This is a genomic window from Paraburkholderia sp. JHI869 (genome assembly GCF_038900775.1).
GTDB lineage: Bacteria > Pseudomonadota > Gammaproteobacteria > Burkholderiales > Burkholderiaceae > Paraburkholderia.
This window is the reverse complement of record NZ_JAYMSC010000046.1, coordinates 1-54266: the sequence shown is the minus strand read 5'-3', so window position 1 is coordinate 54266 and position 54266 is coordinate 1. Positions and strand designations below refer to the sequence as shown.

Here is a 54266-nt window from a genome sequence, read left to right as displayed (position 1 = left end):
TCGCCACTCGCCACCAGGTGCAAGCACCCGTGCTGCCGTTCGACTTGCATGTGTAAGGCATGCCGCCAGCGTTCAATCTGAGCCAGGATCAAACTCTTCAGTTTAAACCTGTTACTGTTTTCGGTTCAGTTAAGAACCGGTCGCTCACTCAAAGCTGACAGGAATTTGAATTACTTCAAAAACCTGACTTACTTTAGTGTGAGACTCTTGATACTTTTGCTGCTCCCGACTTCATTCCGGAGAACAAGGTCAGGCCGCCACCGCATCAAGCGCCCACACTTATCGGCTGTAAATTTTTAAAGATCGATCGCGAAAGCGCCGTTAAACCATCGAACTACCCGGCGCTTTCTACGTTGCTGCGTCAGCAGCAGAGAAACGAGATTATGAAGACTGTCTAGCGATCTGTCAACAGGTTTTTTTACTTCGTTCAACCTGCCGCTCAACTTCGAATCACCCGCAGACCCAGTCGCCACAAGGCTTTCGCCTCAAGCTTCCCGTCTCCCCGCGCCTTCATCGAAAGCGCGAAAGACCGGAATTCTAGTCATGCAAGTGACATCTTGCAAGCGGTTTTTTGAACGGCTAGCGAAGGCAGGTTAAACACGGTTCGCCTGCTCCAAATAGCAGTCGCCATAAGCAGTCGCCATAGTCCTTCCGGCTGATGCCTTCCAGCCCCGCAGCAACGACGATCCCGCACCGCACCCACGCCCGTCCGACGCGGCCCTGCTGCCCAATCCGATGGCGCGCACGGAACCGACTAGAATATGGGGTTCTCTGCACCCCAACTCACAGATTTATGCGCTCGCGAATCGCCAAACGCCTTCCTCCTGACGCCGACAAGCTCGTCGGTCTCTCGCTCGCCCTGTTCGCCTCGGGCAGCCGCACCGAAGATCGTTTCTGGGAGGCCAAACTCGACACGCTGCTAGCGAAGGTCGTGCGCAACGGCAATCAGACTACGCTCGACGCCGCGCTCGATCACTTGCAGCAGAACCATCCGGACGCCTACGGCGCACTCGCCGATATGGCCGAGACGCACAGCGAATCGTTCATCATCGAACACGACGGCGCGCAATACGAAGCCCTGCTCGTCGCCGCGCCGGTGCTGGCCTGGACGCGCTATGTCATCCCTTCGGGCCCGCTGAAGGTCGACGGTGCCGATGCCCTGCGCACCCATCTCCAGGCGCACGTGCTTGCGAACGGCACACGCGTGGCGATGGCCCCGTATCTCTACAGCATCGACCAGTTGCCGCGCCACCACGTCGAAACCTGGCGCCTCGCGCAACAACTTACGCAGGCGGCGCTGAGCGGCGCACCGGCGAAAATCAGCTCGGGCGAACTGCCGGAAACGTCGCCGATCCTCGCCGATCCGCGTTTCCTGCTCGCCGTCGTCGCCGCACCTGTCGGCGCGCCGCTTTTCCGTTGGCAGGAAGAGGAGCACGGCTCGCGCATTGAGCGTGGTCAATGCCTCGAACAATGGGCCACCCAGGGCGGCGCCAACCTTGCCGTCGTCATGCCGGGCTGTGAGTTCGAGTGCCTGCTGCCAGACGCCTATTACTCCGCCTGCCGCGACGCCGACGAGCGCGTGCGCCCGCACACGATCCGCACCGCCGTGCGCTATCTGCTCGACACGATCGGCGCGGGCGCGCAGGACTTGCGCGCCGTAGTCGCCGGCTTCGGCGAGCGCCGTATCGACGAATACCGCATCGGCTTCACCAAACGCGGCAGCAATGACGTCCTGTATGGCGTGGTCTGGCCGCTCTATGGCCGCGAGAACGGCGACGCCGACATCGACGAAGAACCGACCGAAGAGGATGTCAGCAGCGGTCCGCTCGAAGAGATCGTTGCGCTGCTGAAGGAATCGGGTATCACCGACATCCGTCGTCACGCCGGCCGCTTCGAGCCGGAATATTGCGATGACTGCGGCGTGCCGCTCTATGCGGATCCGCTCGGCGAGATCGTCCACGCCGAGATGCCGGAAGATGCTGAGCCTGTACAGCCACACTTCCACTAAGACAATTCCAAAATTCCTACCCGGTCCCGCCTGTGTGCGGGACTTTTTTTTGCCCTATGTCTTATGCCTTTTGGACAGGCCGCCAGCGCCCAACCTTTTTGTCATCATGGTGCTGTTGGTCTGGTTCACCGCCGTTTAGAAGCGGTGCGCGTTGCACAACATTTCGAGAGGCCGTCAACGAGAGGAGGGCAAATCCATGCGGTTCGTTGTACTCAATCCGGACGCCGAAAGGCGTGAAGGGCTCAAGGCGCTGTTAAGACAAATCGACCGTCGCGCACGCTTCAATGACGCGCCGGACTGGCGCAGCGCTGAGCGCGCCATGCAACGGTTCACCCCCAACCTGATCGCGATCGACTGGCACGACGGTATTCGCGCCGGCGAATTGCGCCACTTCGTCATGCGGCACCGCAGCCTGCCCGTGGCCATCCTCGTAGACAGCGCAGAGACGCCCGCGACCGTGCGTGCGCTCATCGATGAAGGCGCCCGCGGCATCATCCGGCGCACAACGGACTCCATCCTGATCGTGAAGTTTCTGGAGCTCATCATGCTCGGCGGCGATCATCTGCCGGCCGATGTGCTCGGCCCGTGCACGCCGTGGCCCTTACCGCCCCGGCGCAACGCCAAGGCCGCCGCGCAGGCCCGCAAAGTGCGTCCAAAGGTCCATCTGTCGCCACGGCAGGAGCAGATACTGCGCTGCGTCCATATGGGCAATACGAACAAGATGATCGCGAGAGCGCTCGGCATCAGCGAGGGCACGGTGAAAGTCCATCTAACCAGCATCTTCCAGCAGCTCGGCGCGCCTAATCGGGCGGCGGCAGTCGCGATCTATAACGGATTGCTCGCGAACCAGTTGCAGGTGCTGCGCGCGCAGTACGAGCGGCCGGCGAAGCCCAGGCACGGCGAGCACGGCCCAGTGCCATTGCGCGCACGTGAGAGTCTGCCGTTCCGCTATCCGTTGCTGTCAGGCGACAGTGTGGAGCCGCTGCCGATCGCCGCAGAGCCCCTGCCACCCTATGGCGACCCTGCCGCGGCGCAGCAGGTGCGCCCCGCCGAGGTCGACGAGGCCAGCGAGAGCGTGGACGAGGAAGCCCTGGTGCTCGCTCGCGCACACGTCTTGCCGTCCAACGAGTAATATGAAGCACATGGGGTTCCTATTTACACCGCTTCCGCTCTGGGTTGCTATCGGTGCCTGGGTTGTCACCGTGGGGCTGCTCGCGCTCGCGTTGTGGAAGAACCCCTTCAAGCGTCTGCAGGACGCGACGCTCCAGCACGTGTGGCTCGCGATCGTCGTCGCGATCTCCGTGCTGTGGGCGAGCAACGCGTGGCTCGAAGACGGCACCGTGCTGCACTTGCTCGGCGCCACGCTCGTGGTCACGCTATTCGACTGGGGGCTCGCGCTTGTCGCCATGGGCGTCGTCGTGGGACTCGCCGCGCTCGTCTTCGACGCCCCCTGGGAAGGGATCGCCCTCACCTTCCTGATATTCGGCGCGTTCCCTGTCGCGATTTCAACGCTGCTGCAGCGCGCCTGCACGGCGTGGCTGCCGCGCAACCTGTTCATGTTCATCGTCGGCCAAGGCTTCGTGTCGCCGGCCATCGCCGTTTCGGCGGCGGCTTATCTCGCGCTCGGCACCCATGTCGCGCTCAACGGCGGATCGGCCCTTACTGTGCCCGCAGGTTATGCATTCAGCGTATTTCTGCTCGCCTCTGGCGAAGCCTGGTTCACTGGCATGGCAACAGCGCTGATCGCCGTCTACCGCCCGGCCTGGGTCACCACCTATGACGTGCGCCGCTATCGCCTGGGCGGCCCGCGAACCTGAGCGCTGCTTCAGCCGATAGCGCAGCCGCCAGCAACTCGGCAACTGGCGCGACGACACGTCGCAATCGACCGTCGACGCGTACACAGCAGCGCCTGCGTCGATCCCACCGTTCAGGCGGAAGAAAATAATTGTTTCCAGATTGAACTCAACCGGGCTGCGCCGCATCTTACCGTGCCTGACGTCTCACCCCTCTTCCCCTAGCAAGCAGATAGATGGACTGCAACCATGCATCCCGCCGGCTGTTGTTCGTAGCCGGTCAACTGGCGGCGTGCGCCGCGAGCCTCATGCTCATCGCCGCGCCAGCCGCGCAGGCCGATCAACTCGATCGACACAACGATCTCGTCAATCAGTTCGTCACCCAGATGCACGCGGACCCACTAGTCGCGGATTGCGCGGCGCACGGCGATTTCGTGGCAAGCACGTCGGCGGCACTCGATCACGTCGAGTTTCCGCCAAGTTCTTTCGACAGCGCACACGCGAGCGTGACGCCGTGGAACGACTCGTTCGACGAAGGCAAGCAGCGCGTGAAGGTCGATACGATCGTGACCGTCGACGGCATCGGCATTTCCAGGGAAAGCGGCAACGCGCCCTACGATCTGAAGTTTCGCTGCGGCTATGTCGGGCAGCAGATGCTCGCGTTCAGCTGGAACGATCCGGTCCCGCCGGCGCGCGCGCATGGCGAGCGCAGCACGGCGCCGCAGAGCGGCGCACATGGAAAGGGCAAGCATTCGCCCAAGAAGGCCACCGGCAAGGGTTCGAAGAAGGCGCCCGCGAACAAGTCGAGCCACAAGTCGTCGACAAGCAGCACGAAGTCGACCAGCAAATCGACAACGACAAAAACTACCGCGAAGAAAACGACTTCAAAGAAGAAGACGGCGACTACCTGAACTCGTCGTTGTTCTCGATGCAAAAAGGGGGAAACGGCATGGCCGCTTCCCCCTTTCTACATGTCCGTGTGACGCACACTCGCGTTACGCGAACGTCTCCACGTGATGCAGGATGGCCTGCAGCATCGCAGCGCCGAGCGCGGCGCTACGCTCGCCATTCCAGCCTACGCGCTCATCGGGCAGATTGGCGTTGTCCTTGAACGGCATCTCGAGCGTGAGCGACAGGCAGCCATAGCGATGGCCGATGTACTTCGACGCGAGCTTGAGCGCATCTTCGCGGTAGCGGCTCGCCTCGTAGCCGTGCTGATCCTGGAAGTCGGGGCTCGCCACCTTGAACGCCTCGATGAACGCCTTCTGCTCCGTGCGTTGCTGATCGGTAAAGCCCGGCAGCATTTCCGAGCCCGCCACGAATACATAAGGCAGCGTCTCGTCGCCGTGGATGTCGAAGAAGAGGTCGACGCCCGTGGCTTCGATCGCATCGCGCACGGCCAGCACTTCGGGGCTGCGCTGCGCGTCCGGACCCATCCACTCGCGGTTCAGGTTCGCGCCCACGGCGTTGGTGCGCAAATTACCGTGCACGCTGCCGTCCGGATTCATGTTCGGCACGATATGGAACACGGCGCGGTCGTACAGCTTGCGCGCGACCGGATCGCCCGCCCAGTCGCCCCAGCCGGCAAGCCGCTTGATGAGTCCTTCCACGAACCACTCGGCCATGCTCTCGCCCGGATGCTGGCGCGCGATGATCCATACCGTCTTCTTCGGCTTGCCGTCAGGCGAGGTGTCGCCCGGCATGCCGAGCGAGAGCAGCGACATAGGCCGGCCTTCCACGCTCTGGCCGAGTTCCGTGAGCGTGGCGTGCGGCAGTTGCTGAAGCGCACCGAGGAATTCCGAGTGACGCTCCTCGCTATACGGCTCGAAGTACGCGTAGTAGATGCTGTCGAAGTCGGGCGTGTGGTCGATAACGAGTTGCTTGCCGTCATAGCTGGTCGGCACGCGGAACCAGTTCACGCGGTCATAGCTCGCCGCGGCCTGGTAGTCGCGCCAGCCTTCTGGAAACGCACAGGCCGACGCGTTCTCGAACGTCATCACGCAACGCTCGCCGCGCACACCCGAGACGCGGAAGTAGAACCATTGCGCGAACTCGGACTGGTTGTCTGCGCGCACGCGCAGACGAATGTCGTCGGCGCGCTCGCACGACAGAACCTCGATCGCGCCCGCATCGAACTGGCTGGTGATGGCAATCGTCATAGTCTTTTCCTTCCGGCTCGCTTGTTCACTTACTCGGCAATACGCCGACGAAATACATAGGTCGAATCGTTCGATGCATCTGCATCGAATGCATAGCCTTCCACGTCGAATGCCTTGAGCCCTTCGGGCTCGGCAACGCGGTTCTCGACGGCATAACGCGCCATCAATCCGCGTGCGCGCTTCGCGTGGAAGCTGATGATCTTGTAGCGTCCGCCCTTCCAGTCTTCGAATACCGGCGTAATGACGGGCGCGGCGAGCTTCTTCGGCTTCACGGCCTTGAAGTACTCGTTCGACGCGCAGTTCACCAGCACGCTCGCGCTCTTCGCCGCTTTCGCGCGGTTGTGCTCGATCTGCGCATTGATCGCGTGCGTGATGCGCTCGCCCCAAAACGCGTAGAGATCCTTGCCGCGCGCGTTTTCAAAGCGCGTGCCCATTTCAAGGCGATAAGGCTGAAGCAGGTCGAGCGGACGCAGCAGACCGTAGAGCCCGGAGAGCACGCGCACATGCTGCTGCGCATAGTCGAGATCCGCCGACGAAAGCGACTTCGCGTCGAAGCCTTCGTACACGTCGCCGTTGAATGCGAGCACCGCCTGCTTCGCGTTGCTCTGGCTGAACTGCTTCGACCAGTCGGCGTAACGCTGGAAATTCAGGCGCGCGAGCGGGTCGGAAATGCTCATGAGCGAACCGATCTGCTGCGGCGAGAGACGGCGCAGGCCCGCGATCAGCTCGGCTGCGTCGTCGACGAAATCGGGGATGGTGTGGGTTTCGATGTGCGCCGGCGTGTCATAGTCAAGCGATTTGGCCGGCGACAGAACGATTATCATAGAGGCTTGCAGGCACGATGTGCCGATGTTCAAAGGCGAAAGCCCGATTGTAGCGAATTCACGAATGACCGGCCTCACGCCCCCAACCGCAGCATCCCTTTCGCCCGCCGCCGCACCGGCGCTCCCCATAGTTCTCGACTCGAACGTCTGGCTCGATATTCTCGTGTTCGACGACCCGCACACGCGCCCCATTCGCGAGGCGCTCGAGCGCGGCGCGATCCGGGCGCTGATCGACGAACGCTGCCGGGCCGAACTGGCCCATGTGCTCGACTATCCGCAGTTTGCCGGCCGCGGCGTCGCGAAGGCGGACGCCCTCGCTGCGCTGTCCGGGCTAGTGGCGGTGATCGAGCTGCCCGAACTTCCCGCCGACGCACGGCCCCTGCCCCAATGCCGCGACCGCGACGACCAGAAGTTCCTGGAACTGGCGCGCGCAAGCGGCGCACAGTGGCTCGTCTCAAAGGACCGCGCGGTGCTCAAGCTCGCGAAGCGCGTGGCGCGCGACTTCGGCTTTCGCATTGCGACACCCGACGCCTTCGTCGCCGAATGCGTGCAAAACGCCGCTCAAGCAGCGCAGGCCTGACAAGGCGAAGACAGCACGCGCACCCGGGCTCACCACCGCAGCCGCGCCGATTTGCCTACAATCAACCTTTCCTGTCCCAACGTCTGACTTCCGCCCGCGACATGAACGCACCGCATCCCACGCAGAATTCGCAGGACACCCTGCTCACGCCCTCTTTTCCGTCGCGTCTGCCGAACGTCGGCACGACGATCTTCACCGTGATGAGCGCGCTTGCCGCCGAAAAGGGCGCGGTGAACCTGGGCCAGGGCTTTCCCGACTTCGATTGCGACACGCGCATCGTCGACGCCGTCGCGCAAGCCATGCGCGAGGGCCACAACCAGTACCCACCGATGGCGGGCATCGCCGCGCTGCGCGAAGCGATCGCGGACAAGATCGAGCATGTGTATGGCCGCCGCTACGACGCGAATACCGAAATCACCGTGACGGCGGGCGCCACGCAAGCGCTGCTCACGGCGATTCTCGCGACCGTGCATGCGGGCGACGAAGTGATCGTGGTCGAGCCGACCTACGACAGCTATCTGCCGTCGATCGAACTCGCGGGCGGCAAGCCCGTGTTCGTGACGCTCGAGGCGCCCGACTATGCGATTCCGTTCGACCGCCTCGCCGCGGCCATCACGCCGAAAACGCGCCTCATCCTCATCAACACGCCGCACAACCCCACGGGCACGGTGTGGCGCGCCGAGGACATGCAAAAGCTCGAGGAGATCGTGCGCGGCACCAACGTGCTGGTTCTCTCCGACGAGGTGTACGAGCACATGGTCTACGACGGCCAGCCGCACGAGAGCGTGGCGCGCTATCCGGAACTGGCCGCGCGCAGCTTCATCGTGTCGAGCTTCGGCAAGACCTATCACGTGACGGGCTGGAAGGTGGGCTACGTGGCCGCGCCCGCGCCGCTCACGGCCGAGTTCCGCAAGGTGCATCAGTTCAACGTGTTCACCGTGAACACGCCGATGCAGTTCGGCCTCGCGCAATACCTGCGCGATCCGAAGCCGTATCTGGAACTGCCCGCGTTCTATCAGAAGAAGCGCGACTTCTTCCGCGCGGGCCTCGCCAACACGCGCTTCAAGCTGCTGTCATGTGAAGGCACCTACTTCCAGTGCGTGGACTATTCGGCGATCAGCGACCTGCCCGAAGCCGAATTCTCGAAGTGGCTCACCGCGGAAATCGGTGTGGCCGCCATTCCCGTGTCGGCGTTCTATCACGAGGCGCACGAATCGGGCGTCGTGCGCTTTTGCTTCGCCAAGCAGGAAAGCACGCTCGCGACGGCGCTAGAGCGCCTCGCACGGCTCTGACGTGCTTCGCGCGAGATGAATCCGCGAACGGCAGTGTGTTCCCGATCATCGCGCGCGATAACGTGCAAAGCGGCGTGCAAGACGCCGCGACGCTTACGAGTTCGCCTCGATGTAGGCCTTGCGGTCGGCGTTGACGCGCTGCGCAGTGGGACGCTCGCCGATCAGCTTGATATACGACTTCCAGTCGATGCCCACATCGGCGAGGAAATCGCTGCCGTACACGGCCTGCGTCGCGCGGCCCACGAGCGGCAGGCTCACGAACGCCGCTGCATCGGCCACGCCGAACTGCTCGCCCGCCACGAAAGGCGCGAACTTCGCGATCCGCTTGAAGGCCGCCACATAGCGGCGCAGGCGCTTTTCCATGGTCGCCTTGACCTCTTCTGTCGCCTTGCCGCCGAAGAACGCTTCGCCGTAAAGCTCGCGCGCATTCAGCTCAAGATGCGTCTCGATGAAGACGATGAGTTCGCGCTCTTTCGCCGCCTGCCACGGATCCGCCGCGAAAATAGGCTTCTCCGGAAAGCGCGCCGCCAGATACTCGACGATCACTTCCGACTCGCACAAGAATCCCTGCTCCGTTTCGATAAACGGCACCTTGCCGCCCGGCGACTGCGCGAGCAGCGCCTCGTCGAGCGGCAGCTTGTTCGGCACCTCCTCGAACTCGATACCGTGTTCGAGCAGCAGAAGCTTGACCTTGTTGTAGTAATTCGAAAGCGCGAAACCGTGCAGCTTGATCATCCTCATTGCCTCCTTGAGAGCGGCAGTCCCCTTACCGAAACCGCCGAACCGTTTTCATAAAATTGTACGACCGTGCTATTCTAGGCCAATCATGGAGCCAGGCTTCCAATGACTTCACATCATTTCAACATTGAGACAATCGGCATCGTCGGCACCGGCGCGATGGGCCGCGGCATCGCCCAGATCGCCGCGCAGGCAGGCCTCGCGGTGCGCCTCTACGACACGAACCCGCAGGCGGTCGCCGCCGCGCGCGACTATCTCGCCGACACCTTCGCGAAACTCGCGGCAAAAGGCAAGCTCGACGAGCCCGCCGCCCGGGCCGCGCTCGAACGCGTGACCGGCACGCACACGCTCGATGAACTCGCGGTCTGCGATCTCGTGGTCGAGGCAATCGTCGAGAATCTCGAAGCCAAGCGCACGCTCTTTCGCGAGCTTGAAACTGTCGTGAGCGAGCGCTGCCTGCTCGTTTCGAACACCTCTTCCCTCTCGATTACCGCCATCGCCGCCGCGTGCAGCGATCCGTCGCGTGTTGCCGGCTATCACTTCTTCAACCCCGTGCCGCTCATGAAGGTGGTCGAAGTGATCGACGGCCTGCGCAGCGATCCCGCCGCCGGCGACGCGCTCATGGCGCTCGCGCGCCGCATGGGTCACACGCCCGTGCGCGCGAAGGACATGCCCGGCTTCATCGTCAATCACGCGGGCCGCGGCATGAACACCGAAGGCCTGCGCGTGGCGGGCGAAGGCGTAGCGAGCTTCGTCGAGATCGATCGCATCATGCGCGAGCAGGCGGGCTTTCGCCTCGGACCGTTCGAACTGCTCGATCTGACGGCGCTCGATGTGTCGCATCCGGTGATGGAGTCGATCTATCACCAGTTCTATGAGGAGCCGCGCTTCACGCCCTCGCCGATTACCGGCGTGCGGCTTTCGGGCGGCCTGGTTGGCCGCAAGGCGGGCGAAGGCTTCTATCGCTATGTCGATGGCAAGCAGCAGGTGCCCGACGAGCCCGCATCGCCAACAGTGCTGCCCGCGCGCGTCTGGGTGAGCCGCCGCAACACCGCCGCGCGTGACGCCGTGCTCGCGCTCGCCGCGAAAGCGGGCGTGCCCGTCGACGAAGGCAATACGCCCACCGCCGACTCGCTGATCGTGGTCGCGCCGCTCGGTCTTGACGCGACGACCGCCGCGCTCGACGAAGGGCTCGACGCGAGCCGCGTCGTCGCCATCGACACGTTGTTCCCGCTCGACACCGCGAAGCGCCGCACGCTGATGACGACGCCCGCCACCACGCGCGCCGCACGCGACGCGGGCCATGCGCTCTTCGCCGCAGACGGCGTGCCGGTCACGGTGATCCGCGACTCGACGGGCTTCGTCGCGCAGCGCATCGTCGCGACAATCGTCAACATCGGCTGCGACATCGCGCAGAAGCAGATCGCCACGCCGCGCGACATCGACCTCGCGGTCACGCTGGGCCTGGGTTATCCGCGCGGCCCGCTCGCGCTCGGCGACGCGCTGGGCGCAAGCACGATCCTCACGATCCTGCGCAACATCCACACCGTACTCGGCGATCCGCGCTATCGCCCGTCGCCGTGGCTCGCGCGCCGCGCGCAGCTCGGACTTTCGCTGACGCAACCCGACGCAGCAGACATCAACGCATCGAACGAGGCACCGCAATGAGCGCCGAACTCCTCAGCACCCGCCCGCAGGGCCACGAATCGACTCTCGTCCTCACGCTGTCGAACCCCGGCGCACGCAACGCGCTGCATCCCGACATGTACGCCGCAGCCATCGAGGCTTTCGATGCCGCCGAGCGCGACCCGTCGCTGCGCGCGATCGTCCTCACAGGCGCGGACAACTTCTTCTGCGCGGGCGGCAACCTGAACCGCCTGCTCGAAAACCGCGCGAAGGACCCTTCGGTGCAGGCCGCCAGCATCGACATGCTCGCCGCGTGGGTCACCGCCATGCGCCAGTCGAGCAAGCCGATCATCGCGGCCGTCGAAGGCGCCGCCGCCGGCGCGGGCTTCTCGCTCGCGCTCGCCGCCGACCTGCTCGTCGCCGCCGACGATGCCAAGTTCGTCATGGCCTATTCGCGCGTGGGTCTGACGCCCGATGGCGGCGGCTCGTGGTTTCTCGCGCGCTCGCTGCCGCGCTCGCTCGCGTTCGAGCTGATGGTGGAAGGCAAGCCGATCGGCGCGGCGCGTCTCGCGGAACTGGGTGTCGTGAACCGGCTCGCGAAGCCGCAAACGGCGCTCGACACGGCGCTCGCCTGGGCAGACGAACTCGCGAAAATTTCACCGAATTCAGTGGCGCGCATCAAGGGTTTGACGAACGTCGCGGACACGCAACCGCTCGAAGCGCAACTCGGTGCGGAGCGCGACAGTTTCGTCGCGTCGCTGCATCACCGCGACGGGCTCGAAGGCATCACTGCGTTCCTCGAAAAACGCGCTCCCGTCTACAAGTAAATGCGCTTGCGCGCCACGTCCATGAGCGAATACCAGTTGCCCGCGCGCCGCCGCCTGTTCGTCATGCGGCACGGCGACGTCACCTACTTCGACGAAACAGGCCGTCCAATCGACCCGGACACCGTGCCGCTCAACGAGAACGGCCGCGCCCAGGCAAGCGCCGCGGGCGAAGCGTTCGCCCTGCAGGGCGTGCGTTTCGATCGCGTGATCGTGAGCGGCCTGCGCCGCACGGTCGAGACCGCGCAGCGCGTGCTCGCCGCAACCGGCCAGTCGATCGCACTTGAAGTCCAGCCCGCGTGGGAAGAGATTCGTGGCGGGCGCCTCGCCGCGATTCCACCCGCTGAAGTCGAAGACGCCTTCCTGCGCGTGTTCGACGGCATCGTACCGGAAGACACGCGCTTTCTCGGCGGAGAGACCATCGGCGAGCTGCTCGACCGCGTACTGCCGCCGCTGGATGCGTTGCGCGACGATCTTTCGTGGGACACGGCGCTGCTCGTGCTGCACGGCGGCGTGAACCGCGCGATTCTCTCGCACGCGATCACGGCAGGCGGACGCGCATTCTTCGGCCATCTCGCGCAGGCCACCGGCTGCATCAACGCGCTCGATGTCGGCGCCGCGCCGCGGGACTGGGTCGTGCGCATGCTCAACTACGCGCCGCCCTCGCCGCTGCACCGCGACACACGCAACACGACGATGGAAATGCTTTACGCGCAATACCTGCGCTATAGACCGCACGGCTGACGCGCGGCGACCCACAGGAGAATCAGGAGAAGGGAGACGAATATGGCGCAAGCCACCCCGGATGGAGACACGCAAAAGAACGCGCAAACGCGCACCGACTACTCGGCGTTCGAAGGCACGCGCCCGGTTGCCGAGCGGCAGCGCTTCGACACCGAGGCGCTGAGCGCCTGGCTCACCGCTCACGTGGAAGGCTTCAAAGGCCCGCTCACGATCGAGCAGTTCGCCGGCGGCCAGTCGAACCCGACCTTCAAGCTCGTCACGCCAGGCCGCACCTACGTGATGCGCGCAAAGCCTGGACCCAAGGCGAAACTGCTGCCCTCTGCGCACGCGATCGAACGCGAATACCGCGTGATGGACGCGCTCGCCGCCACCGACGTACCGGTTGCGAAGATGCTCGCGCTCTGCGACGACGAAGCCGTGATCGGACGCGCGTTCTATGTGATGGAGTTCGTCGAGGGCCGCGTACTCTGGGATCAGTCGTTGCCCGGCATGACGCGCGAGCAACACGGCGCGATCTACGACGAGATGAACCGTGTGATCGCCGCGCTCCACAATGTGAAGCCCGATGCCGTCGGCCTCGCCGACTACGGCAAGCCCGGCAATTATTTCGCACGCCAGATCGATCGCTGGAGCCGCCAGTATCAGGCCTCGGAAACCGAACGTATCGACGCGATGCATCACCTGATCGAATGGCTGCCGCAGCACATGCCGGACGATGCGGGTTCGCGCGTCTCGGTCGTGCATGGCGACTACCGGCTCGACAACCTGATCTTTCACCCGAGCGAGCCGCGCGTACTTGCCGTGCTCGACTGGGAGCTCTCCACGCTCGGCGACCCGCTCGCGGACTTCTCATATCACTGCATGGCCTGGCACGTCGACCCCGCACAGTTCCGCGGCATTGCCGGGCTCGACTGGCAGGCGCTCGGCATTCCCGACGAGGCGCAGTACGTCGCGCGCTATTGCGAGCGCACCGGCCTCGAGATTCGCGGCGACTGGAACTTCTACCTTGCGTACAACATGTTCCGGATCGCGGCGATCCTGCAGGGCATCATGAAGCGCGTGGTGGACGGCACGGCCGCGAGCGCGCAGGCAATCGACGCAGGCCGCCGCGCGAGGCCCATGGCCGAACTCGCGTGGCAATACGCGCAGAAGGTCCGCTGAGGGTTTGCGAAAGCGCATTCGAGAACGACTTATTTTTCATTGTCACTGTCACTGCATCGCATTGCGAGGTCACCGATGAATTTCGATTACTCCCCGAAAGTGCAGGCGCTGCGCGAGAAGCTGCTCGCGTTCTTCGACGAACACATCTATCCGAACGAGGCCGTCTTCCACGAGGAAGTCGAGCGCAATCGCGCGAACGGCAACCCCTGGGTGCCCACGCAAATCGTCGAGCAATTGAAGGAGAAGGCGCGCGAGGCCGGACTCTGGAACCTGTTCCTGCCCGCCTCCGAACGCGGTGCGGGCCTCACGAACCTGGAATACGCGCCGCTGTGCGAAATCATGGGCCGCGTGCACTGGGCACCCGAAGTGTTCAACTGCAGCGCTCCCGACACCGGCAACATGGAGACGATCGAGCGCTACGGCAGCGAGGCGCACAAGCAGCAATGGCTCGCGCCGCTGCTGGCAGGCCAGATCCGTTCCGCGTTTCTGATGACCGAGCCCGACGTGGCCTCGTCGGACGCGACGAACATCCAGACGCGCATCGAGCGCGACGGCGACGACTACGTGATCAACGGCACGAAGTGGTGGTCCTCGGGCGCGGGCGACCCGCGCTGCGCGATCTACATCCTGATGGGCAAGACCGATCCCGATGCACCGCGCCACGCTCAACAGTCGATGATCCTCGTGCCTTCGGATACGGCCGGCATCACCGTGCGCCGTCCGCTCACGGTGTTCGGCTACGACGACGCGCCGCACGGCCATATGGAAATCACGCTCGAAAACGTGCGCGTGCCCGCGTCGAACATCCTGCTGGGCGAAGGCCGCGGCTTCGAAATCGCGCAAGGGCGTCTCGGACCGGGCCGCATCCACCACTGCATGCGACTGATTGGCCTCGCGGAACGCGCGCTCGAATTCATGGCCAGGCGCGCCCTCGCGCGCGTGGCGTTCGGCAAGCCGGTGGCGCAGCAGACCGTCACGCAGGAGCGCATTGCAGAAGCGCGCTGCATGATCGAACAGGCGCGCCTGCTCACGCTCAAGACCGCATACATGATGGACACCGTCGGCAACAAGGGCGCGCGCGGCGAGATCGCCATGATCAAGGTGGTCGCGCCGAACATGGCCTGCCAGGTGATCGACTGGGCGATGCAGGTGCACGGCGCGGCGGGCGTGAGCGGTGACTTTCCGCTCGCCTACTCGTACGCCTCGGCGCGCACGCTGCGCTTCGCGGACGGCCCCGACGAAGTGCACCGCAACGCCATCGCCAAGCTCGAACTCGCGCGCCATATGGACGCGGGCGCGGCCTCGCGCGTGGAAATGCCGGTCACGCGCTCGTAAGTCCACAAGCGCAACAGGGGCGCTCGTGCGCCCTCTGCGAGCGACGCCGATCTATGCTAATTTGCGCCAGATCCGGCGTCGCGGCTGCCTGTCCAGAGTATGGCGACGCCTTCTTTCAGGGTGCCAAGGAGCCACGATGATCGACGTCTACAGCTGGGCCACGCCGAACGGTCACAAAGTCCATATCATGCTCGAGGAAACCGGGCTCGAATACCGGGTGCATCCGGTCGATATCGGTGCGGGCGACCAGTTCAAGGCCGAATTTCTCGCCATCAGCCCGAACAACAAGATCCCCGCGATTACCGACTCCGAAGGCCCGCACCGCGCCGACGGCCAGCCGTTTTCGCTGTTCGAGTCAGGCGCGATCCTGATCTATCTCGCCGCGAAAACGGGCCGCTTCATGCCTGAGGACCTCGCCGCACGCTACGACGTGCTCCAGTGGGTGATGTTCCAGATGGGCGGACTCGGCCCCATGCTCGGCCAGGCGCACCACTTCCGCATCTACGCGCCCGAGAAGATCGACTACGCGGTCAATCGGTACACGAACGAAGCGAAACGCCTCTACAACGTGATGGAAACGCAGCTGGAAAAGACCGAGTATCTGGCCGGCGACGAGTACACCATCGCGGATATTGCCGCTTTCCCGTGGACGCGCTCCTGGCAGAACCAGGGCATCGATCTCGACTCGCTGCCCAACGTGAAGCGCTGGCATGAAACGATCGCGGCGCGGCCGGCGGTCAAGCGCGGCGTGGAAGTACTTGCGAATGCGCGCAAGCCGCTGATGGACGACAAAGCCAAGGAAATGCTGTTCGGCGCTACGCAATACGCAAAGCACTGATTGCGCTGAAGCGCAGGCAAAAATTAAGGGGCGCCCGCTTGCAGCGGAGCGCCCCTTTTTGTTGAGCACGCAACAACCTTAGAAGTAATGCCGCGTGATGAACTCGGCCACGCACGCGGGCCGCTCGCTGCCTTCGCGTTCGATGCTCACATCCCACACGACCTGCACGCCGCCGCCTTCCACGTCGCTCACTTCCTTCACCGCGATACGTGCACGCACCTTCGCGCCCACGGGCACCGGTTGCGTAAAGCGCACGCGGTTAAGCCCGTAGTTCACGCCCATGCGCTGGCGCATGTGCAGCGTTGCTCCGAGGAGCACAGGAATCAGCGAAAGCGTGAGAAAGCCGTGCGCAATCGGGCCGCCGAACGGCGACTCGCGGCGCGCACGTTCCGCGTCGATGTGGATCCACTGATGGTCGCCCGTGGCGTCGGCAAAACCGTGCACGTCCGCCTCGCTCACCTCGCGCCAGCCGCTCACGAGCGGCCCCGCGCCGACCAGCGCGCGCAACGCCGCCGCGTCGGCTATTTGCATGACGTCGCTTTCGCTCACGATGCGCTCCCCGGCGAATTTTGTGGATTACGAAGGCCAAAGAGCGCCTTCGAACGCACGGTCACGATCAGTTCGCCGTGCTGGTTGTGCCCTTCCCACTGCGTTTCGACGATCCCGCGATCGGGCTTGCTCGCCGAAACGCGCTTGCTCAGGATCGCGTTCGTCATCGTGAGCGTGTCGCCCACGCGCGTGGGCTTGAGCCAGCGGATCTCGTCGACGCCAGGCGAGCCCATCGACGTCGAGCCCTTGAGGAAATTGCGCACGAGCATGCCCATCATGACCGAGCAGGTATGCCAGCCACTCGCGACGAGGCCGCCGAACATCGACGCCTCGCCAGCGGCTTCGCTCAAGTGAAACGGCTGCGGATCGAACTGCTCCGCGAAATGCACCACCTCGTCGCGCTCAAACGTGTGGGAACCGATCACATAGCGCTTGCCCACTTCCAGGTCTTCGTAACTCACTCCCATCCGTATTCTCCGCTGATGTTGCTTGCTGCCTCACGCGTTACGCCGCCTGCGCGAAACCGGGCAGCGACGCGAAGCGTTCAAGGTGATGATCGACATCACCGAGCGTCGTTTCGATGATCGCAAGACGCTTGAAGAGATGCGCTGCCGCCACTTCGTTGGTGACGCCCATGCCGCCGTGCAACTGCACGGCTTGCTGGCCGATGAAGCGCGCCGCCTGCCCCACGCGCACCTTCGCCGCCGAGATCGCACGACGGCGCTCGTCGGCTGACTCGCTACTGTATAGCGCAGCGGCGAGGTAAGTCAGCGAACGGGCCTGCTCCGCGTGGATCAGCATCTCCGCCATGCGGTGCTGCAGCGCCTGGAAGCGCGCAATCGGCACACCAAACTGCTGACGCGTTTTCGTGTATTCGACGGTCGCGTGGTTCAGCGCGTCCATTGCACCTACCGCTTCCGCGCACAGCAGGAACGTGGCGTAGTCGGCAATCTTCTCCCACGTCGCCGCGCCGGTGTGTGCATCGCCAAGACGGCGCGCTTGTGCTTCCTTGAAGGTCAAGGTCGCGGCACGCTGGCCGTCGATCGTGCGATAGTCGCTCACCTCGACACCCGTCGCATCGCGCGCGACGACGAAGAGCGCCACCTCGCCCGCAGCCCGCGCCGGCACGATCCAATAGTCGGCCTGGGCGCCGTGCTGCACGACCGACTTCGTGCCGGTAAGCGCAAAGCCGTCGCCGGTTTCCTTCACCTGCGTTTCCAGCGAGAACAGGTCGTAGCGCGACTGCGGCTCGTGGAAGGCGGCGGCGAGCTTGATCTCGCCCGAAGCCACGCGTTCGAGCAGCGCGGCGTTTTCCGGATCGGCCACGCCGCCCGCGAGCTTGAGCGCCTCGACACCCACCGCAGTTGCCCAGTACGGCTCGATCACGAGCGCCCGGCCCAACTCCTGCATGACGACAAGCATGTCGAACGGCGCGCCATCGAAGCCGCCCTGTTCCGCCGGCACCGGCAATGCGGTCAGGCCGAGTTCGGCGAACGCATTCCAGTGTTGGTCCGATACGCCAGCAGGGGTCTTCACGATCGCCTGGCGCGCTTCGAAGCCGTAGTTCTTGTCGAGATAGCGACGCAGCGCGTCGGCGAGTTGCTGTTGCTCTTCGGTGAAATTGAAGTTCATTGCGCCGCTCCTCAAATCCCCAGAATCATCTGCGAGATGATGTTCTTCTGAATTTCGTTCGACCCGCCGTAGATCGACGTCTTGCGATAGTTGAAGTAGTACGCCGCGAGCGGGGCCGCGTCGTCGTCGCCGCCTGCCGCGTGTTCGTGCTCGCCCTCGAGGAAAGCCGGATCGAACGCCGCCGCGAGCGGGCCGATGGCATCGACCATCAGCTCGGTCAGCGCCTGCTGGATCTCCGTGCCCTTGATCTTGAGCATCGACGCTTCCGGACCGGGGCCGCGACCGTTGGACGCGCTGGCGATCACGCGCTCGGCGGTCACTTCGAGCGCCATCAGCTCGATTTCGACGGCGGCCACACGCGCTGCGAACACGGGATCTTCGAGCAGCGGCTTACCATGCTTCTTCTGCTTGAGCGCGACGCCCTTGAGAAACACGAGCTCGCGATTCGACGCGCCCACGCGCGCGATGCCCGTGCGCTCGTGACCGAGCAGATACTTCGCATAGGTCCAGCCGCGGTTCTCTTCGCCGACGAGATTCTCGACCGGCACCTTCACGTCTTCGAAAAATACTTCGTTGACCTCATGGTCTTCATCGAGCGTGATGATCGGACGCACGGTGATGCCGGGCGTCTTCATGTCGATGAGGAGGAACGAGATGCCTTCCTGCTTCTTGGCGGCGGGATCGGTGCGCACGAGGCAGAACATCATGTCGGCGTACTGGCCGAGCGTGGTCCAGGTCTTCTGGCCGTTCACGACGTAGTGATCGCCCTCCCCGCTTTTGACAAGAACGGCGCGGGTACGAAGCGACGCGAGGTCGGAACCCGAACCCGGCTCGGAGTAGCCCTGGCACCACCAGTCGTCACCGGAGAGAATGCGCGGAAGATAGCGGCGCTTTTGCGCCTCGTTGCCGTACTTCATGAGCACGGGCGCGACCATCGACACGCCGAACGGCAGGACGGGCGGCGCGCCGATGCGGCCGCACTCGGCGTCCCAGATATGGCGTTGCGCTTCAGTCCAGCCGGGGCCGCCCCACTCTGCGGGCCATGCAGGTGCGGACCAGCCCTTCTTCCCTAGCAGCTTGTGCCAGTTGGCGATGTCGTCGCGCGAGAGGCGTTTGTGGTTGAGAACCTTGTCGCGCATCGCTTGAGGCAGATTGGCCTCGAGCCAGGCGCGGATTTCGGCGCGAAATGCGTCGTCAGCGGGGGTGTAGTCCAGATCCATGCGCTAAGTCTCCTGGCCGCGGCCGGTGCGGAGCGTTCCCCGCGCCGCGGCGAAGACCCGCCTGGCTTTACTGCAGCGGACCCTTCAGCGCGGCCGGAACCGGCAGCGGCATCACATCGATGCCTTCTTCGACGAGAGCTTGCGCATCTTCCGCAGAAGCGACTCCACGGATGTTGCGCGACGGCGCTTCGTTGTAGTGAATGCGCCGCGCCTCCTCGGCGAAACGGTCGCCAACGTTCTCCGTCTTGTCCAGGACCTCGCGGATTACACGCATCGCATGCGCCTGCCATTGCGCCGCCTGCTCTTGCGGCGACGCTTTCGGCATTTCGCTCGCACCGGACAGGTTCAACCGGGGCGCGGACGGCAAGCGGGTCACATGAGTGGCGCCGCACATCGGACATTCGACCAGCTTGCGGGACAGTTGCGACTCGAAATCGTCAACCGATGCGAACCAGCCTTCAAACCGATGGCCGTCTGGACACTGTAAATCGAGGACCTTCATGGGGAATCGAGGCTTGCGATGAGTTTAGCGCAAATCGTAAATTTGTGAACGACCGTTCGAAAAAATTCCTGCGGCCGGCCACCGGGGATTTTCCCGGGGGTTCGATTGTAGCGCCGCTGGGGCGGGCGCGCTGAAGGTGCTTTCATGCGCAGAAGCGACAACGGCGGCCACGAGGGCCGCCGTTGATTCGGAATGCGCTGCGCAGGCTAGCGTGTCAACCCTGCTCTGCCTTCGCGAGCGGCCACGCGCCCGACAATGCTTTTTCGAGCCAGAACGTGCCGATGATCGTCTTCACGTCGGTGATCTTGCCCGTGCGCACCCATTCGAGCAGTTCGGGGACCGTCGCCGTGAAGGTCTCGAGAAACTCGCCGTCATCGAGTTGCGCCGCGCCTGCGGTCAGCCCGCGCGCGAGGTAGATGTCGATGAACTCGGTCGAGTACGAAATCACGGGATGGATCTGCGCGAGATAGATATATTCGCGCGCCGTATAGCCGGTCTCTTCCTTGAGTTCGCGGATCGCGCACGCGAGCGCACCTTCCTGCGGATCGAGCTTGCCGGCCGGGAATTCCGTCATCACGCGCGAGAGCGGATAGCGGTACTGGCGCTCCATCAGCACGCGGCCGTCGTCGAACAGCGGGATCACCATCACCGCACCGGGATGCTGAACGAACTCGCGCGTCGCGTGCTTGCCGTCCGGCAAGGCAACGGTGTCGCGCTTGAGGGTCAGGAAATTGCCCGCGTAGAGCGTCGTGCTTTCCACGCACGTCTCGGCGAGCGCCGGGTCGTGTTGATGATGTTCAGCCATAGTCAGCCTCGTGGGTGCTCAGAAAAAATCGGGAAGCCGCGGGCGCGCCGCGGGAAGTGAAACCGGCCATACAGCGGGTCGCACGGCGCGTGCCGACCGCGGGCCGGCTACGCGCGCATTACGCCGGGCGGCGTTTGAGGAGATATTGCCAGGTGAAGCCGGGAAACGCGAACACGACAAAAAGACTGAAGGTGATCGCGTAGAACTGCCAGCCCTGGTCAAAACGATTGCCGGCGCGCGCCTCCAGCAGGAAGCCGAACGTACCGACCACAAAATACAGCACGATCATTTCAGCGATGCGAATCCACGCACTCTTCTTGGGTGCGCGAAGCGCCACGACGCCGAACAATCGCTGGTTGAGGAACGGCAGGTTGGCGCCCGCGAGCGCCAACAGCACAATGAACCAGCCCGCTGCCGACATTAGAGCGGCAGCGTATGCGTAACTGCCTGCAGGCAGATCGACATCAGCGGGCCCGGGATGATGCCCAGCACCAGCACCGCCACGCCGTTGAGCGTGAGCAGCGCGCGGTTGCATGCGTGGCTCTCGATCGGTGCTTCGTCCTGCGGTGCGTCGAAGTACATCAGCTTGACGATACGCAGGTAGTAGAACGCGCCGAACAGCGACGTGATCACGGCAAGCACGGCGAGCCACGTGAGGCCAGCGTTCATGGTCGCTTCGAGCACGGCGAGCTTCGCATAGAAGCCGACGGTCGGCGGAATGCCCGCGAGCGAGAACATCATGAGCATCATGACGAACGCGAACACCGGGTTGCGCTGATTCAGACCCTTGAAGTCGTCGATCGTTTCCGCTTCGAAATCGCGGCGGGAGAGCAGCATGACGACGCCGAACGCGCCGAGCGTCGTGATCAGGTAGACGATGCTGTAGAACATGGCCGAGCTGTATGCGCTGGCCGCGCCCGTCGCCTTGTTGTCGACGATACCGGCGAGCAGGCCGAGCAGCACGAAGCCCATGTTCGAAATGGCCGAGTACGCGAGCATACGCTTGACGTTGCGCTGCACGATACCCGTGATGTTGCCCACGATCATCGAAAGCGCGGCGAGGATGATCAGCATCTCTTGCCAGTCCACTGCGAGCGGCAGCAGGCCCATCACGAGGAAGCGCACGGCCCAGGCGAATGCCGCGACCTTCGGGCCGCCGCCGGTGAGCAGCGTCATGGCCGTGGGCGCGCCTTGATAGACGTCTGGCACCCACATGTGGAACGGCACCGCGCCCATCTTGAACGCCACGCCGGCGACGATGAACACCACGCCGAACAACAGGACGATGTCGTTGATGTGGCCCGACGCCACTGCCTTGAACACTTCGTTCAGTTCGAGCGAGCCGGTCGCGCCGTACAGCATCGAGATGCCGTAGAGCAGGAAGCCCGAAGCGAGCGCACCCAGCACGTAGTACTTCATGGCCGCTTCGTTCGACTGCGCCGCGTCACGACGCAGTGCGATGAGCGCGTAGAGCGAGAGCGACATCAGCTCGAGGCCAAGGTACAGCGTGAGGAAGTTGTTGCCCGAGATCATCGTGATCTGGCCGAGCAGCGAGAACATGCCAAGGAGGAAGAACTCGCCCCGGAACATGTCGCGGTCTTCGAGGTACTTGCGCGAGTACACGATCGACACGGCGTAGCCGAGCGTGACCACCGACTTCATCGCGCTCGCGAACGGATCGATCACATACATCCGCGTGAAGTAGTAGTACACGTGCGGATCGAACGCGTTCACCGCAAACCAGATACCGGCTATGACCGTGGTCAGCAGCGCGATGAAATAGGTCGTGCGACGGCCCGAAGGGCCGGTGAACGTGTCGTTGAGCCACGCGACGACGAGGCCGGTCATCACCAGCGCGTCGGGTAGCAGAGCGTTCAAAGGGGCGTTTGGCATGATCTTTTGTTCCTCCGCTCGGTATTACTGTGACAGCGGCAGTTTCGACACTGCGACGTGGGAGAGGAGGTTTTCCACGGAAACGTGCATCACATCGGTAAAGGGCTTCGGGTAGATGCCCATGAAAAGCGTAAACAGCGCGAGCACTGCAAGCATGAAGTATTCGCGACTGCCGATGTCCTTCAGCTCGCGAACGTGGTCGTTCGCAACAGCGCCGAAGTACACCCGCTTGTACATCCACAACGTATAGGCCGCACCCAGGATCAGCGTGAACGCCGCCCCGAAAGCGATCCAGAAGTTGTACTGCACGGCCGCCAGAATCACCATGAATTCACCGACGAATCCAGAGGTGCCCGGCAGACCGCAATTGGCCATGGCGAACAGCATGACCAGCGCCGCGAACTTCGGCATGGTGTTGACCACACCGCCGTAATCCGCGATATCGCGTGTGTGCATACGGTCATACAGCACGCCGATGCACAGGAACATGGCGCCCGAGACGAAACCGTGCGAAATCATCTGGATGATCCCGCCTTCCATCGCGAGCTGGCTCGAAGGGCCGAACATAAAGAAGCCGAGCGTGACGAAACCCATGTGGGCAATCGACGAATACGCGACCAGCTTCTTCATGTCCGCCTGCACCATCGCCACGAGGCCGATGTAGATCACAGCGATCAGCGACAACGTGATGATGACCGGCGCCAGGTAGTGACTCGCGTCCGGTGTGACCGGCAGCGAGAAACGCAGAAAACCGTACGCACCGAGCTTCAGCATGATCGCGGCCAGCACGACCGAGCCGCCCGTGGGCGCTTCGACGTGCGCGTCCGGCAACCACGTGTGGACCGGCCACATCGGCACCTTGACGGCGAAGGCGAAGAAGAACGCGACGAATAGCAGAATCTGCGGCGTCATGGCGATCTTCGCGGCCTGCCAGGTGGCGAGGTCGAAGGTCCCGGTAATACGGTACAGGTACAGCAACGCAACCAGCATCAGCAGCGAGCCGGCCAGCGTGTAGAGAAAGAACTTGAACGCAGCGTACACGCGGTTCGGTCCGCCCCACACGCCGATGATGATGTACATCGGAATGAGTGTGGCTTCGAAGAACACGTAGAACAGCAGACCGTCCGCGGCGCAGAAAACGCCGATCATGATGCCCGACAGGATGAGGAACGACGCGTAATACTGCGCGACGTTCTTCGTGATGACCTGCCAGCCCGCGATCACGACGATCACGGTAATGAGCGCCGTGAGCACGACGAACCACATCGCGATGCCGTCGACGCCCAGGTGATACGCAATATTGAACCGCTCGATCCAGACCGACTTCTCTTCGAATTGCAGGGAAGCCGTGGACGTATCGAAGCCCGTAACGAGCGGAATGGTGACGAGGAAACTAAGCACCGAACCGATGAGTGCGAGCCAGCGGTCCGCACTCGGGTTCCGACGGGAACCCACTACAAGAACGATGATGCCGAAAACGATCGGCATCCAGATCGCAATACTGAGAATCGGAGTTGCGTGCATGCGTTTCCTCGCCTTTTTTTAGCCTTATTTGCCGCCGAGCGTTACAAAAAGGGTAAGGAGGCCAAGCATGCCAATGATCATGGCAAATGCGTAGTGATAGATATAGCCGGATTGCAGGAAACGAATGACAGTTGCAAACCAGCCGATAAACTTGGCGCTCCCGTTTACGACGCCGTCGATCACGACGACATCGCCCTCCTTCCACAGACCGCGACCGATCGCGACCGCTCCGCGAGCGAAGACGATTTCGTTGATCTTGTCGAGGTAATACGCGTTTGCCAGCAGCTTGTAGACCGGCGAGAACGTGCGCGACACGACGGCCGGCAGTTCCGGGCGCTTCATGTAGAAGAACCACGCCACCACCACACCCGCGAGTGCGAGCCACACCGGCAGACCCGAGAACGCATGCGCGCCCATCGCGGCCCAGCCCTGGAATTCCTTGCCCATTTCCGTGAGCGCTTCGTGGTTCTCGCCAACGAAGATGACGTTCTGGAACGCCACGCCATGCGAGAAGAAGTCACCGAAGAGCAGCGGCTGGATTGCGAACGCACCGGCGATCACCGAAGGAATCGCGAGCAGGACGAGCGGCACCCAGATGACCCACGGCGACTCGTGCGGCACGTGCACGTGGTGTTCGTCGTGGCCGTGGCCATGATCGCCGTGGCCGCTGTGGGCAGCATTAGCCGCTTCGATCGCCATCGGCGATTCCGGATGCTTCGGACCGCGGAAGCGCTCTTCACCGTGGAACACGAGGAAGTACATGCGGAACGAGTACAGCGCCGTGACGAACACGCTGGCGACCACCGCGAAGTAGGCAAAGCCCGAACCCGGCAGGTGCGAGAGCTTCACGGCGTCGATGATCGAGTCCTTCGAGTAGAAGCCCGAGAAGAACGGCGTGCCGATCAGCGCGAGCGAACCGACGAGCGAGGTGATCCACGTAATGGGCATGTACTTGCGCAGGCCGCCCATGTTGCGCATGTCCTGGTCGTGGTGCATGCCGATGATGACCGAACCCGCGCCAAGGAACAGCAGCGCCTTGAAGAACGCGTGCGTCATCAGGTGGAAGATCGCGACCGGGTACGCCGAGACGCCGAGCGCCACCGTCATGTAACCGAGTTGCGAGAGCGTGGAGTAAGCGACCACGCGCTTGATGTCGTTTTGCACGACGCCAAGGAAGCCCATGAACAGCGCGGTAATGGCACCGATCACGACGATGAACGACAGCGCGGCTTCCGACAGTTCGAACAGCGGCGACATGCGCGCGACCATGAAGATACCGGCCGTCACCATGGTTGCCGCGTGAATCAGCGCGGAGATCGGCGTCGGGCCTTCCATCGAGTCCGGGAGCCACACGTGCAGCGGGAACTGCGCCGACTTACCCATCGCGCCGATGAAGAGGCAGATACACGCAACGGTGAGCAGGCTCCACGAGGTGCCCGGGAACGTCAGCGCGGCGATTTCATGGCCCTTCGCGAACACGTCGTTGTAGTTCAGCGAGCCGCCGTAAGCGAGCAGCAGGCCAATACCGAGCAGGAAGCCGAAGTCGCCCACGCGGTTCACGAGGAACGCCTTCATGTTCGCGTAGATGGCGCTTTCACGCTTGAAGTAGAAGCCGATCAGCAGGTACGAAACGAGACCCACTGCTTCCCAGCCGAAGAACAGCTGCAGGAAGTTGTTGCTCATCACGAGCATCAGCATCGAGAACGTGAAGAGCGCGATGTACGAGAAGAAGCGCTGGTAACCCTCTTCTTCCGCCATGTAGCCGATCGTGTAGATGTGGACCATCAGCGACACGAAGGTCACGACGACCATCATGAGCGCGGTCAACGAGTCGATGAGGAAGCCGACTTCGAACTTCAGGCCGCCAACCGACATCCATTCGTAGACAGTCGCATTGAAGCTCGCGCCGCCCATCACGTCGAACAACGTGATGCACGAAAGCACGAACGCAATCGCGACGCCAAGAATGGTTACAGTGTGCGCGCCCGCGCGGCCCACCGACTTGCCGAAGAGACCGGCGATTAAAGAGCCCGCGAGGGGTGCCAGCGGGATCGCCAGCAACAGGGTTTCGTTTAGTGTCGTTGCCATATAGTCAGCCTGCCTTAGCCTTTGAGCTGATCGAGATCCTCGACATTGATCGTGTCGAGGCTGCGGAACAGGGTCACAAGAATAGCCAGACCAATTGCTGCTTCCGCTGCCGCAACTGTTAGCACGAAGAACACGAAAATCTGTCCGTGAACGTCACCTAGATAATGCGAGAACGCGACGAAGTTCGTGTTCACCGCCAACAACATCAGCTCAATCGCCATCAGGATGATGATGACGTTGCGCCGATTGAGAAAAATACCAACGATCGAGATCGCAAAGAGGATCGCGCCGAGGACGAGGTAATGGGCCAGTGTCAGCATGGTTCGCTCCTTCGCGCTTAGCTCTTCGTTGCCGGTGCGGCCGGGGCCGCGCCTGCCGCAGGGGCGGCCTCGGCCGCCGGTTCGGCCGGCTCCGGCACTTCCACGACGGCTTGCATCTTAACGAGGCGCACGCGGTCCTGGCGACGCACGCTGACCTGCTTCGACACGTCCTGGCGCTTCGAGTCCTTCGGCTCGCGCACGGTCAGCGCGATGGCCGCGACGATCGCCACCAGCAACACGAGGCCGGCGACTTCGAAGGCGAAGATGTAGTCGGTGTAGATGATCTTGCCGATCAGGTGCGCGTTCGAGATCGCAGCGGCCGCAGCCGGCGTGGTGTCGGGCACCGGCGTGCTCGTCGCACCGTAGCCGTGCCACAGGATCAGTGCCGTTTCGACCACGATGATCGCGCCCACGATGGTCGCCACCGGGATGAAGCGCTTGAAGTCGCGGCTCAGCACGTCGATGTTGATGTCCAGCATCATCACCACGAACAGGAACAGCACCATCACCGCGCCCACGTAGACGAGCACCAGCAGGATCGCGAGGAATTCGGCCTCGAGCAGCATCCAGATCGCGGCCGCGTTGAAAAACGCGAGCACGAGGAAGAGCGCAGACGCGACAGGATTGCGCGAAGTGATCACCTTCAGCCCTGACAGCGTGAGCAGCAGCGCGAAGATGTAGAACAGGACGGTCGTGAATTCCATGATTACTGGTTCATCGTTGAGGCCTTCGTGAGGCGGATTGCGCGGCGCAGACTGGCGGCCAGACCAGGGAGCGTCGCGCCGCGGCGGTCAGGCTGCGGTAAAGCGCGGGTGTTCAGCACACGCGTTCCCCACAGCCGGCCCGAACCGCGGGCCGATGCAGCGTCAAACTGAAAGATCAACGGTACGGTGCATCCGCTGCCTTGTTCGCTGCGATCTGCGCTTCATAGCGATCGCCAACGGCCAGCAGCATATCCTTCGTGAAATACAGATCGCCGCGCTTCTCGCCGTGATACTCGAGAATGTGCGTTTCGACGATCGAGTCGACCGGGCAGCTCTCTTCGCAGAAACCGCAGAAGATGCACTTGGTCAGGTCGATGTCGTAACGCGTCGTGCGGCGCGTGTTGTCCTCGCGCACTTCCGATTCGATCGTGATCGCGAGCGCGGGGCACACGGCCTCGCACAGCTTGCACGCGATGCAGCGCTCTTCACCATTTTCATAGCGGCGCAGCGCGTGCAAACCCCGAAAACGCGGGGACATAGGCGTCTTTTCTTCCGGGAACTGCACCGTGAACTTGCGCTTGAAGGCGTAACGCCCCGTCAGCGCGAGCCCCTTGAGCAGCTCGGTCAGGAAAAACGTCTTGAAGAAGTTTTGGATAGCGTTCATGGTTGTGTTCGCCCCTTATTTCCAGATGCTCAACGGCGACATGTACCAGAAGCCGACCACGATCAGCCACACGATGCACACCGGAATGAACACCTTCCAGCCCAGACGCATGATCTGGTCATAGCGATAGCGCGGGAACGTCGCGCGGGCCCAGATGAAGATCGACAGCAGGCAGAAGACCTTCAGCACGAGCCAGAACACGCCCGGGATGAAGTCGAGGAACGCGAACGGGGCGCTCCAGCCGCCAAGGAACAGCACCGAGGCGAGCGCCGAGATCACGATCATGTTGATGTACTCGGCGAGGAAGAACAGCGCGAACGCCATACCCGAGTAATCGATCATGTGACCCGCGACGATTTCCGACTCCCCTTCCACCACGTCGAACGGGTGGCGGTTCGTTTCTGCAATGCCCGAGATGAAGTAGACGACGAACATCGGCAGGAGCGGCAGCCAGTTCCACGAGAGGAACGTGATGCCCCAGTTCGCGAACATGCCGCGCATCTGGCCTTCGACGATCACCGAAAGATTCAGGCTGCCCGACACCATCAGCACGACGACGAGCGCGAAGCCCATCGAAATTTCGTACGACACCATCTGCGCCGCGGCACGCATCGCGCCCAGGAACGCGTACTTCGAGTTCGAGGCCCAGCCCGCGAGAATCACGCCGTACACGCCGATCGACGAGATCGCCATGGCGTAGAGCAGACCGGCGTTGATGTCGCCAAGCACCGCGCCCGCCTGGAACGGAATCACCGCCCAGACCGCAAAGGCCGGCACCACCACCATGATCGGCGCGACCATGTAGATCCAGCGGCTAGCCTGCGCGGGCTGAATGACTTCTTTGAGCAGCAGCTTCAGCACGTCGGCGATCGGCTGCAAGAGACCTGCGGGGCCCACGCGGTTCGGACCGAGACGCACGTGCATCCAGCCGATCAGCTTGCGCTCCCAGAGGATCAGGTACGCGACGCACAGCAGGATCACCACCGCGACGACGAGAATGCGCACCAGCGCCCAGACGGTGGGCCATGCCACGCCGAGCAGCTGGCTGCCGCCTGCATTGATCGTATCGAACAAGCTCATTTACGCCTTCTCCACCAGCAGTTCACCGAACAGGCTGCCGAGTTGCGCACCGGCCGGCGTCGCCGCCGACACGCGCACCACCGTCGGCGCAAGATTCGCATCGCGCGTTGCGGGCGCCGTGACCGACAGATCGCCCTGGCGCACGCGCACGGCGTCGCCTTCCTTCAAGCCGAGCTGGTCGAAGTATGCCGCCGGCAGGCCGATCGCGTTCGCCACGCGGGCAGCCATGGTGAGCTGCAGCGCTTCGCCGCGGCGCACGATTTGATCGGCGTGGTAAATCGGCACGTCGGCGATGCGCTCGAAGCGGCCTTCCGCGGCCTTCGCGAGGCTGCCGCGCGCAACCGGGGTGCCGGCCTTGTTCGACAGGCGGCCTTCGAAGCTGCCGTCGCCGAGCGCCTTGCGGCGCACTTCGTCGGCGGTGTCGTACTCGAAGCCCTTGGCGCCCAGCAGGTTGCCGAGCACGCGCAGGACCTTCCATGCCGGGCGCGTGTCGCCGAGCGGGCGCACGACGCCATTGAAGGTCTGAGCCGTCCCTTCGGCGTTGATGAACGTGCCCGAGGTTTCCGTGTACGGCGCGACGGGCAGCAGCACGTCCGCGTAGTCGAGGCCGGTTTTGTACGGCGAGAACACGGCGACCATTTCGGCCTGCGCGAGCGCAGCGCGCGCAGCGGCCGGGTTCGCCGTATCGAATTCCGGCTCGACGTTGAACAGCAGATAACCCTTGCGCGGCTGCTCGAACGCTTCGCGTGCATTCAGGCCATCGCGGCCCGGCAATGCGCCGGCGATATGCGCGCCGACCGAGTTGGCCGCTTCCGTGAGGAAGCCAAGCGTCGCGCCCGTCGTTTCGGCGATGAACTGCGCGGCTGCGTGCAGGCGCGAGAACTCCGGATGCTGGACCGCGGCGTTGCCGAGCAGCACGTAGCGGCGCTCGCCGCTCGCGAGCGATGCGGCAACCTGCTTCGCAGCTTCCGTGGCTTGTGCGCCCGCGAAGCCTTCCGGCAGCGCAACACCCTTCGCTTGCGCAACCGCCGCAGCGATTGCCGCGAGTTCGTCGAGCCATGCCGAAGGCGCGGCAACGATGCGCTGCGCGTTCGGGATCAGCGAACCATCGGCCGTGACGTTGAGGAACGATACCTGTGCGCCGCCCTTCGCAGCCTGGCGCAGACGCGCGGCGAACAGCGCGTGGTCGCGGCGCAGGAACGAGCCGATCACGAACGCCGAATCAGCGTACGAGAGTTCTGCGATCTTCGTGCCGAGCCACGGCGCGCCTTCCAGCGGCGCCGAGAAGTCGCTCTGGCGCAGGCGGAAGTCGACGTTCGGCGTGCCGATCGCATCTGCAAATTGCTTCGCGAGATAGAGTTCTTCGAGCGTGCTGTGCGGGCTCGCGAGCAGCGCGAGCTGGTTCTCGCCGTGCTCGTCGCAAATGCCCTTGATGCCCTTCACGACGTATTCCAGCGCGGTCTGCCAGTCGGTCTCGATCCACTCGCCGCCCTGCTTGATCATCGGGCGCGTGAGACGGTCTTCGCTGTTCAGGCCTTCGTACGAGAAACGGTCCTTGTCCGAGATCCAGCATTCGTTGATGGATTCGTTCTCGAACGGCAGCACGCGCATCACGCGGTTGTTCTTCACCTGCACGACGAGGTTCGCACCCGTCGCGTCGTGTGGGCTCACCGACTTGCGGCGCGACAGTTCCCACGTACGCGCCGAGAAGCGGAACGGCTTGCTCGTGAGCGCGCCGACCGGGCACAGGTCGATCATGTTGCCCGAGAGTTCCGAGTCGACCGTCTTGCCGACGAACGAGGTGATTTCCGAGTGCTCGCCGCGGCCGAGCATGCCGAGTTCCATCACGCCGGCAATTTCGTCGCCGAAGCGCACGCAGCGCGTGCAGTGAATGCAGCGCGACATCTCTTCCATCGAGATGAGCGGACCGACGTTCTTGTGGAACACCACGCGCTTTTCTTCGCTGTAGCGCGAGGCGGACTTGCCGTAACCAACGGCCAGATCCTGAAGCTGGCATTCACCGCCCTGATCGCAGATCGGGCAATCGAGCGGGTGGTTGATCAGCAGGAATTCCATCACGGCTTGCTGACCCTGCACGGCCTTGTCCGACATGGTGCGCACGACCATGCCTTGGGACACCGGCGTCGCGCACGCGGGCACGGCCTTCGGCATCTTCTCGACATCGACGAGACACATCCGGCAGTTGGCCGCGATGGACAGCTTCTTGTGATAGCAGAAGTGCGGGATGTACGTGTCCACGCGCTGAGCAGCCTGGATCACCATGCTGCCCTCGGGCACCGCCACCTTCTTGCCGTCTATTTCAAGTTCAACCATGATGGTTAATCGTCCCTAACCTGTTACCGCTCAATTTCACAGCGGCATTCCCCGTTGCGTCGTGCTACGCGGTTCGCACACAACGCGCTGTCCTTACTCGCCGTCAGGCGGCCACCGTTTCCGAGGCCGCGTGCGAGCCGGCATGACCGCCGACGAGACACCGCTTGTTGTGCACGTGATATTCGAATTCGTCCCAGTAGTGCTTCAGCATGCCGCGCACCGGCATGGCCGCTGCGTCGCCGAGCGCGCAGATCGTGCGGCCCATGATGTTGCCCGCCACCGAGTTCAGCAAGTCCAGGTCCTCCTGGCGGCCTTCGCCGTGCTCGATGCGGTTCACCACGCGATACAGCCAGCCCGTGCCTTCGCGGCACGGTGTGCACTGGCCGCACGACTCTTCGTAATAGAAGTACGAGAGGCGCAACAGCGAGCGCACCATGCAACGCGTTTCGTCCATGACGATGACCGCGCCCGAGCCGAGCATCGAGCCCTGCTTGGCGATGGAGTCATAGTCCATGTCCGTCTGCATCATCAGGTCGCCCGGAATGACCGGCGCCGACGAGCCGCCCGGAATCACGGCCTTGAGCTTCTTGCCGCCGCGCACGCCGCCGGCCAGCTCCATGAGCGTAGCGAACGGGGTGCCGAGCGGAATCTCGTAGTTGCCCGGACGCTCCACGTCGCCCGAGATCGAGAAGATCTTCGTGCCGCCATTGTTCGGCTTGCCGAGTTCCATATACGTCTGCGGACCCACGGTCAGCAGGAACGGCACCGCGGCGAAAGTCTCGGTATTGTTGATCGTCGTAGGCTTGCCGTACACGCCGAAGCTCGCCGGGAAAGGCGGCTTGAAGCGCGGCTGGCCCTTCTTGCCTTCGAGCGACTCGAGCAGCGCGGTTTCCTCGCCGCAGATGTACGCGCCATAACCATGGTGCGCGTGCAGCTGGAACGAGAAGTCCGTGCCGAGAATGTTGTCGCCGAGATAGCCCGCCTGGCGCGCTTCTTCAAGCGCTGCCTCGAAGCGGCGATACACCTCGAAAATCTCGCCGTGGATGTAGTTGTAGCCCACGGTGATGCCCATCGCGTACGCGCCGATGGCCATGCCTTCGATCACGCTATGCGGATTCCAGCGCAGGATGTCGCGGTCCTTGAACGTGCCCGGTTCGCCCTCGTCCGAGTTGCAGACGAGATACTTCTGCCCCGGGAACTGACGCGGCATGAAGCTCCACTTCAGGCCGGTCGGGAAGCCCGCGCCGCCGCGGCCGCGCAGACCGCTCGCCTTCACGTCGGCGATCACCTGCTCGGGCGGAATCTTTTCTTCGAGAATACGGCGCAGCTGCTTGTAGCCGCCGCGCGCGACGTAGTCTTCGAGATGCCAGTTCTCGCCATTGAGGCCCGCGAGAATCAGCGGTTTGATGTGACGGTCGTGCAACGAAGTCATTTCGAAAGCTCCTCGAGCAGCTGGTCGATCTTCTCGCGGCTCATGAAGCTGCACATGCGATGATTGTTCACGAGCATCACCGGTGCATCGCCGCACGCGCCCATGCACTCACCTTCTTTCAAGGTGAACTTGCCGTCGGACGTGGTTTCGCCGAAGTCGATACCGAGCTTCTGCTTCAGGTATTCGGCGGCGCTCTCCGAGCCGCCTTCCGGGCCGAGCTGGCACGGCAGATTCGTGCAGAGCGTGATCTTGTGCTTGCCGACGGGCCTCGTCTCGAACATCGTGTAGAACGTGGCGACTTCCTGCACCGCGACAGGCGGCATGCCGATGTAGTCGGCCACGAACTGCATGATTTCGGGGGACAGCCAGCCATGCTCTTCTTGAGCCACGGCCAACGCCGCCATCACGGCGGACTGTCGTTGATCGGCGGGGTACTTCGTCAACGCGCGATCGATTTCTTTCAGGCCTTCAGCTGAGATCATTTTCAGACACGACTCTTTCAATTCCTACCGTTTCAATTCCCGCCAGACAAACTCCTGCAGCGCGTTGCGCATTCCTGCTCGCTGCGACAGTCTTGGCGTTCCCGGTATTTCGCCGCACGCCCCGCTCATGCGGAGCGCACCGGCAGTTTGCTACCTAGCGGTCGATTTCACCGAACACGATGTCCTGTGTGCCGATGATCGTGACCGCGTCGGCAATCATGTGCCCACGCGCCATTTCATCGAGCGCGGACAGGTGGGCATAACCCGGCGCACGGATCTTCAGACGATAAGGCTTGTTCGCGCCATCTGACACCAGGTAGATGCCGAATTCACCCTTCGGATGTTCGACGGCAGCGTATGCCTCGCCTTCCGGCACATGGAAGCCTTCCGTGAAGAGCTTGAAGTGGTGAATCAGCTCTTCCATGTTCGACTTCATGTTCACGCGCGAGGGCGGCGCAACCTTGTGATTGTCGATCATCACAGGGCCGGGATTCCTGCGCAGCCACTCAATGCACTGTTTCGCGATGCGAGTGGACTGGCGCATTTCTTCGACGCGCACGAGATAGCGGTCGTAGCAGTCGCCGTTCACGCCCACCGGAATGTCGAAGTCCATCTGGTCGTAGACTTCGTACGGCTGCTTCTTGCGCAGGTCCCACTCGATGCCCGAACCGCGCAGCATCGCGCCCGTGAGGCCGAGCTGCATGGCGCGCTCGGGGCTCACCACGCCGATGCCGACCAGACGTTGCTTCCAGATACGGTTGTCGGTAAGCAGTGTTTCGTACTCGTCGACGCAACCGGGGAAACGCGTGAAGAAGTCGTCGATGAAGTCCAGCACCGAGCCCTGGCGCGCCTCGTTCATGCGGGCGAGCGCCTTCTCGTTGTGGATCTTCGACGCCTTGTATTGCGGCATGGCGTCAGGCAGATCGCGGTACACGCCGCCCGGACGATAGTAAGCCGCGTGCATGCGCGCGCCCGACACCGCCTCGTAGACGTCCATCAGGTCTTCGCGCTCGCGGAACGCGTAGAGGAACACCGCCATCGCGCCGACGTCGAGTGCGTGCGAGCCGATCCACATGAGGTGGTTCAGCACGCGCGTGACTTCGTCGAACAGCACGCGGATGTACTTTGCGCGGATCGGCACTTCGATACCGAGCAGCTTTTCGATGGCCATCACATAGCCGTGCTCGTTGACCATCATCGACACGTAGTCGAGACGGTCCATGTACGGCACCGACTGGATGAACGTCTTGCTCTCGGCAAGCTTTTCCGTCGCGCGATGCAGCAGGCCGATGTGCGGATCGGCGCGCTGGATCACTTCACCGTCGAGCTCCAGCACGAGGCGCAGCACACCGTGCGCTGCCGGGTGCTGCGGGCCGAAGTTGAGCGTGTAGTTCTTGATCTCTGACATGCGACCCTCTTAGTGTTTCTTCAGACCGCCGTAGCGATCTTCGCGGATCACACGCGGCGTGATCTCGCGCGGCTCGATCGTGACGGGCTGGTAGACCACGCGCTTCTGCTCCGGGTCGTAACGCATTTCGACATAGCCCGAAACCGGGAAGTCCTTGCGGAACGGGTGGCCGATGAAGCCGTAGTCGGTCAGAATGCGGCGCAGGTCGGGGTGGCCTTCGAAGACGATACCGAACAGGTCGAACGCCTCGCGCTCGTACCAGTTGGCCGAATTCCAGATCTCGACGAGCGAGGGCACGATAGGCACTTCGTCGTCCGGCGCGAACACGCGCAGACGCACACGCCAGTTGTTCGCGAGCGAGAGCAGATGCGACACCGCGGCGAAGCGCGGGCCTTCCCACGCGCCGTCGCCAAACGTCTGATAGTCGACGCCGCACAGGTCCATCAGTTGCTCGAAGCGCAGCGAGGGATTGTCGCGCAGCTCCTTGGCCACTGCGAGGGACTCACCCGCCTTGACGACCAGCGTCAGCTCGCCGAGCGCCTCGGTGAGGCTGACGATGCGCGCGCCGAGGGCCGCTTCGAGGTTCGCTTTCAGGGTCTCGAGTTTGCTTGCCATATTGTGGGGAGGCCGCGGCCTTTATTGACGGGCGATGGTGCTGGTGCGGCGAATCTTCGCCTGCAACTGGATCACCCCGTAGACCAGGGCTTCCGCTGTCGGCGGGCATCCCGGCACATAGACGTCGACCGGCACGATGCGATCACAACCGCGCACGACCGAATACGAATAGTGGTAGTAGCCGCCGCCGTTGGCGCACGACCCCATCGAAATGACCCAGCGCGGCTCGGCCATCTGGTCGTAGACCTTGCGCAGCGCGGGCGCCATCTTGTTGCAGAGCGTGCCGGCCACGATCATGACGTCCGACTGACGCGGGCTCGGACGAAACACCACGCCGAAACGGTCAAGGTCATAACGGGCCGCGCCCGCGTGCATCATTTCGACCGCGCAACACGCCAGACCGAACGTCATTGGCCACAGCGAGCCAGTGCGCGTCCAGTTGATCAGCTTGTCAGCCGTGGTGGTGACAAACCCTTCCTTCAAGACCCCTTCGATACTCATGTGCTTTCCACTCCAGACGGACAGCCCACAGTTTCCCCGCAGTGCCGCCCATGCTATCCGGCGATTAACCCATTATTCCCAGTCGAGACCACCCTTCTTCCAGATGTAGGCAAAGCCCAGCAGGAATTCGAGCAGAAACAGCATCATCGACAGAAAGCCCGGCCAGCCGATGTCGCGCAGGGCCACGCCCCACGGAAACAGGAACGCCGTTTCGAGGTCGAAGATGATGAAAAGGATGGCGACCAGGTAGTAGCGTACGTCGAACTTCATTCGGGCGTCTTCGAAGGCTTCGAAGCCGCACTCGTACGGCGAATTTTTTTCGCTGTCTGGCCGGTTGGGACCGAGGACCTTGCCGATTGTCACTAGCGCTATGCCCAGACCGACACCCACGAGGAGGAACAGAAGGACGGGGAAATAGGCAGCGAGGTTCAAGGCTATCCTCTATATCGGTTGGTTCTGAGGTTCCGCTGGAACTTGCACCGCTCCGCGGGAATCACTTCACGTACTTCGCGCTGCGAACAGAAGACGAACACGACGTAAGAAGCAAAAATGCCAGCCGAAGCTGAAGCAAGCGGCTGGCATTTTTTAGATAACATTGGTGCCGACGGCGAGACTCGAACTCGCACAGCTTTCGCCACTACCCCCTCAAGATAGCGTGTCTACCAATTTCACCACGTCGGCACTACATGCAATCCGGGACAACAATTATTGCAACCCGCGAATCGCTTCAAGACTTAGATTCTAACTTGTTTCCGTTCGTTGTTCAACGCACAAAACAAGTTTTTCAAATTTATTTCGGAACGTCGTTACCCGGTTGCGAGGCTGCTGCAGCCGGCGAAGCCGCCGCCGCGGCGGATGCGCCAGGAGCCGATGCAACCGCTGCCGAAGCCACGACCGGGGCTGGAACCGAAGCGCCAAGCACGCCCGCCGAAGGCTTCGCATGATACGACCCCAGGTAAGTTAACGCAAGGGTGGAGCAGAAAAACACCGTTGCGAGAACTGCGGTAGTACGCGAAAGGAAGTTCGCGGAGCCGCTCGCGCCGAACAGGCTGCCCGACGCGCCGCTGCCGAAAGCAGCGCCCATGTCCGCGCCTTTGCCGTGCTGCAGCAAGACGAGGCCGATCACCCCGAGCGCCGACAGAAGCTGGACGACGATAATCAACGTTTTCAAATACAGCATCACACTCACCTGAGTCCTGGTTGAACGCCTGCCCCTCCCGGAGCAGACGCATAAGCAGCCCGCACGACGCGTTTTATTTCGAATGCTTCGTGCGCAAGCCTTTAGCTCGCGACGCTGGCGCCCGCCGTAGCGGCCGCGCAGATCGCGAGGAAATCACCCTCTTTCAGCGACGCACCGCCGATCAGGCCGCCGTCGATGTCGGCCTGACGGAAGAGCTCCGCCGCATTTTCCGGCTTCACGCTGCCGCCGTAGAGCAGCGGCACGTCCGCCACTTGCGCGCCCTTGGCAGCGAGGCGCGCGCGCAGGAATGCATGTACCTGCTGAGCCTGCTCCGAGCTCGCGCTCTTGCCCGTACCGATCGCCCAGACCGGCTCGTAAGCAACGACGATACGCGCCGCCTCTTCAACCGACAGCAAGGCCAGCACAGCATCGAGCTGCGCGCCAACTACGCGCTCGGTCGCGCCCGATTCGCGCTCTTCCAGCGTCTCGCCCACACAGACGATAGGCGTGAGGCCAGCGGCCAGCGCGCGCTGCGTCTTCACGGCGACGAGTTCGGAGCTTTCGCCGTGGTAAGCGCGGCGCTCCGAGTGACCAACGATCGCAAAAGCGGCTTCAAAGTCGGCGACCATGCCTGCCGCGACTTCGCCCGTATAGGCACCCTGCTCGTGCGCAGAAATGTCCTGCGCGCCCCACTGAACCCGGCTGCCGCCGAGCAGTGCCTGCGCCTGAGCGAGATACGGCAACGGCACGCACACGCCGACGCGCACGTCCGGGGGCAGCGCCTGCGCGCCGCGCGCAACGCCTTCTAGCAGTGCCGCATTGGCCGCGAGGCGGCCATGCATCTTCCAGTTACCGACTACGAGCTTCGATCGTTGTTTCGTCATTGTTCCGGTTGCTGTTAAAAGCGGACGCAAAACACATAATTTTACTGCGTGAAATCCTGATGGGTCAAACCGCCCTGCCCGCGACGCACAAAAAAGACGCGAAAAAAATCCAGAAAAATCAAGCACGAGCGGATCGCTCGTGCCGATGTGCCGTCAGGCCGCGCCGCTCCAGTCGAGCATGATCTTGCCGATATGCTCGCTGCTTTCCATCAACGCATGCGCTTCGGCCGCCTGCGCGGCGGGAAATACGCGGAACACGACGGGTTTGATGCGCCCCTCTTCGATGAGGGGCCAGACCTTCGCCTTGAGTTCCTGAGCGATCTGGGCCTTGAACTCCACCGAGCGAGCGCGCAGCGTCGAGCCGGTCACCGTGAGCCGGCGGCGCAGGATCTCGCCCATGTTCAGTTCGGCCTTGGAGCCGCCGAGCGTCGCGATGAGCACGATGCGGCCACCGGTCGCGAGCGCGGAAAGCTCGCGCGCCACATAGCCACCGGCCACCATGTCGAGAATCACGTCCACGCCTCGGTCGTTCGTGAGCGCCTTCACGACCTCCACGAAATCGCTGTCACGGTAGTTGATGGCGCGATCCGCGCCGAGGGCCTCACAAGCACGGCACTTGTCGTCCGAGCCGGCGGTCGCGAACACGCGAAAGCCAAGCGCATGCGCGATCTGGATTGCCGTCACACCAATGCCGCTCGAGCCGCCCTGCACGAGCAGCGTCTCGTTCTCGCCGCCCTCGCCTTGGCCGAGGTAAGCGCGCTGGAACACGTTGCTCCAGACCGTGAAGAACGTCTCGGGCAGCGAAGCCGCCTCGACATCCGTGAGCCCCTTCGGCACTGGCAGGCATTGCCCGAGCGGCGCAATCGCGTATTCGGCGTAACCGCCGCCGGCGATCAGCGCACACACGCGATCGCCGACCTTCAGGCCGAACGGATTGTTCTTCTCGTCGATCGTTCCGCCGACGATCTCGCCCGCCACCTCGAGGCCCGGAAGATCCGAAATGCCCGGCGGCGGCGCATACGAGCCCTTGCGCTGGAACACGTCGGGACGGTTCACGCCCGAGGCGCTCACCTTGATCAACACTTCGCCGGCCTTTGGCTCAGGGGTCGGCCGTTCGGCCAGCTTGAGCACGTCCGGCGCACCGAATTCCGTAATCTCGACTGCCTTCATCTCGCGTCTCCTCAGCGCTTTGCGCACCGCCGTCTGAATGGCGCTGCGTACGCGACCTGATTGACGCGTACGCACTGCCATTCACCCTCATTGTCATAAAAAACGGCCGGCGCGTTTTGCACGCTGCCGGCCGTTGGAGCTTACCGCTTTACTGCTGCGGCTCGCCCTGCGGTGCGCCGCCATTCGCTTGCTCGTTGAGCAGCGCCTTGGCGGACAGACGCACGCGGCCCTTCTCGTCCGTCTGGATGACCTTGACCTTCACGACCTGGCCTTCCTTCAGATAGTCGTTGATGTCCTTGATGCGCTCGTTGGCGATCTCGGAGATATGCAGCAGACCATCCTTGCCCGGCAGCAGGTTCACGATCGCGCCGAAGTCCAGCAGCTTGAGGACCGCGCCTTCGTACACCTGGCCCACTTCGATTTCGGCCGTGATGTTCTCGATGCGCTTCTTCGCTTCGGCCATGCCTTCGCTCGAGGTCGAAGCGATGGTCACGACGCCGTCGTCGGAGATGTCGATCGTCGTGCCGGTTTCTTCCGTCAGCGCGCGGATCACCGAACCACCCTTGCCGATCACGTCGCGGATTTTTTCCGGGTTGATCTTGATGGTGATCATGCGCGGAGCGTACGCCGACAGCTCCGTGTTCACGCCCGACACCGCCGAGGTCATCTTGCCGAGGATGTGCATACGGCCTTCCTTCGCTTGCGCGAGGGCGACCTGCATGATTTCCTTGGTGATGCCCTGGATCTTGATGTCCATCTGCAGCGCGGTCACGCCAGCTTCCGTACCCGCCACCTTGAAGTCCATGTCGCCGAGGTGATCTTCGTCGCCGAGGATGTCGGTCAGCACGGCGAACTTGTTGCCTTCGAGGATCAGGCCCATCGCGATACCCGCGACGTGCGCCTTCATCGGCACGCCGGCGTCCATCAGCGCGAGGCAGCCGCCGCACACCGAAGCCATCGACGACGAACCGTTCGACTCGGTGATTTCCGAAACGACGCGGATCGAGTAGCCGAACTCTTCGGCGCTCGGCAGGCACGCGACGAGCGCGCGCTTCGCGAGACGGCCGTGGCCGATTTCACGGCGCTTGGGCGAACCAACACGGCCCGTTTCGCCTGTCGCGAACGGGGGCATGTTGTAGTGGAGCATGAAGCGGTCGCGGTACTCGCCTTCGAGCGCGTCGATGATCTGCTCGTCGCCCTTCGTGCCGAGCGTAGCCACAACCAGCGCCTGCGTTTCGCCGCGCGTGAAGAGCGCCGAACCGTGGGTGCGCGGCAGGACGCCCGTGCGGATTTCGATCGGACGCACCGTGCGCGTGTCGCGGCCGTCGATACGCGGCTCGCCGTTCAGGATCTGCGAGCGGACGATCTTCGCTTCGAGGTCGAACACGATGTTGCCGACGGTTGCCTTGTCGGCCGCCGTCGTGCCGGCCGCAGCCGCTTCTTCTTCGAGCTTCGCCGACGTCGCTGCGTAGACTTCCTTCAGCTTGGTCGAACGCTGTTGCTTGTCGCGCAGCTGGTACGCGGCGAGCAGGTTGTCGTTGGCGATGGCCGTGACGCGCGCGATGAGCGCTTCGTCCTTCGGCGCCGGCGTCCAGTCCCACTCGGGCTTGCCGCCGTCACGAACGAGTTCGTGGATCGCGTCGATGGCCGTTTGCATTTGCTCGTGGCCGAACACGACCGCGCCGAGCATCACGTCTTCCGGCAACTGGTCGGCTTCCGATTCCACCATCAGCACGGCGCGCTCGGTACCGGCCACGACGAGGTCGAGACGCGATTCCTTGATTTGCGCGCGCGTCGGGTTGAGCACGTACTCGTTGTTGATGTAGGCCACGCGTGCGGCGCCTACCGGGCCGTTGAACGGCAGACCCGAAATCGCCAGCGCTGCCGACGCGCCGATCAGCGCGGGGATGTCAGCCGGGACTTCCGGGTTGATCGACAGGACGTGGATCACGACCTGAACTTCGTTGTAATAGCCTTCCGGGAACAGCGGGCGCAGCGGACGGTCGATCAGGCGCGAGATCAGCGTTTCGCCTTCCGACGGACGGCCTTCGCGACGGAAGAAGCCGCCCGGAATCTTGCCGGCCGAATAGGTCTTTTCGATGTAGTCGACGGTGAGCGGGAAGAAGTCCTGACCCGGCTTGGCCGTCTTCGCGCCGACGACGGTCGCGAGCACGACGGTGTCTTCGACGTCGACGATGACAGCGCCACTGGCCTGACGGGCGATCTCACCCGTTTCGAGGCGCACGTTATGCTGGCCCCATTTGAATTCTTTCACGACTTTATTGAACATGGTCATGGTCACTCACTCCTTACTCATTTGTTATGCGCCGCCCGCACACGCGGACGATGCGGCAAGACAGGTTCCGGCACCGCGCAGGAAGAGGAGTGTTATGCCATTCCAGCGGATCGCGAGGGTGCAAAACTGTTGCCCTGCGGCTGTGACGCATCGCCGCGTACGATCTGCTGGAATGACACAAAGCTCTGCCCCGAGGCCCGGCCCTGCTGCTTGTACTGCTGGTGCTACGTGGTGTTGCCTTTTGTTCTGAACCGGCGTTTATCGCATCAAAGCGGCTTGAAAAGCAGCATGAAGCGCACCGTTCAAAAACAAAATGCCTGCATCAGTGGAACTGACACAGGCATCTTTGCGGAAGACCTTCCGATTACTTACGCAGACCCAGCTTCTCGATCAGCGCGCGGTAACGGTCGGCGTCCTTGCCCTTCAGGTAGTCGAGCAGCTTGCGGCGGCGGCTCACCATGCGCAGCAGACCGCGGCGGCTGTGGTGATCCTTCGCGTGCGACTTGAAGTGCGAGGTCAGTTCGTTGATACGCGACGTCAGGAGCGCAACCTGAACTTCGGGCGAACCCGTGTCATTGGTGCCGCGCGCGAATTGCGCGACGACGTCGGACTTCTTGATATCTGCTACGGACATTTTGCTTTTCCTTTAAAACAAACGAGCGGTCACGGAAGAAAGGCCGTGCCGTGCTTGGTTCTAACAACTGATTGCCTTGCCGCAGGTTCGCGACAAGGGGCGTATTGTAGCACAGCCCCGATTTGCCGCGAACCCGCTTGTAAGGCTCGCCGTCAAGGCCGCTTCATCTGGCAGACGGTGGCGGGCACAGTGCGCTCCGCGGGCAGCGCCAGCACGGTGCGAAAGCCATAGCCGGAACCCTCGTTGTCGAAGCGCACGCCGGGCGTGCCCTGCTTGTCCATCTCCATGACGTAAAGGGGCTGGATCACCTGGTGGTCATCCGCGCGCATCCACATGGGGTGGAAGCCAGCTTCATCACCCTTGAACCGCATGCCCTCCAGCGCTTTCGCGACCGCCTCGGGGTCGGCCGTGCCCGTCTTCGTCATGGCCTGCGCGAGCATCTCCACCATCATGGACATGCGCAGCACCGGGTAGTCGTCCTTCGCCGCCGGGTAGCGGGCGCGGAACGCCTTGTACCAGGCGTCGGAGGCCGCCCCGCCCGCGTTCGGGTGCCAGTCGGCCACCGCGATCACGCGCTTCACACCCGCATCGCCCAGCGCCGCCGGCGCGCCGAGGCTATTGCCGTAGAAGGTGTAGAACTTCGTGTCGAGCCCCTGCTCGCGCGCGGCCTTCACGAGCAGCGTGAGGTCGTTCCCCCAGTTGCCGGTGATGACGGCGTCGGCGCCGGCGGCGCGAATCTTGGCGATATACGGAGCGAAGTCCTTCACGCGGCCGATCGGGTGGAACTCGTCGCCAACGATGGCGATGTCGGGACGGTCCTTCGTCAGTGCCGCGCGCGCGAGCGTGCTTACGTCGTGGCCGAAGCTGTAGTCCTGGTTGAGCAAATACACCTTCTTCACCGACTTGTCCGCGGCGATCACATCCGCGAGCGCGTCCATGCGCATGCCCGCGTGCGCGTCGAAGCGGAAATGCCAGAAGCTGCAATTCGCGTTGGTGAGCGCGGGGTCGTCGGCGGAATAGTTGAGGAAAATCTGGCGGTTCTCCGGATCGCGCGCGGCCTGGCGATCGATCGCCGTCTCGAGCGCTGCCGCCACCGCTGAGCTGTTGCCCTGCATGACGTAGCCGATGTGGCGGTCCTGCGCCATGCGCAGTTGCACGAGCGCCGCCTCGGGGCTGCCCTTGCTGTCGAGCGTGACCAGCTCGAGCGGATGCCGCCCGTCACGCAGCACGACACCGCCGCTCGCATTGACCCGCTCCACGCCGAAGCGCAAGTTACGCTCGACGGCCGCGCCCGCGTCCGCGAACGGGCCGGACATGCCTTCGATGAGCGCGATCTGGATCGGCTTGCCGGTCGGCGCCTCTTGCGCCTGTGCGCAGGCTGCGGCCGCGAGCCCAGCCGCCAGCGCCGCCGTGGCGAACATGGCCGCTGCCGCACGCGCCATGCGTGCCGTTATGCGCCTTTTTCTCATTGTCGATGCCAGCCGGATATTCATTCGAAGCGCGGATCATAGGCCGCGAGGGCCAGCGGCGGCAAGGCCGCAATTCGTCTCTTGCGCGAACAGGCCCGACGCGCGAGCGCGTCATGCCGTGTCAAAATAACGGTTCCACATTCACGGCGGTCATTGAAACCTTGCCATCGGGGGACATCATGTTCACGCGCCTATCAACCTCGCTCGCAACGCCAGTGCGCCTCGCGTCGCGCCGCTTGCGTCTCGCCCTCCTCGCGGGCGTGGGCGCACTCGCGCTCGCCGGCTGCGCGCAGCCGTGGCAGCAATTCCACGCGGGCGACGACGCGCAGTCCGTGATCGCCCGCTTCGGACCGCCGGCTGAAACCTATGACCTGCCCGACGGCGGCAAGCGTCTGATGTGGCCCACCCAGCCAATGGGCGAAACCACCACCGCCGCCGACATCGACGCCAATGGCCGGGTCGTGAACGTGCGCCAGGTGCTGCAGCCCAACGAGTTCTATCGCGCGGAAATCGGCAAATGGACGCGCGCCGACGTGCTCGTGAACTTCGGCCGCCCGGTCGAGACCGCCTACTTCCCGCTGATGAAGAAGGAAGCGTGGACCTACCGTTACCTCGAAGACAACGTCTGGTACATGCTCTACAGCTTCTACTTCGACGACCAGGGCATTCTGCGGCTCACGCAGAAAACGCCCGATCCGCTGCACGATCCGGATCGGCGCAGCCTGTTCTGATTGCAGCACAAAAAGACAAAACCCCCGCGCTCTCGCGAGCCGGGGGTTTTTCGTTGCGCGTCAATGCGGGGCGTGACGCCCCGCCACGACTTACACCGCTTCAGAGCGCTGCGGATTGACCTTGTCGCCCGAGTAAAGCTTGTTGAGCGCCGAGATATACGCCTTCGCCGAAGCGGCGACGATATCGGGATCGGTGCCCACGCCATTGACGATGCGGCCGGCCTTCGAGAGGCGCACCGTCACTTCGCCCTGCGCCTGCGTGCCCGTCGTGATCGCGTTCACCGAGTACAGCAGCAATTCCGAACCGCTGCCCACTTCGGTTTCGATGGCATTGAGCGTGGCGTCTACCGGGCCGTTGCCCGCGGCTTCGCCGGTCACTTCCTTGCCGTCTGCCGAGAACACCACACGTGCGTGCGGACGCTCACCCGTTTCCGAGTGCTGTGCAAGCGAGATGAACTTGAAGTGTTCCTGATCCTGCGCCTGCGCCGACTCTTCCGTGACGATCGCGATGATGTCTTCGTCGAAGATCTCGGACTTGCGGTCGGCCAGTTCCTTGAAGCGCGCGAACGCGTTGTTCAGTTCGCCTTCGCTGTCGAGCTGAATGCCCAGTTCCTGCAGGCGCTGCTTGAACGCATTGCGGCCCGAGAGCTTGCCGAGCACGATCTTGTTCGCGCTCCAGCCCACGTCTTCCGCGCGCATGATTTCGTAGGTGTCGCGCGCCTTGAGCACGCCGTCCTGGTGAATGCCCGAAGCGTGCGCAAACGCGTTTGCGCCGACCACGGCCTTGTTCGGCTGCACGACGAAACCGGTGATCTGCGAAACGAGCTTCGAAGCCGGCACGATCTGCGTGGTGTCGATGCCGAGATCGAGGCCGAAGTAGTCCTTGCGCGTCTTCACGGCCATCACGATTTCTTCGAGCGACGTGTTGCCCGCGCGCTCGCCGAGACCGTTGATCGTGCACTCCACCTGACGCGCGCCACCGATCTGCACGCCGGCCAGCGAGTTCGCCACGGCCATGCCGAGGTCGTTGTGGCAGTGCACCGAGAACACGGCCTTGTCCGAGTTCGGAATGCGCTCGCGCAACGTCTTCACGAGGTTGCCGTACAGCTCGGGAATGCCGTAGCCGACCGTATCGGCGATGTTGATCGTGGTCGCGCCTTCGTTGATCACGGCTTCGAGCACGCGGCACAGAAAGTCCATGTCCGAGCGGCTGCCGTCTTCGGGCGAGAACTCCACATCGTTCGTGAACTTGCGTGCGAAGCGCACAGCGAGCTTCGCCTGCTCGAGCACCTGCTCGGGCGACATGCGCAGCTTCTTCTCCATGTGCAGCGCCGAGGTGGCGATGAACGTGTGGATACGGAAGTGGTCGGCGGGCTTGAGTGCGTCGGCGGCGCGCTGGATGTCCTTGTCGTTCGCGCGGGCGAGCGAGCAGATCGTGCTGTCCTTCACCATGCCGGCGATCGTGTGGATCGCGTCGAAGTCGCCGTTCGAGCTGGCCGCGAAGCCGGCTTCGATGATGTCGACCTTCATGCGCTCGAGTTGCTTCGCGATGCGGATTTTCTCTTCCTTCGTCATCGACGCACCGGGCGACTGCTCGCCGTCACGCAACGTCGTATCGAAGATGATGAGCTTGTCTGCTGCCATTTCGGGTCTCCAGGGGGACTTGTTCAGTGTCTAAAACGGATTTCGGGTGTTCGCGCCACCGATGGCGACGCTGACAATGAACGAGGCTTACGGAGGGCGAGCGAGATCAGCGCGGCAGGCGCGCTAGCGCTAGCGTGCTTAGTAGCGCGCCGGCTTGAAGGGAGAAGAGGGGGAACTGGATGGTGTCCATGCCGCCGACTATAGCCGGAATCCGCCGATAGCGCAATTGGAAGCGACCAGCGCGGGCTAGCGCAAAAAGAAAAAGGGCCGTGCTCGCGCACAGCCCTCATTGCATCATTCACGCACCCGCAACCTACCGCTCGCGCGGCGACGAACGCGCCGGGTTCGAGCGTCCGCGCACGGCCTGGTACGCCCAGAACACATAGCCCGAAAGGCCATAGAGCACGAACAGGCCGAACAGCATCAGCGGCGGATCGGACGACACCAGCACGAACGCCACCACCACGAGCAGCGTGGCGGCGAACGGCACGCGGTGGCGCACGTCCAGCGCCTTGCCGCTGTAGAACGGCGCGTTGGACACCATCGTCACGCCCGCGTAGATCGTCAGCACGAAGGCCACCCACGGCAGCCACGAAAGCTTCACCGGCACGCGGTTGTCGGTGGCGAGCCAGACGAAGCCCGCGATCAGTGCCGCAGCAGCCGGGCTCGGCAGTCCCTGGAAGAAGCGCTTGTCCACCACGCCGATATTCGTGTTGAAGCGCGCGAGTCGCAGCGCCGCCCCCGAACAGTAGACGAAAGCCGCGAGCCAGCCCCAGCGCCCGAGATCCTTGAGCACCCACTCGTACATCACGAGTGCGGGCGCCACACCGAACGACACCATGTCCGAAAGGCTGTCGAACTGCTCGCCGAACGCGCTTTGCGAGTGCGTCATGCGCGCCACGCGCCCGTCCATGCCGTCGAGCACCATCGCCACGAAAATGGCGATGGCCGCCACCTCGAAGCGCACGTTCATGGCCTGCACCACTGCGAAAAAGCCGCAGAAGAGCGCCGCCGTGGTGAACGCGTTCGGCAGCAGGTAGATGCCGCGCTTCTTCAGGAACTCCTGGCGCGCCGCGCGCCGGTTCGCGGCGACGCCCATGGGTTCCTGCACGGCCTTGTTGCGCCGAAACGGCCGCGGCAGCGGCCCGCCGGCAGGGTTACGGGGTCGACGCTGTTTGAATCCGGCCATCGCAGCCCTCCTTTATGCCGATTGGGTCGGCAGTTCGGCGAGGATCGTCGACGAGGCAGACACCTTCTCGCCAATCGACACGCGCGGGCGGCTGCCCACGGGCAGGTACACGTCGACGCGCGAGCCGAAGCGGATGAAGCCATAGCGCTGGCCGCGCGAAAGCGGCTCGCCCGCACGCACGTAGCAGAGAATGCGGCGCGCAATGAGGCCCGCGATCTGTACCGACGTGACGGTCGTGCCATCGGCCATCGTCAGGACCACGGCGTTGCGCTCGTTCTCGGTCGAAGCCTTGTCGATGGCGGCGTTCAGGTACGCGCCAGGGAAGTACTCGACCTTGGCGACGGCGCCATCCACAGGCGAACGCTGCGAGTGCACGTTGAAAACGTTCATGAACACGCTGATCTTGAGCGCTTCACGGTTTGCATACGGGTCGTGCGCGGTTTCCACGGCGACGATGCGGCCGTCGGCCGGGCACAGCACGGCGTTGGCCTGGCTCGGGATCGGGCGCGGCGGATCGCGGAAGAACTGGACGACGAAGATCAGGATCAGCCAGAAGGGCCATGCGAGTCCGAAGCCTGCGACCGCATGGATCAGGAGCGCCACGACGGCCGCAATGGCGATGAACGGCCAGCCTTCGCGCGCAATGATCGGATGAGGGTAATTCATGGTGGCTTCGCTGTTATTTTAAAAACCGTAGGATAGCAAAAGCCGCCCAGGGTTCATCCCACCTGGGCGGCTTTTTCGGGTCTGACTCAAGTCAAACTGCTGCGCGACTGCATAAAACCGTACGCACAGTCAGATTGATACCGTCAGATTAGTTCTTCGACTGGTCGACGAGCTTGTTCGCGGCGATCCAAGGCATCATCGCGCGCAGCTTCGCACCGACCACTTCGATCTGGTGCTCAGCGCCGAGACGGCGGCGCGATTGCAGCGTCGGTGCGCCGGCCTTGTTTTCCAGGATGAAGCTCTTGGCGTATTCGCCGGTCTGGATGTCCTTCAGCACTTCCTTCATGACCTTCTTCGTCTCGGCCGTGATGACGCGCGGGCCCGTCACGTACTCGCCGTACTCGGCGTTGTTCGAGATCGAGTAGTTCATGTTGGCGATGCCGCCTTCATAGATCAGGTCGACGATCAGCTTCAGTTCGTGCAGGCACTCGAAGTACGCCATTTCCGGCGCGTAGCCGGCTTCCACCAGCGTTTCGAAGCCAGCCTTGATCAGGTCGACCGTACCGCCGCACAGCACGGCTTGTTCGCCGAACAGGTCGGTTTCGGTTTCTTCGCGGAAGTTCGTTTCGATGATGCCGGCACGGCCGCCGCCGTTCGCTGCTGCATACGACAGGGCGATGTCACGCGCTGCGCCCGACTTGTCCTGGTGGACAGCGATCAGGTGGGGCACGCCGCCGCCTTGCGAGTACGTGCCGCGAACCGTGTGGCCCGGCGCCTTCGGGGCGATCATGATGACGTCCAGATCCGCGCGCGGGATCACCTGGCCGTAGTGCACGTTGAAGCCGTGTGCGAATGCGAGCGCTGCGCCGTTCTTGATGTTCGCGTGAACTTCCTTCGCGTAGACATCGGCGATCTGCTCGTCGGGCAGGAGCATCATGACGACGTCGGCGTTCTTCACCGCTTCGGCCACTTCCTTGACCTGCAGGCCGGCGTTCTCAGCCTTGCTCCACGATGCGCCGTTCTTGCGCAGACCGACCGTGACGTTCACGCCGCTGTCCTTCAGGTTCAGCGCGTGTGCGTGGCCTTGCGAGCCGTAACCGATGATCGTGACCTGCTTGCCCTTGATGAGGGAGAGATCGGCGTCCTTGTCGTAGAAAACTTTCATGTTGGTTCCTTGGCGAGAGTCTGGTGAATATCGGTACTGCTATTAGCTTTTGCTGCACCGGATGCGATTAAGGACGCATCCGGTCAAGTTCCGGTGCAAGATCGACTGTGGTCGGGTCACACCTTCAGAATGCGCTCTCCGCGCCCAATGCCCGAGCCGCCCGTACGGACGGTTTCGAGAATCGCGGTCGCATCGATCGCTTCGATGAACGCGTCGAGCTTGTCGCTCGCGCCCGTCAGTTCGATCGTGTAGGTCTTTTCGGTGACGTCGATGATGCGGCCGCGGAAAATATCCGCCATCCGCTTCATCTCCTCACGTTCCTTGCCGACCGCCCTTACCTTGATCAGCATCAGCTCGCGCTCGATGTGGGCGCCCTCGGTAAGGTCGACCACTTTCACCACCTCGATCAGGCGGTTCAGATGCTTCGTGATCTGTTCGATCACGTCGTCCGAGCCAATGGAAACGATGGTCATGCGCGACAGCGAACGGTCTTCGGTCGGCGCCACCGTCAAGGTTTCAATGTTGTAGCCGCGTGCGGAGAAGAGGCCGACCACGCGCGAAAGCGCGCCCGGCTCGTTTTCCAGCAAAACGGAAATAATGTGTCTCATGATGTGATCCGCGATTTATCCAGTTTTCGCATTTGGCAGATGAGGCTGCCGCCCTCCCCCGCGAACCCGCGCGCCCGTTGTGTGGACGCGCGCCGCGCGAGGTCGAAACGACGCCGTGCAAATACCGTTACAGGTCTTCCGAACCGAGCAGCATCTCGGTGATGCCCTTGCCGGCCTGTACCATCGGCCAGACGTTTTCGGAAGGATCGGTCTGGAAATCGAGGAACACCGTGCGGTCCTTCAAACGCAGCGCTTCCTTGAGCGCCGGCTCGACGTCCGCCGTCTTTTCGATCCGCATGCCGACGTGGCCATACGCTTCGGCGAGCTTCACGAAGTCAGGCAGCGCATCCATATAGGAATGCGAATAGCGCTTGCTGTATTCGATCTGCTGCCACTGGCGGACCATGCCGAGGTAGCGGTTGTTCAGCGAAATGATCTTCACGGGCGTGTCGTACTGCTTGCAGGTCGACAGCTCCTGAATGCACATCTGGATCGAGCCTTCGCCCGTGATGCACAGCACGTCGTCGTCCGGGTGCGCCATCTTCACGCCCATCGCCGCCGGCAGGCCGAAGCCCATCGTGCCGAGGCCGCCGGAATTGATCCAGCGGCGCGGCTGGTTGAAGCGGTAGAACTGCGCGGCCCACATCTGGTGCTGGCCGACGTCCGAACACACGAAAGCGTTGCCGCCCGTGAGTTCCCACGCCTTTTCCACCACGTACTGCGGCTTGATGATCTCGCTCGAGCGGTCGAACTTCAGGCAGTTCTTCTCGCGCCAGCCTTCGATGTCCTTCCACCAGTCGGCGAGCGCAGCCGTATCCGGGCCGTGTTCGGCGTGCTGAAGCTGCTCGATGAGTTCCTTGAGCACTTCCTTTACGTCGCCGACGATGGGGATATCGACCTTCACGCGCTTCGAGATCGACGACGGGTCGATGTCGATGTGAATGATCTTGCGCGGACGCGAGGCGAAGTGCGCCGGGTCGCCGATCACACGGTCGTCGAAGCGCGCACCGATCGCGATCAGCACGTCGCAGTGCTGCATCGCCATGTTGGCTTCGTAGGTGCCGTGCATGCCGAGCATGCCGAGGAACTTGCGGTCGCTTGCGCGGTAGCCGCCCAGACCCATCAGCGTGTTCGTGACCGGATAGCCGAGCAGATCGGCGAACTGGTTCAGTTCGCGCGACGCATCCGCGAGGATGATGCCGCCGCCGGTGTAGATATACGGACGCTTGGCCGAGAGGAGCAGCGAAACCGCCTTGCGGATCTGCCCCGAGTGGCCCTTGGTGACCGGGTTGTACGAGCGCAGCGTGACGTTCTTGATCGGCTCATACGTGCACGGCGTTTTCGACACGTCCTTCGGAATGTCGATCAGCACGGGGCCGGGACGGCCAGTGCGCGCAATGTAAAAAGCTTTCTTAACGGTAGCGGCGAGGTCGCGCACGTCCTTCACGAGGAAGTTGTGCTTCACGCAGGGACGCGTGATGCCGACCGTGTCGCACTCCTGGAAGGCGTCTTGACCAATCGCGGCGGTAGGCACCTGGCCGCTGATGATCACCATTGGGATCGAGTCCATATAGGCCGTCGCGATGCCCGTCACCGCATTGGTGACGCCAGGTCCCGAGGTCACGAGACACACGCCGACGTTGCCGGTCGAACGCGCATAGGCGTCGGCCGCGTGCACGGCTGCCTGTTCGTGGCGCACGAGAACGTGCTGAATCTTGTCCTGCTTGTACAGCTCGTCGTAAATGTAAAGCACCGAGCCGCCGGGATAACCCCAGATGAATTCGACCTGCTCGTCAGCGAGCGCCTTCATCAGCACGGTTCCGCCGATGGAGGTATGAGCTTGAGGGTCAGATTCTTGCGAAGGGGGGACCGACGTGGAGAATTCCGCGCTGGGCATGTTCATCATTGACCTTTCGAATTTTCGGCAAAAAATTGATCGGGTGCTCTCTGCCGGGCTTGTGGCTCGGGTTCAAGCGGCGCGTCCAGTTGACAGATGAGCTTCTTGGGCCACATCCGAATTGAGACAAGTCACTTATGTTGCGAACCGTCGAAGATAGCGGCTCGATGCCTTTCGGTCAAGCAAATATTAAGAAAGCAGGCACGACCGTTGCGACAGCGCGCACGCGTCGCGGCGCCCGCCAGGGGCCGGCAGGGAAGCCGCCGCGGCACGAGTCTCCATGATGCGAAGCATTCTCACGGCCTTCCCGCTACCCTGTTGGCGCGAAAATTTGCTAGCATCCGCGAGTTTTACGACATTTTTCGAACGATTACGCGTACGCTGGCAGCGGCGCCCTGCAACGGATGGCATCAGACAAGGAACTCGCCGACTTTCTGGCGGGCGTCGAAAGACGCGCGTTCAAGCAGACGGTCTACGCCGTAAGGGACGACGACGCCTCGCTCGACATCGTGCAGGACGCGATGATCAAGCTCGCGGAGAAGTACGGAGACCGCCCGGCCGCAGAACTCCCCCTGCTCTTTCAGCGTATTTTGCAAAATACGATGCACGACTATTTTCGTCGGCAGAAAGTACGCAATACGTGGGTGAGCCTGTTTTCGTCGCTCGGCAACGCCGAAGACGAGGAGTTCGACCTCCTCGAGACCTTCGAGGCCCAGCAGGGCACGGCTGGCGCCGAAAGCAGCGAGCAGCAGATCGAGCGCGCCCAGGTGCTCCAGATGATCGACGACGAGATCCAGAAATTACCGGCACGTCAACGGGAGGCGTTTCTGATGCGTTACTGGGAGGATATGGATGTCGCCGAGACTGCCGCCGCAATGGGCTGCTCCGAAGGCAGCGTGAAAACGCACTGCTCGCGGGCCACCCACACGCTGGCGCAAGCGCTCAAGGCCAAAGGAATCACGCTATGAGCTCCGCCCTCGAAAATAAAGAACTAGAGTTCGTGCGGGAGATGCGTCGTGCGCTCGACGAGAGTGCCGCCAACCTGCCCGCTGGTACCACTGCCCGGCTCGCCGCCGCGCGTAAGACCGCACTCGCCCGCAAAAAGGCCGAGGTCGTGCTCGTGCGCGCACCGGCGCTCGCCGCGGCCGGCGTCGGCAGCCTTTCGGGCGCGCCTGCGCACCTGCCGGCGCGGCGCCGTTCGGCGCTCGCGCGCTTCGCGCTCGCCTGGCCGCTCGCGGCGCTCGTGGCGGGCCTCTTTGCCATCGCGTACTTCGAAGATCAGCAACGCACCGCTGAACTCGCCGATATCGACGCGGCCATGCTGAGCGACGACCTGCCGCTCACGGCCTACCTCGATCACGGGTTCAACGCGTATCTGACGCGCGCGCACTAAGGAAAATCTGAGCAGGAGACTGACGGGGTGAGTTACAAGCGCGGCCTGGCCGTTGTCATTGGATGTGTGGTCGCGGCAGTCGTGTCGTATGTGGCGACCTACCCGCGCTTTCACCCCGAGCCGACCGGCGAAAATACCGCCGGCGCGCCCGTGCAGGCGAAAGCGCCCTCGGTCGATAATTCGATTACGACCACGTTACCGCCGTTGCCCGGGCAGTCGGACCCGCTCGCGTGGGCGCATCTCACGGATGCGCAGCATGCCGCGCTCGCGCCGTTCGCCGTTGAATGGGATCGTTTCAGCGACGAGCGCAAGCGAAAATGGCTGAAGATCGCAGCACGTTACCCGAAGATGTCACCCGAAGCGCAGAAGCATCTGCATGAGCGCATGTCGGAATGGGTCGGCATGACGCCGGAGCAACGGCGCGTCGCGCGCGAAAACTACCAGGTTTCCAAGGAATTGCCGGCGCAGGCGCGCCAGCGCGCCTGGAAGGCTTACCAGCAGCTCCCTGAAGAGCAGAAGGAACGTCTTGCCGCGAGTGAGCACAAGCGCCGGCCCACCGTCGTGAGCGCCCCGCCCAGCGGCAACAAGAGCGAGATCCGCGATATCCAGCGCCTCGTCAACGAGCGCGATCACCGCGGCCTGCCACATGCACCCGCAGGCGTCACCGGGGCATCGGGCGCCGCTGGCGCGAGCAGCACGGGTTCAGGTCTCGTGCCCGCAGCGCCTGGCGCGCCGAGCGAGCCGCCGGTGGCTTCGTCGTTTGCGGCGGGCATTCCCGCCGCCGGCAGCTTCGTGCCAGCCACACCGATTCCCGTCTCGCCAGCCGAAGCGCCCGCAGCGTTCAAGGGCTCCTGAAGCCCCATCAGGCGCTCGCGGCAACCACGCGAGCCCTCGTTAACCCCGTAGCGGCATTGCAGCCATATCGCCGCGCGGGTTTTCGAGGTTATGCTTGGGCGTCCCGTCCCCTACCCGACGCCATCGTGTCCGAAAGCGCCCAAGCCACCGCCCTGCCGTCCGCCGTCGTCCTCCCGGTTGAACCTGCACCCGTTTCGATTCGCCGCCGCCTTGCCGCGTTCGTCTACGAGAGCGTGCTGCTTTTCGGCGTCGTGTTCGCCGCGGGGCTCGCGTTCAGCCTCGTCATGCAGCAGCGCAATGGCTACACGCATCACAACGCGATGGCGGCCTGGATCATCTTCGTAGCCGGCGTGTATTTCGTGGGCTTCTGGCACAAGGGCGGCCAAACGCTGCCGATGAAAACCTGGCGCCTGCGCGTCGTCGGCCCCGACGGCAAGCCGCCCACACTCGCGCGCGCGACGTTGCGCTACCTCGCCGCGTGGCTCTGGTTCCTGCCGCCACTCGTGATGCATCCGCTGCTCGATCTTTCGATTCCGCACACGCTCGCGCTCGTTGCCTGCTGGTTCGTCATCTGGGCAGCGAGTGCCCGCTTCTCGCACGACCGGCAGTTCCTTCACGACCGCATCGCAGGCACGCGCATTGTCGCAATCACGCGACAGAACGCGAAGGCATAGCAGCCGCACTAACGTCCCCCATCCGGCCGGAAAACCCGCCGCACGGCATAACACAGGACTGCGTAACGAGACCTTCTCGTGACTGTCATGTTGCCGTCACGGCGGCATGGCGCAATGCGCGTATTCCAACCTGCCG

Annotated in this window: 53 protein-coding genes, 1 tRNA gene and 1 rRNA gene; 17 read left to right on the top strand and 38 right to left on the bottom strand. The window is 63.3% G+C overall.

Annotated features, from left to right (window positions below):
- Positions 1-104, bottom strand: a 16S ribosomal RNA gene (locus VSR72_RS40500); the annotation flags it as partial.
- A gap of 689 nt (positions 105-793) precedes the next feature.
- On the opposite strand from VSR72_RS40500, the gene VSR72_RS40495 reads away from it, so the two are divergent.
- From VSR72_RS40495 to VSR72_RS40480, 4 genes are all read left to right on the top strand, one after another.
- On the top strand, positions 794-2008 hold the full coding sequence (locus tag VSR72_RS40495) for a DUF2863 family protein (protein ID WP_342957803.1): 1215 nt from the start codon (positions 794-796) through the stop codon (positions 2006-2008).
- Positions 2009-2204: 196 nt separating this feature from the next.
- Complete coding sequence (locus VSR72_RS40490) at positions 2205-3140, top strand: response regulator transcription factor (RefSeq protein ID WP_342957802.1); 936 nt, start codon at positions 2205-2207, stop codon at positions 3138-3140.
- A gap of 10 nt (positions 3141-3150) precedes the next feature.
- The gene (locus VSR72_RS40485; protein ID WP_342957801.1) at positions 3151-3825 is read left to right on the top strand and encodes an energy-coupling factor ABC transporter permease; all 675 of its coding nucleotides are present in this window, start codon (positions 3151-3153) and stop codon (positions 3823-3825) included.
- A 212-nt stretch (positions 3826-4037) separates the two neighbouring features.
- Positions 4038-4712 (top strand): hypothetical protein, encoded by a 675-nt coding sequence (locus tag VSR72_RS40480; RefSeq protein ID WP_342957800.1) that lies wholly within the window; start codon positions 4038-4040, stop codon positions 4710-4712.
- An 84-nt stretch (positions 4713-4796) separates the two neighbouring features.
- Here the strand turns inward: VSR72_RS40480 and VSR72_RS40475 are convergent, their stop codons facing one another.
- Together VSR72_RS40475 and yaaA are read right to left on the bottom strand one after the other, a co-directional pair.
- Positions 4797-5960: a M14-type cytosolic carboxypeptidase gene (locus VSR72_RS40475; protein ID WP_342957799.1), complete on the bottom strand. Its 1164-nt coding sequence runs from the start codon at positions 5958-5960 to the stop codon at positions 4797-4799.
- A 29-nt stretch (positions 5961-5989) separates the two neighbouring features.
- Positions 5990-6784 carry a peroxide stress protein YaaA gene (yaaA, locus tag VSR72_RS40470; RefSeq protein WP_342957798.1) on the bottom strand — a complete coding sequence of 265 codons (795 nt, stop codon included), beginning with the start codon at positions 6782-6784 and terminating at the stop codon, positions 5990-5992.
- A 64-nt stretch (positions 6785-6848) separates the two neighbouring features.
- On the opposite strand from yaaA, the gene VSR72_RS40465 reads away from it, so the two are divergent.
- Both VSR72_RS40465 and VSR72_RS40460 read left to right on the top strand, forming a co-directional pair.
- The gene (locus VSR72_RS40465; RefSeq protein ID WP_342957797.1) at positions 6849-7364 is read left to right on the top strand and encodes a putative toxin-antitoxin system toxin component, PIN family; all 516 of its coding nucleotides are present in this window, start codon (positions 6849-6851) and stop codon (positions 7362-7364) included.
- A 101-nt stretch (positions 7365-7465) separates the two neighbouring features.
- Positions 7466-8656 carry a pyridoxal phosphate-dependent aminotransferase gene (locus VSR72_RS40460; protein ID WP_342957796.1) on the top strand — a complete coding sequence of 397 codons (1191 nt, stop codon included), beginning with the start codon at positions 7466-7468 and terminating at the stop codon, positions 8654-8656.
- Between the two features lie 93 nt (positions 8657-8749).
- Here VSR72_RS40460 and VSR72_RS40455 read toward each other — a convergent pair whose 3' ends face one another.
- The gene (locus tag VSR72_RS40455; RefSeq protein ID WP_342957795.1) at positions 8750-9391 is read right to left on the bottom strand and encodes a glutathione S-transferase; all 642 of its coding nucleotides are present in this window, start codon (positions 9389-9391) and stop codon (positions 8750-8752) included.
- Between the two features lie 108 nt (positions 9392-9499).
- Between VSR72_RS40455 and VSR72_RS40450 the strand changes: the two genes are divergently transcribed.
- The 6 genes from VSR72_RS40450 to VSR72_RS40425 all read left to right on the top strand — a co-directional run bounded on the left by VSR72_RS40450 (position 9500) and on the right by VSR72_RS40425 (position 15922).
- Positions 9500-11062, top strand: coding sequence for a 3-hydroxyacyl-CoA dehydrogenase (locus VSR72_RS40450; protein WP_342957794.1), 1563 nt, complete (start codon positions 9500-9502; stop codon positions 11060-11062).
- A complete protein-coding gene (locus tag VSR72_RS40445) occupies positions 11059-11847 on the top strand; it encodes an enoyl-CoA hydratase (RefSeq protein WP_342957793.1) in 789 nt (262 codons plus the stop codon). Before VSR72_RS40450 ends, VSR72_RS40445 begins: the two co-directional genes overlap by 4 nt.
- Positions 11848-11868: 21 nt before the next feature.
- Positions 11869-12588, top strand: a complete 720-nt coding sequence (locus VSR72_RS40440) for a histidine phosphatase family protein (protein ID WP_342957792.1) — start codon at positions 11869-11871, stop codon at positions 12586-12588.
- Between the two features lie 42 nt (positions 12589-12630).
- Positions 12631-13749, top strand: coding sequence for a phosphotransferase (locus VSR72_RS40435; protein WP_342957791.1), 1119 nt, complete (start codon positions 12631-12633; stop codon positions 13747-13749).
- 75 nt (positions 13750-13824) lie between these two features.
- On the top strand, positions 13825-15084 hold the full coding sequence (locus VSR72_RS40430) for an acyl-CoA dehydrogenase family protein (protein ID WP_342957790.1): 1260 nt from the start codon (positions 13825-13827) through the stop codon (positions 15082-15084).
- Between the two features lie 136 nt (positions 15085-15220).
- Entirely contained in the window at positions 15221-15922 is a 702-nt protein-coding gene (locus tag VSR72_RS40425; protein WP_342957789.1) for a glutathione binding-like protein, read from the top strand.
- A gap of 78 nt (positions 15923-16000) precedes the next feature.
- Here the strand turns inward: VSR72_RS40425 and VSR72_RS40420 are convergent, their stop codons facing one another.
- The 28 genes from VSR72_RS40420 to VSR72_RS40285 all read right to left on the bottom strand — a co-directional run bounded on the left by VSR72_RS40420 (position 16001) and on the right by VSR72_RS40285 (position 43308).
- Positions 16001-16453, bottom strand: coding sequence for a MaoC family dehydratase (locus VSR72_RS40420; protein ID WP_342957805.1), 453 nt, complete (start codon positions 16451-16453; stop codon positions 16001-16003).
- 14 nt (positions 16454-16467) lie between these two features.
- Positions 16468-16938 (bottom strand): MaoC family dehydratase, encoded by a 471-nt coding sequence (locus VSR72_RS40415; protein WP_342957788.1) that lies wholly within the window; start codon positions 16936-16938, stop codon positions 16468-16470.
- A 37-nt stretch (positions 16939-16975) separates the two neighbouring features.
- Positions 16976-18103, bottom strand: coding sequence for an acyl-CoA dehydrogenase (locus VSR72_RS40410; protein ID WP_342957787.1), 1128 nt, complete (start codon positions 18101-18103; stop codon positions 16976-16978).
- Between the two features lie 11 nt (positions 18104-18114).
- A complete protein-coding gene (locus VSR72_RS40405; RefSeq protein ID WP_342957786.1) occupies positions 18115-19323 on the bottom strand; it encodes an acyl-CoA dehydrogenase family protein in 1209 nt (402 codons plus the stop codon).
- A gap of 67 nt (positions 19324-19390) precedes the next feature.
- Entirely contained in the window at positions 19391-19825 is a 435-nt protein-coding gene (locus VSR72_RS40400) for a DUF1178 family protein (RefSeq protein WP_342957785.1), read from the bottom strand.
- Positions 19826-20039: 214 nt separating this feature from the next.
- Positions 20040-20630 (bottom strand): NUDIX hydrolase, encoded by a 591-nt coding sequence (locus VSR72_RS40395; protein WP_342957784.1) that lies wholly within the window; start codon positions 20628-20630, stop codon positions 20040-20042.
- 118 nt (positions 20631-20748) lie between these two features.
- Entirely contained in the window at positions 20749-21051 is a 303-nt protein-coding gene (locus VSR72_RS40390; RefSeq protein WP_342957783.1) for a DUF2818 family protein, read from the bottom strand.
- A complete protein-coding gene (nuoN, locus tag VSR72_RS40385) occupies positions 21051-22523 on the bottom strand; it encodes an NADH-quinone oxidoreductase subunit NuoN (RefSeq protein ID WP_342957782.1) in 1473 nt (490 codons plus the stop codon). Before nuoN ends, VSR72_RS40390 begins: the two co-directional genes overlap by 1 nt.
- A 24-nt stretch (positions 22524-22547) precedes the next feature.
- A complete protein-coding gene (locus tag VSR72_RS40380; protein ID WP_342957781.1) occupies positions 22548-24047 on the bottom strand; it encodes an NADH-quinone oxidoreductase subunit M in 1500 nt (499 codons plus the stop codon).
- A gap of 24 nt (positions 24048-24071) precedes the next feature.
- Positions 24072-26135, bottom strand: a complete 2064-nt coding sequence (nuoL, locus tag VSR72_RS40375; protein ID WP_342957780.1) for an NADH-quinone oxidoreductase subunit L — start codon at positions 26133-26135, stop codon at positions 24072-24074.
- A 14-nt stretch (positions 26136-26149) separates the two neighbouring features.
- A complete protein-coding gene (gene nuoK / locus VSR72_RS40370; protein WP_006052894.1) occupies positions 26150-26455 on the bottom strand; it encodes an NADH-quinone oxidoreductase subunit NuoK in 306 nt (101 codons plus the stop codon).
- A 17-nt stretch (positions 26456-26472) separates the two neighbouring features.
- On the bottom strand, positions 26473-27159 hold the full coding sequence (locus tag VSR72_RS40365; RefSeq protein ID WP_342957779.1) for an NADH-quinone oxidoreductase subunit J: 687 nt from the start codon (positions 27157-27159) through the stop codon (positions 26473-26475).
- Positions 27160-27334: 175 nt separating this feature from the next.
- The gene (gene nuoI / locus VSR72_RS40360) at positions 27335-27823 is read right to left on the bottom strand and encodes an NADH-quinone oxidoreductase subunit NuoI (RefSeq protein ID WP_254357569.1); all 489 of its coding nucleotides are present in this window, start codon (positions 27821-27823) and stop codon (positions 27335-27337) included.
- 15 nt (positions 27824-27838) lie between these two features.
- On the bottom strand, positions 27839-28903 hold the full coding sequence (gene nuoH / locus VSR72_RS40355) for an NADH-quinone oxidoreductase subunit NuoH (RefSeq protein ID WP_342957778.1): 1065 nt from the start codon (positions 28901-28903) through the stop codon (positions 27839-27841).
- Entirely contained in the window at positions 28904-31237 is a 2334-nt protein-coding gene (gene nuoG, locus VSR72_RS40350; protein WP_342957777.1) for an NADH-quinone oxidoreductase subunit NuoG, read from the bottom strand.
- A 103-nt stretch (positions 31238-31340) separates the two neighbouring features.
- The gene (gene nuoF, locus VSR72_RS40345) at positions 31341-32669 is read right to left on the bottom strand and encodes an NADH-quinone oxidoreductase subunit NuoF (RefSeq protein ID WP_158757388.1); all 1329 of its coding nucleotides are present in this window, start codon (positions 32667-32669) and stop codon (positions 31341-31343) included.
- Positions 32666-33151 (bottom strand): NADH-quinone oxidoreductase subunit NuoE, encoded by a 486-nt coding sequence (nuoE, locus tag VSR72_RS40340; protein WP_342957776.1) that lies wholly within the window; start codon positions 33149-33151, stop codon positions 32666-32668. Before nuoE ends, nuoF begins: the two co-directional genes overlap by 4 nt.
- A gap of 154 nt (positions 33152-33305) precedes the next feature.
- Positions 33306-34559 (bottom strand): NADH-quinone oxidoreductase subunit D, encoded by a 1254-nt coding sequence (locus VSR72_RS40335; protein ID WP_342957775.1) that lies wholly within the window; start codon positions 34557-34559, stop codon positions 33306-33308.
- A gap of 9 nt (positions 34560-34568) precedes the next feature.
- Positions 34569-35174, bottom strand: a complete 606-nt coding sequence (locus VSR72_RS40330) for an NADH-quinone oxidoreductase subunit C (RefSeq protein ID WP_342957774.1) — start codon at positions 35172-35174, stop codon at positions 34569-34571.
- Positions 35175-35195: 21 nt separating this feature from the next.
- On the bottom strand, positions 35196-35675 hold the full coding sequence (locus VSR72_RS40325) for an NADH-quinone oxidoreductase subunit B (protein ID WP_027819582.1): 480 nt from the start codon (positions 35673-35675) through the stop codon (positions 35196-35198).
- Between the two features lie 72 nt (positions 35676-35747).
- Positions 35748-36107, bottom strand: coding sequence for an NADH-quinone oxidoreductase subunit A (locus tag VSR72_RS40320; protein WP_028205678.1), 360 nt, complete (start codon positions 36105-36107; stop codon positions 35748-35750).
- Between the two features lie 164 nt (positions 36108-36271).
- Positions 36272-36356: transfer RNA gene (locus VSR72_RS40315), tRNA-Leu, on the bottom strand.
- A gap of 109 nt (positions 36357-36465) precedes the next feature.
- On the bottom strand, positions 36466-36855 hold the full coding sequence (secG, locus tag VSR72_RS40310; protein ID WP_342957773.1) for a preprotein translocase subunit SecG: 390 nt from the start codon (positions 36853-36855) through the stop codon (positions 36466-36468).
- A gap of 101 nt (positions 36856-36956) precedes the next feature.
- Positions 36957-37739, bottom strand: coding sequence for a triose-phosphate isomerase (gene tpiA / locus VSR72_RS40305; protein WP_342957772.1), 783 nt, complete (start codon positions 37737-37739; stop codon positions 36957-36959).
- A gap of 153 nt (positions 37740-37892) precedes the next feature.
- On the bottom strand, positions 37893-38909 hold the full coding sequence (locus VSR72_RS40300) for an NAD(P)H-quinone oxidoreductase (RefSeq protein ID WP_342957771.1): 1017 nt from the start codon (positions 38907-38909) through the stop codon (positions 37893-37895).
- A 148-nt stretch (positions 38910-39057) separates the two neighbouring features.
- The gene (gene pnp, locus VSR72_RS40295; protein WP_201693548.1) at positions 39058-41205 is read right to left on the bottom strand and encodes a polyribonucleotide nucleotidyltransferase; all 2148 of its coding nucleotides are present in this window, start codon (positions 41203-41205) and stop codon (positions 39058-39060) included.
- A 364-nt stretch (positions 41206-41569) separates the two neighbouring features.
- Positions 41570-41839, bottom strand: a complete 270-nt coding sequence (gene rpsO, locus VSR72_RS40290) for a 30S ribosomal protein S15 (protein ID WP_042271770.1) — start codon at positions 41837-41839, stop codon at positions 41570-41572.
- A 152-nt stretch (positions 41840-41991) separates the two neighbouring features.
- Complete coding sequence (locus VSR72_RS40285; protein WP_342957770.1) at positions 41992-43308, bottom strand: branched-chain amino acid ABC transporter substrate-binding protein; 1317 nt, start codon at positions 43306-43308, stop codon at positions 41992-41994.
- A 179-nt stretch (positions 43309-43487) separates the two neighbouring features.
- On the opposite strand from VSR72_RS40285, the gene VSR72_RS40280 reads away from it, so the two are divergent.
- Positions 43488-44039, top strand: coding sequence for a hypothetical protein (locus tag VSR72_RS40280; protein WP_342957769.1), 552 nt, complete (start codon positions 43488-43490; stop codon positions 44037-44039).
- A gap of 90 nt (positions 44040-44129) precedes the next feature.
- Here the strand turns inward: VSR72_RS40280 and VSR72_RS40275 are convergent, their stop codons facing one another.
- From VSR72_RS40275 to VSR72_RS40250, 6 genes are all read right to left on the bottom strand, one after another.
- Entirely contained in the window at positions 44130-45683 is a 1554-nt protein-coding gene (locus VSR72_RS40275; RefSeq protein ID WP_133182076.1) for a 2-isopropylmalate synthase, read from the bottom strand.
- Positions 45684-45996: 313 nt separating this feature from the next.
- Positions 45997-46872: a CDP-diacylglycerol--serine O-phosphatidyltransferase gene (pssA, locus tag VSR72_RS40270; RefSeq protein ID WP_028205687.1), complete on the bottom strand. Its 876-nt coding sequence runs from the start codon at positions 46870-46872 to the stop codon at positions 45997-45999.
- A 12-nt stretch (positions 46873-46884) separates the two neighbouring features.
- Positions 46885-47538, bottom strand: coding sequence for a phosphatidylserine decarboxylase (locus VSR72_RS40265; RefSeq protein WP_028205688.1), 654 nt, complete (start codon positions 47536-47538; stop codon positions 46885-46887).
- A 148-nt stretch (positions 47539-47686) separates the two neighbouring features.
- Positions 47687-48703 (bottom strand): ketol-acid reductoisomerase, encoded by a 1017-nt coding sequence (ilvC, locus tag VSR72_RS40260; protein ID WP_028205689.1) that lies wholly within the window; start codon positions 48701-48703, stop codon positions 47687-47689.
- A 116-nt stretch (positions 48704-48819) separates the two neighbouring features.
- Entirely contained in the window at positions 48820-49311 is a 492-nt protein-coding gene (gene ilvN / locus VSR72_RS40255; protein WP_027795483.1) for an acetolactate synthase small subunit, read from the bottom strand.
- Between the two features lie 127 nt (positions 49312-49438).
- Positions 49439-51214 (bottom strand): acetolactate synthase 3 catalytic subunit, encoded by a 1776-nt coding sequence (locus VSR72_RS40250; RefSeq protein WP_342957804.1) that lies wholly within the window; start codon positions 51212-51214, stop codon positions 49439-49441.
- Between the two features lie 398 nt (positions 51215-51612).
- On the opposite strand from VSR72_RS40250, the gene VSR72_RS40245 reads away from it, so the two are divergent.
- The 4 genes from VSR72_RS40245 (at position 51613) to VSR72_RS40230 (ending at position 54130) form a co-directional block, all read left to right on the top strand.
- Positions 51613-52176, top strand: a complete 564-nt coding sequence (locus tag VSR72_RS40245) for an RNA polymerase sigma factor (protein WP_342957768.1) — start codon at positions 51613-51615, stop codon at positions 52174-52176.
- Positions 52173-52601: a DUF3619 family protein gene (locus tag VSR72_RS40240; RefSeq protein ID WP_342957767.1), complete on the top strand. Its 429-nt coding sequence runs from the start codon at positions 52173-52175 to the stop codon at positions 52599-52601. The genes VSR72_RS40245 and VSR72_RS40240 overlap by 4 nt, the downstream gene beginning before the upstream one ends.
- Positions 52602-52628: 27 nt before the next feature.
- Complete coding sequence (locus tag VSR72_RS40235; protein WP_342957766.1) at positions 52629-53456, top strand: DUF3106 domain-containing protein; 828 nt, start codon at positions 52629-52631, stop codon at positions 53454-53456.
- 125 nt (positions 53457-53581) lie between these two features.
- Positions 53582-54130 (top strand): RDD family protein, encoded by a 549-nt coding sequence (locus VSR72_RS40230; protein WP_342957765.1) that lies wholly within the window; start codon positions 53582-53584, stop codon positions 54128-54130.
- Positions 54131-54266: the final 136 nt, after the last annotated feature.

What these genes read in the sequence shown, in the direction of transcription:
- VSR72_RS40495 (WP_342957803.1), top strand. Translation starts at nt 794, where the DNA reads ATGCGCTCGCGAATCGCCAAACGCCTTCCTCCTGACGCCGACAAGCTC.
- VSR72_RS40490 (WP_342957802.1), top strand. Translation starts at nt 2,205, where the DNA reads ATGCGGTTCGTTGTACTCAATCCGGACGCCGAAAGGCGTGAAGGGCTC.
- VSR72_RS40485 (WP_342957801.1), top strand. Translation starts at nt 3,151, where the DNA reads ATGGGGTTCCTATTTACACCGCTTCCGCTCTGGGTTGCTATCGGTGCC.
- VSR72_RS40480 (WP_342957800.1), top strand. Translation starts at nt 4,038, where the DNA reads ATGGACTGCAACCATGCATCCCGCCGGCTGTTGTTCGTAGCCGGTCAA.
- VSR72_RS40475 (WP_342957799.1), bottom strand. Translation starts at nt 5,960, where the DNA reads ATGACGATTGCCATCACCAGCCAGTTCGATGCGGGCGCGATCGAGGTT.
- yaaA (WP_342957798.1), bottom strand. Translation starts at nt 6,784, where the DNA reads ATGATAATCGTTCTGTCGCCGGCCAAATCGCTTGACTATGACACGCCG.
- VSR72_RS40465 (WP_342957797.1), top strand. Translation starts at nt 6,849, where the DNA reads ATGACCGGCCTCACGCCCCCAACCGCAGCATCCCTTTCGCCCGCCGCC.
- VSR72_RS40460 (WP_342957796.1), top strand. Translation starts at nt 7,466, where the DNA reads ATGAACGCACCGCATCCCACGCAGAATTCGCAGGACACCCTGCTCACG.
- VSR72_RS40455 (WP_342957795.1), bottom strand. Translation starts at nt 9,391, where the DNA reads ATGATCAAGCTGCACGGTTTCGCGCTTTCGAATTACTACAACAAGGTC.
- VSR72_RS40450 (WP_342957794.1), top strand. Translation starts at nt 9,500, where the DNA reads ATGACTTCACATCATTTCAACATTGAGACAATCGGCATCGTCGGCACC.
- VSR72_RS40445 (WP_342957793.1), top strand. Translation starts at nt 11,059, where the DNA reads ATGAGCGCCGAACTCCTCAGCACCCGCCCGCAGGGCCACGAATCGACT.
- VSR72_RS40440 (WP_342957792.1), top strand. Translation starts at nt 11,869, where the DNA reads ATGAGCGAATACCAGTTGCCCGCGCGCCGCCGCCTGTTCGTCATGCGG.
- VSR72_RS40435 (WP_342957791.1), top strand. Translation starts at nt 12,631, where the DNA reads ATGGCGCAAGCCACCCCGGATGGAGACACGCAAAAGAACGCGCAAACG.
- VSR72_RS40430 (WP_342957790.1), top strand. Translation starts at nt 13,825, where the DNA reads ATGAATTTCGATTACTCCCCGAAAGTGCAGGCGCTGCGCGAGAAGCTG.
- VSR72_RS40425 (WP_342957789.1), top strand. Translation starts at nt 15,221, where the DNA reads ATGATCGACGTCTACAGCTGGGCCACGCCGAACGGTCACAAAGTCCAT.
- VSR72_RS40420 (WP_342957805.1), bottom strand. Translation starts at nt 16,453, where the DNA reads ATGCAAATAGCCGACGCGGCGGCGTTGCGCGCGCTGGTCGGCGCGGGG.
- VSR72_RS40415 (WP_342957788.1), bottom strand. Translation starts at nt 16,938, where the DNA reads ATGGGAGTGAGTTACGAAGACCTGGAAGTGGGCAAGCGCTATGTGATC.
- VSR72_RS40410 (WP_342957787.1), bottom strand. Translation starts at nt 18,103, where the DNA reads ATGAACTTCAATTTCACCGAAGAGCAACAGCAACTCGCCGACGCGCTG.
- VSR72_RS40405 (WP_342957786.1), bottom strand. Translation starts at nt 19,323, where the DNA reads ATGGATCTGGACTACACCCCCGCTGACGACGCATTTCGCGCCGAAATC.
- VSR72_RS40400 (WP_342957785.1), bottom strand. Translation starts at nt 19,825, where the DNA reads ATGAAGGTCCTCGATTTACAGTGTCCAGACGGCCATCGGTTTGAAGGC.
- VSR72_RS40395 (WP_342957784.1), bottom strand. Translation starts at nt 20,630, where the DNA reads ATGGCTGAACATCATCAACACGACCCGGCGCTCGCCGAGACGTGCGTG.
- VSR72_RS40390 (WP_342957783.1), bottom strand. Translation starts at nt 21,051, where the DNA reads ATGTCGGCAGCGGGCTGGTTCATTGTGCTGTTGGCGCTCGCGGGCGCC.
- nuoN (WP_342957782.1), bottom strand. Translation starts at nt 22,523, where the DNA reads ATGCCAAACGCCCCTTTGAACGCTCTGCTACCCGACGCGCTGGTGATG.
- VSR72_RS40380 (WP_342957781.1), bottom strand. Translation starts at nt 24,047, where the DNA reads ATGCACGCAACTCCGATTCTCAGTATTGCGATCTGGATGCCGATCGTT.
- nuoL (WP_342957780.1), bottom strand. Translation starts at nt 26,135, where the DNA reads ATGGCAACGACACTAAACGAAACCCTGTTGCTGGCGATCCCGCTGGCA.
- nuoK (WP_006052894.1), bottom strand. Translation starts at nt 26,455, where the DNA reads ATGCTGACACTGGCCCATTACCTCGTCCTCGGCGCGATCCTCTTTGCG.
- VSR72_RS40365 (WP_342957779.1), bottom strand. Translation starts at nt 27,159, where the DNA reads ATGGAATTCACGACCGTCCTGTTCTACATCTTCGCGCTGCTGCTCACG.
- nuoI (WP_254357569.1), bottom strand. Translation starts at nt 27,823, where the DNA reads ATGAACGCTATCCAAAACTTCTTCAAGACGTTTTTCCTGACCGAGCTG.
- nuoH (WP_342957778.1), bottom strand. Translation starts at nt 28,903, where the DNA reads ATGAGCTTGTTCGATACGATCAATGCAGGCGGCAGCCAGCTGCTCGGC.
- nuoG (WP_342957777.1), bottom strand. Translation starts at nt 31,237, where the DNA reads ATGGTTGAACTTGAAATAGACGGCAAGAAGGTGGCGGTGCCCGAGGGC.
- nuoF (WP_158757388.1), bottom strand. Translation starts at nt 32,669, where the DNA reads ATGACTTCGTTGCACGACCGTCACATCAAACCGCTGATTCTCGCGGGC.
- nuoE (WP_342957776.1), bottom strand. Translation starts at nt 33,151, where the DNA reads ATGATCTCAGCTGAAGGCCTGAAAGAAATCGATCGCGCGTTGACGAAG.
- VSR72_RS40335 (WP_342957775.1), bottom strand. Translation starts at nt 34,559, where the DNA reads ATGTCAGAGATCAAGAACTACACGCTCAACTTCGGCCCGCAGCACCCG.
- VSR72_RS40330 (WP_342957774.1), bottom strand. Translation starts at nt 35,174, where the DNA reads ATGGCAAGCAAACTCGAGACCCTGAAAGCGAACCTCGAAGCGGCCCTC.
- VSR72_RS40325 (WP_027819582.1), bottom strand. Translation starts at nt 35,675, where the DNA reads ATGAGTATCGAAGGGGTCTTGAAGGAAGGGTTTGTCACCACCACGGCT.
- secG (WP_342957773.1), bottom strand. Translation starts at nt 36,855, where the DNA reads ATGCTGTATTTGAAAACGTTGATTATCGTCGTCCAGCTTCTGTCGGCG.
- tpiA (WP_342957772.1), bottom strand. Translation starts at nt 37,739, where the DNA reads ATGACGAAACAACGATCGAAGCTCGTAGTCGGTAACTGGAAGATGCAT.
- VSR72_RS40300 (WP_342957771.1), bottom strand. Translation starts at nt 38,909, where the DNA reads ATGAAGGCAGTCGAGATTACGGAATTCGGTGCGCCGGACGTGCTCAAG.
- pnp (WP_201693548.1), bottom strand. Translation starts at nt 41,205, where the DNA reads ATGACCATGTTCAATAAAGTCGTGAAAGAATTCAAATGGGGCCAGCAT.
- rpsO (WP_042271770.1), bottom strand. Translation starts at nt 41,839, where the DNA reads ATGTCCGTAGCAGATATCAAGAAGTCCGACGTCGTCGCGCAATTCGCG.
- VSR72_RS40285 (WP_342957770.1), bottom strand. Translation starts at nt 43,308, where the DNA reads ATGAGAAAAAGGCGCATAACGGCACGCATGGCGCGTGCGGCAGCGGCC.
- VSR72_RS40280 (WP_342957769.1), top strand. Translation starts at nt 43,488, where the DNA reads ATGTTCACGCGCCTATCAACCTCGCTCGCAACGCCAGTGCGCCTCGCG.
- VSR72_RS40275 (WP_133182076.1), bottom strand. Translation starts at nt 45,683, where the DNA reads ATGGCAGCAGACAAGCTCATCATCTTCGATACGACGTTGCGTGACGGC.
- pssA (WP_028205687.1), bottom strand. Translation starts at nt 46,872, where the DNA reads ATGGCCGGATTCAAACAGCGTCGACCCCGTAACCCTGCCGGCGGGCCG.
- VSR72_RS40265 (WP_028205688.1), bottom strand. Translation starts at nt 47,538, where the DNA reads ATGAATTACCCTCATCCGATCATTGCGCGCGAAGGCTGGCCGTTCATC.
- ilvC (WP_028205689.1), bottom strand. Translation starts at nt 48,703, where the DNA reads ATGAAAGTTTTCTACGACAAGGACGCCGATCTCTCCCTCATCAAGGGC.
- ilvN (WP_027795483.1), bottom strand. Translation starts at nt 49,311, where the DNA reads ATGAGACACATTATTTCCGTTTTGCTGGAAAACGAGCCGGGCGCGCTT.
- VSR72_RS40250 (WP_342957804.1), bottom strand. Translation starts at nt 51,214, where the DNA reads ATGAACATGCCCAGCGCGGAATTCTCCACGTCGGTCCCCCCTTCGCAA.
- VSR72_RS40245 (WP_342957768.1), top strand. Translation starts at nt 51,613, where the DNA reads ATGGCATCAGACAAGGAACTCGCCGACTTTCTGGCGGGCGTCGAAAGA.
- VSR72_RS40240 (WP_342957767.1), top strand. Translation starts at nt 52,173, where the DNA reads ATGAGCTCCGCCCTCGAAAATAAAGAACTAGAGTTCGTGCGGGAGATG.